At 46.5% G+C, this 57,671-nt stretch carries 50 protein-coding genes and 3 pseudogenes (1 of these 53 running past the window's edge); 23 read left to right on the top strand and 30 right to left on the bottom strand.

Translation table 11 applies throughout. From position 1 onward, the window contains the following. A protein-coding gene (locus tag AC6R0R_RS16100) for a Gfo/Idh/MocA family protein (protein ID WP_500627456.1) crosses the window boundary here: on the top strand, nt 1-321 show its final stretch. Its footprint begins 657 nt before the window's first position; the window shows 321 of its 978 coding nt (coding positions 658-978); the start codon falls outside the window, past its left edge; the stop codon is at nt 319-321. 79 nt (nt 322-400) lie between these two features. On the opposite strand, the gene AC6R0R_RS16095 is transcribed toward AC6R0R_RS16100, so the two are convergent. From AC6R0R_RS16095 to murB, 4 genes are all read right to left on the bottom strand, one after another. Further along, entirely contained in the window at nt 401-733 is a 333-nt protein-coding gene (locus AC6R0R_RS16095; RefSeq protein WP_500627455.1) for a DUF3135 domain-containing protein, read from the bottom strand. Between the two features lie 214 nt (nt 734-947). After that, on the bottom strand, nt 948-1,571 hold the full coding sequence (locus tag AC6R0R_RS16090) for a helix-turn-helix transcriptional regulator (protein WP_500627454.1): 624 nt from the start codon (nt 1,569-1,571) through the stop codon (nt 948-950). After that, complete coding sequence (birA, locus tag AC6R0R_RS16085) at nt 1,568-2,536, bottom strand: bifunctional biotin--[acetyl-CoA-carboxylase] ligase/biotin operon repressor BirA (RefSeq protein WP_500627453.1); 969 nt, start codon at nt 2,534-2,536, stop codon at nt 1,568-1,570. The genes AC6R0R_RS16090 and birA overlap by 4 nt, the downstream gene beginning before the upstream one ends. After that, a complete protein-coding gene (gene murB / locus AC6R0R_RS16080) occupies nt 2,533-3,648 on the bottom strand; it encodes a UDP-N-acetylmuramate dehydrogenase (RefSeq protein WP_500627452.1) in 1,116 nt (371 codons plus the stop codon). The genes birA and murB overlap by 4 nt, the downstream gene beginning before the upstream one ends. Before the next feature lie 232 nt (nt 3,649-3,880). On the opposite strand from murB, the gene AC6R0R_RS16075 reads away from it, so the two are divergent. Continuing rightward, nucleotides 3,881-4,285 (top strand): GNAT family N-acetyltransferase, encoded by a 405-nt coding sequence (locus tag AC6R0R_RS16075; RefSeq protein WP_500627542.1) that lies wholly within the window; start codon nt 3,881-3,883, stop codon nt 4,283-4,285. 115 nt (nt 4,286-4,400) lie between these two features. Here the strand turns inward: AC6R0R_RS16075 and AC6R0R_RS16070 are convergent, their stop codons facing one another. Beyond that, nucleotides 4,401-4,643, bottom strand: coding sequence for a type II toxin-antitoxin system ParD family antitoxin (locus AC6R0R_RS16070; protein ID WP_500627451.1), 243 nt, complete (start codon nt 4,641-4,643; stop codon nt 4,401-4,403). A 220-nt stretch (nt 4,644-4,863) separates the two neighbouring features. On the opposite strand from AC6R0R_RS16070, the gene AC6R0R_RS16065 reads away from it, so the two are divergent. The 3 genes from AC6R0R_RS16065 to pssA all read left to right on the top strand — a co-directional run bounded on the left by AC6R0R_RS16065 (nt 4,864) and on the right by pssA (nt 7,019). Beyond that, the gene (locus tag AC6R0R_RS16065; RefSeq protein ID WP_500627450.1) at nt 4,864-5,271 is read left to right on the top strand and encodes an HI0074 family nucleotidyltransferase substrate-binding subunit; all 408 of its coding nucleotides are present in this window, start codon (nt 4,864-4,866) and stop codon (nt 5,269-5,271) included. A gap of 152 nt (nt 5,272-5,423) precedes the next feature. Continuing rightward, a complete protein-coding gene (locus tag AC6R0R_RS16060; protein WP_500627449.1) occupies nt 5,424-5,561 on the top strand; it encodes a hypothetical protein in 138 nt (45 codons plus the stop codon). Between the two features lie 117 nt (nt 5,562-5,678). Continuing rightward, on the top strand, nt 5,679-7,019 hold the full coding sequence (pssA, locus tag AC6R0R_RS16055; protein ID WP_500627448.1) for a CDP-diacylglycerol--serine O-phosphatidyltransferase: 1,341 nt from the start codon (nt 5,679-5,681) through the stop codon (nt 7,017-7,019). A gap of 328 nt (nt 7,020-7,347) precedes the next feature. On the opposite strand, the gene wecA is transcribed toward pssA, so the two are convergent. Beyond that, nucleotides 7,348-8,415 (bottom strand): UDP-N-acetylglucosamine--undecaprenyl-phosphate N-acetylglucosaminephosphotransferase, encoded by a 1,068-nt coding sequence (gene wecA / locus AC6R0R_RS16050; protein ID WP_500627447.1) that lies wholly within the window; start codon nt 8,413-8,415, stop codon nt 7,348-7,350. A 213-nt stretch (nt 8,416-8,628) separates the two neighbouring features. On the opposite strand from wecA, the gene AC6R0R_RS16045 reads away from it, so the two are divergent. Continuing rightward, nucleotides 8,629-9,864, top strand: a complete 1,236-nt coding sequence (locus AC6R0R_RS16045; protein ID WP_500627446.1) for a sensor domain-containing diguanylate cyclase — start codon at nt 8,629-8,631, stop codon at nt 9,862-9,864. Between the two features lie 50 nt (nt 9,865-9,914). Here AC6R0R_RS16045 and AC6R0R_RS16040 read toward each other — a convergent pair whose 3' ends face one another. Continuing rightward, a complete protein-coding gene (locus tag AC6R0R_RS16040) occupies nt 9,915-11,600 on the bottom strand; it encodes a hypothetical protein (protein WP_500627445.1) in 1,686 nt (561 codons plus the stop codon). A gap of 377 nt (nt 11,601-11,977) precedes the next feature. Between AC6R0R_RS16040 and AC6R0R_RS16035 the strand changes: the two genes are divergently transcribed. Continuing rightward, complete coding sequence (locus AC6R0R_RS16035; RefSeq protein WP_500627444.1) at nt 11,978-14,125, top strand: putative bifunctional diguanylate cyclase/phosphodiesterase; 2,148 nt, start codon at nt 11,978-11,980, stop codon at nt 14,123-14,125. 93 nt (nt 14,126-14,218) lie between these two features. Further along, nucleotides 14,219-14,608 carry a hypothetical protein gene (locus AC6R0R_RS16030; RefSeq protein WP_500627443.1) on the top strand — a complete coding sequence of 130 codons (390 nt, stop codon included), beginning with the start codon at nt 14,219-14,221 and terminating at the stop codon, nt 14,606-14,608. A gap of 328 nt (nt 14,609-14,936) precedes the next feature. Here the strand turns inward: AC6R0R_RS16030 and AC6R0R_RS16025 are convergent, their stop codons facing one another. Beyond that, a complete protein-coding gene (locus tag AC6R0R_RS16025) occupies nt 14,937-15,197 on the bottom strand; it encodes a hypothetical protein (protein WP_500627442.1) in 261 nt (86 codons plus the stop codon). Nucleotides 15,198-15,483: 286 nt separating this feature from the next. Between AC6R0R_RS16025 and AC6R0R_RS16020 the strand changes: the two genes are divergently transcribed. From AC6R0R_RS16020 to AC6R0R_RS15960, 13 genes are all read left to right on the top strand, one after another. Continuing rightward, nucleotides 15,484-16,119 (top strand): response regulator, encoded by a 636-nt coding sequence (locus AC6R0R_RS16020; protein ID WP_500627441.1) that lies wholly within the window; start codon nt 15,484-15,486, stop codon nt 16,117-16,119. After that, nucleotides 16,116-17,708: a signal transduction histidine-protein kinase/phosphatase UhpB gene (gene uhpB, locus AC6R0R_RS16015; protein WP_500627440.1), complete on the top strand. Its 1,593-nt coding sequence runs from the start codon at nt 16,116-16,118 to the stop codon at nt 17,706-17,708. The genes AC6R0R_RS16020 and uhpB overlap by 4 nt, the downstream gene beginning before the upstream one ends. A gap of 86 nt (nt 17,709-17,794) precedes the next feature. Beyond that, complete coding sequence (gene uhpC / locus AC6R0R_RS16010) at nt 17,795-19,099, top strand: MFS transporter family glucose-6-phosphate receptor UhpC (RefSeq protein ID WP_500627439.1); 1,305 nt, start codon at nt 17,795-17,797, stop codon at nt 19,097-19,099. A gap of 67 nt (nt 19,100-19,166) precedes the next feature. Continuing rightward, the gene (locus AC6R0R_RS16005; RefSeq protein ID WP_500627438.1) at nt 19,167-20,201 is read left to right on the top strand and encodes an ABC transporter substrate-binding protein; all 1,035 of its coding nucleotides are present in this window, start codon (nt 19,167-19,169) and stop codon (nt 20,199-20,201) included. Nucleotides 20,202-20,273: 72 nt separating this feature from the next. Further along, a complete protein-coding gene (locus tag AC6R0R_RS16000; protein ID WP_500627437.1) occupies nt 20,274-22,361 on the top strand; it encodes an ABC transporter permease in 2,088 nt (695 codons plus the stop codon). A 13-nt stretch (nt 22,362-22,374) separates the two neighbouring features. Next, a complete protein-coding gene (gene fbpC / locus AC6R0R_RS15995) occupies nt 22,375-23,451 on the top strand; it encodes a ferric ABC transporter ATP-binding protein (RefSeq protein ID WP_500627436.1) in 1,077 nt (358 codons plus the stop codon). Between the two features lie 369 nt (nt 23,452-23,820). Beyond that, entirely contained in the window at nt 23,821-24,294 is a 474-nt protein-coding gene (locus AC6R0R_RS15990) for a hypothetical protein (RefSeq protein WP_500627435.1), read from the top strand. An 18-nt stretch (nt 24,295-24,312) separates the two neighbouring features. Continuing rightward, on the top strand, nt 24,313-25,860 hold the full coding sequence (locus AC6R0R_RS15985) for a hypothetical protein (protein WP_500627434.1): 1,548 nt from the start codon (nt 24,313-24,315) through the stop codon (nt 25,858-25,860). Next, on the top strand, nt 25,853-28,651 hold the full coding sequence (locus AC6R0R_RS15980) for a site-specific integrase (RefSeq protein ID WP_500627433.1): 2,799 nt from the start codon (nt 25,853-25,855) through the stop codon (nt 28,649-28,651). The genes AC6R0R_RS15985 and AC6R0R_RS15980 overlap by 8 nt, the downstream gene beginning before the upstream one ends. Beyond that, nucleotides 28,648-29,928: a hypothetical protein gene (locus AC6R0R_RS15975; protein ID WP_500627432.1), complete on the top strand. Its 1,281-nt coding sequence runs from the start codon at nt 28,648-28,650 to the stop codon at nt 29,926-29,928. The genes AC6R0R_RS15980 and AC6R0R_RS15975 overlap by 4 nt, the downstream gene beginning before the upstream one ends. A gap of 275 nt (nt 29,929-30,203) precedes the next feature. After that, nucleotides 30,204-31,370 carry a tyrosine-type recombinase/integrase gene (locus AC6R0R_RS15970; protein WP_487902502.1) on the top strand — a complete coding sequence of 389 codons (1,167 nt, stop codon included), beginning with the start codon at nt 30,204-30,206 and terminating at the stop codon, nt 31,368-31,370. Next, nucleotides 31,367-31,948 carry a hypothetical protein gene (locus AC6R0R_RS15965; RefSeq protein WP_500627431.1) on the top strand — a complete coding sequence of 194 codons (582 nt, stop codon included), beginning with the start codon at nt 31,367-31,369 and terminating at the stop codon, nt 31,946-31,948. Before AC6R0R_RS15970 ends, AC6R0R_RS15965 begins: the two co-directional genes overlap by 4 nt. 131 nt (nt 31,949-32,079) lie before the next feature. Further along, nucleotides 32,080-34,032, top strand: coding sequence for a hypothetical protein (locus AC6R0R_RS15960; protein ID WP_500627430.1), 1,953 nt, complete (start codon nt 32,080-32,082; stop codon nt 34,030-34,032). Between the two features lie 293 nt (nt 34,033-34,325). On the opposite strand, the gene AC6R0R_RS15955 is transcribed toward AC6R0R_RS15960, so the two are convergent. From AC6R0R_RS15955 to AC6R0R_RS15870, 18 genes and pseudogenes are all read right to left on the bottom strand, one after another. Further along, nucleotides 34,326-35,570: an oligosaccharide flippase family protein gene (locus AC6R0R_RS15955; RefSeq protein ID WP_500627429.1), complete on the bottom strand. Its 1,245-nt coding sequence runs from the start codon at nt 35,568-35,570 to the stop codon at nt 34,326-34,328. Further along, entirely contained in the window at nt 35,557-36,585 is a 1,029-nt protein-coding gene (locus AC6R0R_RS15950) for a glycosyltransferase family 4 protein (protein ID WP_500627428.1), read from the bottom strand. Before AC6R0R_RS15950 ends, AC6R0R_RS15955 begins: the two co-directional genes overlap by 14 nt. Before the next feature lie 365 nt (nt 36,586-36,950). Further along, complete coding sequence (locus AC6R0R_RS15945) at nt 36,951-37,103, bottom strand: integrase core domain-containing protein (RefSeq protein ID WP_500627541.1); 153 nt, start codon at nt 37,101-37,103, stop codon at nt 36,951-36,953. A 71-nt stretch (nt 37,104-37,174) separates the two neighbouring features. Next, nucleotides 37,175-38,283 (bottom strand): annotated as a pseudogene (locus tag AC6R0R_RS15940) (ISAs1 family transposase). A 184-nt stretch (nt 38,284-38,467) separates the two neighbouring features. After that, nucleotides 38,468-39,460, bottom strand: coding sequence for an EpsG family protein (locus AC6R0R_RS15935; RefSeq protein WP_500627427.1), 993 nt, complete (start codon nt 39,458-39,460; stop codon nt 38,468-38,470). Continuing rightward, complete coding sequence (locus AC6R0R_RS15930) at nt 39,453-40,298, bottom strand: glycosyltransferase (RefSeq protein WP_500627426.1); 846 nt, start codon at nt 40,296-40,298, stop codon at nt 39,453-39,455. The genes AC6R0R_RS15935 and AC6R0R_RS15930 overlap by 8 nt, the downstream gene beginning before the upstream one ends. A gap of 1 nt (nt 40,299) precedes the next feature. Further along, nucleotides 40,300-41,175, bottom strand: a complete 876-nt coding sequence (locus tag AC6R0R_RS15925) for a glycosyltransferase family 2 protein (protein ID WP_500627425.1) — start codon at nt 41,173-41,175, stop codon at nt 40,300-40,302. After that, nucleotides 41,172-42,104, bottom strand: coding sequence for a glycosyltransferase family 52 (locus AC6R0R_RS15920; RefSeq protein ID WP_500627424.1), 933 nt, complete (start codon nt 42,102-42,104; stop codon nt 41,172-41,174). Before AC6R0R_RS15920 ends, AC6R0R_RS15925 begins: the two co-directional genes overlap by 4 nt. A gap of 364 nt (nt 42,105-42,468) precedes the next feature. Then, on the bottom strand, nt 42,469-43,125 hold the full coding sequence (locus AC6R0R_RS15915) for an ISAs1 family transposase (RefSeq protein ID WP_500627423.1): 657 nt from the start codon (nt 43,123-43,125) through the stop codon (nt 42,469-42,471). Between the two features lie 274 nt (nt 43,126-43,399). Then, complete coding sequence (locus tag AC6R0R_RS15910; protein WP_500627422.1) at nt 43,400-44,065, bottom strand: glycosyltransferase family 2 protein; 666 nt, start codon at nt 44,063-44,065, stop codon at nt 43,400-43,402. Beyond that, nucleotides 44,047-45,135 carry an N-acetylneuraminate synthase family protein gene (locus AC6R0R_RS15905; protein ID WP_500627421.1) on the bottom strand — a complete coding sequence of 363 codons (1,089 nt, stop codon included), beginning with the start codon at nt 45,133-45,135 and terminating at the stop codon, nt 44,047-44,049. Before AC6R0R_RS15905 ends, AC6R0R_RS15910 begins: the two co-directional genes overlap by 19 nt. Further along, nucleotides 45,122-45,979 carry an SDR family oxidoreductase gene (locus tag AC6R0R_RS15900; RefSeq protein WP_500627420.1) on the bottom strand — a complete coding sequence of 286 codons (858 nt, stop codon included), beginning with the start codon at nt 45,977-45,979 and terminating at the stop codon, nt 45,122-45,124. Before AC6R0R_RS15900 ends, AC6R0R_RS15905 begins: the two co-directional genes overlap by 14 nt. After that, the gene (gene pseF / locus AC6R0R_RS15895) at nt 45,980-46,669 is read right to left on the bottom strand and encodes a pseudaminic acid cytidylyltransferase (protein WP_500627419.1); all 690 of its coding nucleotides are present in this window, start codon (nt 46,667-46,669) and stop codon (nt 45,980-45,982) included. Nucleotides 46,670-46,684: 15 nt separating this feature from the next. Continuing rightward, nucleotides 46,685-47,698, bottom strand: coding sequence for a UDP-N-acetylglucosamine 4,6-dehydratase (inverting) (gene pseB, locus AC6R0R_RS15890; RefSeq protein ID WP_500627418.1), 1,014 nt, complete (start codon nt 47,696-47,698; stop codon nt 46,685-46,687). 220 nt (nt 47,699-47,918) lie between these two features. After that, nucleotides 47,919-48,225 (bottom strand): annotated as a pseudogene (locus AC6R0R_RS15885) (ISAs1 family transposase); the annotation flags it as partial. A 23-nt stretch (nt 48,226-48,248) separates the two neighbouring features. Then, nucleotides 48,249-49,340 (bottom strand): annotated as a pseudogene (locus tag AC6R0R_RS15880) (ISAs1 family transposase). 529 nt (nt 49,341-49,869) lie between these two features. After that, complete coding sequence (locus AC6R0R_RS15875; RefSeq protein ID WP_500627417.1) at nt 49,870-50,415, bottom strand: sugar transferase; 546 nt, start codon at nt 50,413-50,415, stop codon at nt 49,870-49,872. Beyond that, nucleotides 50,412-51,386 (bottom strand): UDP-glucose 4-epimerase family protein, encoded by a 975-nt coding sequence (locus AC6R0R_RS15870; RefSeq protein ID WP_500627416.1) that lies wholly within the window; start codon nt 51,384-51,386, stop codon nt 50,412-50,414. The genes AC6R0R_RS15875 and AC6R0R_RS15870 overlap by 4 nt, the downstream gene beginning before the upstream one ends. 160 nt (nt 51,387-51,546) lie before the next feature. Between AC6R0R_RS15870 and AC6R0R_RS15865 the strand changes: the two genes are divergently transcribed. Both AC6R0R_RS15865 and AC6R0R_RS15860 read left to right on the top strand, forming a co-directional pair. After that, nucleotides 51,547-53,421 carry a polysaccharide biosynthesis protein gene (locus tag AC6R0R_RS15865; RefSeq protein ID WP_500627415.1) on the top strand — a complete coding sequence of 625 codons (1,875 nt, stop codon included), beginning with the start codon at nt 51,547-51,549 and terminating at the stop codon, nt 53,419-53,421. 3 nt (nt 53,422-53,424) lie between these two features. Next, nucleotides 53,425-54,183 carry a glycosyltransferase family protein gene (locus AC6R0R_RS15860; RefSeq protein WP_500627414.1) on the top strand — a complete coding sequence of 253 codons (759 nt, stop codon included), beginning with the start codon at nt 53,425-53,427 and terminating at the stop codon, nt 54,181-54,183. Here AC6R0R_RS15860 and AC6R0R_RS15855 read toward each other — a convergent pair. From AC6R0R_RS15855 to AC6R0R_RS15840, 4 genes are all read right to left on the bottom strand, one after another. Then, nucleotides 54,166-55,080 (bottom strand): glycosyltransferase family 2 protein, encoded by a 915-nt coding sequence (locus AC6R0R_RS15855; RefSeq protein WP_500627413.1) that lies wholly within the window; start codon nt 55,078-55,080, stop codon nt 54,166-54,168. The two genes, AC6R0R_RS15860 and AC6R0R_RS15855, sit on opposite strands and share 18 nt — an antisense overlap. Before the next feature lie 104 nt (nt 55,081-55,184). Further along, entirely contained in the window at nt 55,185-56,144 is a 960-nt protein-coding gene (locus tag AC6R0R_RS15850) for a lysylphosphatidylglycerol synthase transmembrane domain-containing protein (RefSeq protein ID WP_500627412.1), read from the bottom strand. 5 nt (nt 56,145-56,149) lie between these two features. Beyond that, nucleotides 56,150-56,539, bottom strand: a complete 390-nt coding sequence (locus tag AC6R0R_RS15845; RefSeq protein ID WP_500627411.1) for a GtrA family protein — start codon at nt 56,537-56,539, stop codon at nt 56,150-56,152. Nucleotides 56,540-56,552: 13 nt separating this feature from the next. Further along, a partial coding sequence (locus AC6R0R_RS15840; protein WP_500627410.1) for an NAD(P)/FAD-dependent oxidoreductase occupies nt 56,553-57,671 on the bottom strand: 1,119 nt, incomplete at its 5' end.

Below are 57,671 nucleotides of genomic sequence, written 5' to 3'. Positions count from 1 at the left end.
CACACCGCCACCGTACACACCGCTGAAGATCATGGTTTGAAGCATCACTTCACAATCCTTGGCAGTAAAGGCTGTATGACCATGGAAACTAACCCATGGCTTCCCGCTCAAGACAACCGAGTCAGTGTGGAAATCTATGAGACCTCTAAGCGCGACGTGACGGTAACAGCAGAAGGCGACGCGTTCTTGTATCAAGTACGCCAGGTGCGCCGTGCCATAGAAGCCGGACAAAAAGAGCTGCTCAGCCCTTGTGCCAACTGGCAAGACTCCTACAACATTATGCAATTGTTGACGGAATGGGAGAGTCTCGGCGACGCTTGATCCGCCAAGCCCCTCTCTCTCCAAAACGGGTGACTCAAACACCCGCTCTCAGATCGGCGCAGAGTCGACGCAATGTCGCTCAGCGCCACGCATCAAATGGAATGACCTCTGCCTTTTGTTGGGGTTCAAGCAACGTATCGGTATCAAGCGCTTGCTGGAATTTGGTCATTTGCGTGACGAGTTCACGCATGAGGACAACATTGGTGTGATTGGGGTTTTTACAACGGCTAACGACCAGGTCAATGTGACTTTGCTGTGCCCAGAGCCTAGCTTGCATTGGCTCAGACGCCGCGCTGATCATTTCCTCGCAGATCTCTTTTTTGAGAGCGACAAACGCATCGGGATTTTTTTGCGCCAATTCGACCAGTTCATCGAACGGCGGCAGTTGCTGAAAAAGCGGTGAAGTGTCCATGTGCGCCTCCTTGCCTCACCCATCAAACGTTAAGAATAGGTTAAAAAGTCAGCGATAAAAAGAGGAGGAAGGGGGGAGTCTCAGTTGTGGGACAGTTCCTAGTTTCTAGTGCCGAATATCTAGTTCCTAGAAAACCCCATTCAAGCTTCGCTTGAGTCCCCTCTAGGAACTAGGTACTAGGAACTCGCCTCTAATCCCCTCTAGGAACTAGGCACTAGGAACTCGCCTCTACAACCCTATACCTACACCGTCTCTCCCCCCGCACAATATGCTCCGTCCTCTCAATATGACACTCTGGACCAAGCAGTTGGCGGAAGATGTTCAACTCTGATTGGCATAAACTCGGGCAATGGGTCGCGGCGCGGCAAATGGGGCAATGGTTTTCGGTGAACAGATAACCGCCGTCGCAGGCTTCGAACTCGGCCATGTAGCCTTCTTGTTCGCGGATCTCAACCAGGGCTTGAAGCTTGGCTTCTAGCGTCTCGCAGCCGTGCATACGCGCTTGATAGTGCGCCAAGGTTTGGCTTTCGCGATCGAGGGTCACTTTTTCTACCCCTTCGAGGCCATACAGACGCTCTACCGCATCGATGACTTGAATCGTCAGCTCTCCATGACGATCGGCAAAATGGCGATGGCCTTTCGCCGTTAAAGACCAGTGGCGCGTCGGCCGTCCCACTTTGACGCGGATATCTTCAATCGCCAGCAAGTTGTCGTCTTCCAACGCTTGCAAATGCTGACGCGCACCCATGGTCGTCATATCCAGCAAATCGGCAACTTGCTTGGCGGTCACGCTGCCTTCGCGTTTGATGATGTGGAGTATTCGCTCGCCCGTTTTCATGCGCCCCTCAGACTCACTTCTCCGCCCACATACTCTTCTACCCCTTGCTCTGTCTCAATCAACACCGCGCCTTGCGCGTTGATGCCCCTTGCAATGCCATACACCTCTCTTGGCCCCATAATGAGTTTTATAGGACGACCGAGAAAGTTATCCAACCGGTTCCAACGCTCGACAAAACCGTGCATCCCTTGCAGTTCATAATCAGACAGCGCGCGATGCAAGGTTTTAATCAAGGTGATCGCCAATTGATTGCGATCGATGCTTTCCCCGGTCACCTCAGAGAGGGAGGTCCAAGGCTGGGTAATCGCCGAGGTGGAGCGCTCGCTGCCCGCGGCCATTTGCAGGTTCATGCCCATGCCAATCACAAGGTTGGCCGCGCCGCCCGCTTGACCGGACATTTCGACCAAGATCCCAGCGAGTTTTTTGTCTTGGTAATAGAGATCGTTGGGCCATTTGAGTTTCACACCGTCAATCCCGAGGGCTTCCAGCGCTTCGACAATCGCCACGCCGACCACTAAGCTCAGCCCCATCGCGGCGGCCATGCCAGCATCGAGACGCCAAAACATCGAAAGATAAAGGTTAGAGCCAAACGGCGAGATCCATTCTCGGCCGCGGCGGCCGCGCCCTTTGGCTTGGTATTCTGCTAAGCAGACCGCGCCTGAAGTTAGGTTGTCCGCTTGATTGAGAAGATGTTGATTGGTCGAGTCAATAATCGGGATCAGCTCAAGTGGCGTCGCCACGCCGGCTTTTAGCACGGCTTCATCAAGCAACTGCATTGGTTTGGCTAATTGGTAACCTTTGCCTTGGACACGAAAGATGTCGACGCCCCACTCTTGAATACCTTTAATGTGTTTACTGACCGCCGCACGTGAGATGCCGAGTTGCTCACCGAGCGCCTCACCCGAGTGAAATTGACCGTCGCTGAGATGGCTTAAGAGCGTGAGTTTGGTGTGGTGCTCTTTCATTGCATCTCTCCCTGTACTGCGCTATCAATGGACGACTTCGCCGCGCTGACTCGCCCCTCTTCCAGTAGCGTTTCAAGGCGCGTCTCACCATGTGGCCCCATAAAGCGCACTTCGTGCTCAAGCGTGACACCAAAGGTAGCTTGCACCTTAGCGCGCACTGTCGCGGCAAGTTCCAGCACATCTTCAGCACTCGCGTCACCGGTATTCACTATCACCAAGGCTTGATTTGGATGAACTTGCGCGCCGCCAATGCGATGCCCTTTTAACCCACATTGGTCAATCAGCCAGCCGGCGGCTAGCTTCATCGCGCCTTCACCTTTATCACCAGCGGGATAGGCCACCAACGCTGGGAACGCATCGCGTAACCTTTCATACTCCGCCTTGCTAATAACGGGGTTTTTGAAAAAACTGCCGGCGTTACCTTGCACGCGCGGGTCAGGCAGTTTTTCTTGTCTAACGCGGCACACTGTATCAAAAATCTCTTGGGCGGTGACGCTTTCACGCGCAAAGCCTTGCAGCGGGCCGTAAGCAATATTGGGCTGCCACGCTTTGGCGAGCTTTAAGCCAAGCGCCACAATCACCACTTTTTGGTATAAATCGCGTTTGAAAATCGAATCACGATAACCGAACTGGCACTCTTGCGCGTGCATTCGGCGTACTTCAAAGCTATCAAGACAGAGTACATCAACGTATTCGCACACATCTTGTAGTTCCACGCCGTAAGCACCAATGTTTTGAATCGGCGCACTGCCTGCACAGCCCGGAATCAAGGCCAGGTTTTCTAACCCATCGTAGCCAGACTCTACACACCACTTCACCAGTGCTGGCCAATCTTCCCCTGCCTCAATATGCAAATGCCAATGCGTGTCGCTCTCTTGCACGGTTTTTCCGAGCAAATGATTGACGATCACCACACCTTGATAAGGCGAGGTAAACAGCATATTGCTGCCCTTACCCAGCATCAGCTTAGGCAACGTCGCATACGCTCGGTTTTGATACACGTCGATAATATCCTGCTGCGTGTGGGCTTCAATCAGCACCTCACAGGTTTGCGCGATAGCAAAGGTATGGTGGCAAGCGAGGTCGGCGTGGGTTTGAATGGTTTCAGGCATGGGTGTCAGCATGGATAAGGTTGGGTGGTTGACAGGTGTTGATATTCTACTCGATGGGGGGGGGAGTTCCTAGTGGCGAGTGCCTAGTTCCTAGAGGTGGTGGGTGGTGGGTGGTGGGTGGTGGGTGGTGGGTGGTGGGTGGTGGGTGGTGGGTGGTGGGTGGTATTATGGGATGAGGTAGAGCGATGGCAAGGAGTTTGGGGTGTTTTCAAAGATTGTTGAGGTTGAGGCGATGAAGCTGCCGCTGGTGAACCGCTTGTATAAAGCGCACTATCCGGCGGGTAAGGCGAAGAGTGATGAGTTGGTGATTGCGGGCTATATCGGCACCGAAATCGCGGCGGTGGTACGCTTTCGAAGCCTTGCTGAATATCGCTTATTGACCGGCATGCTTGTGGTGCCTAATCACCGAGGCCAAGGGCTGGGTCATGCGCTGCTTGAGTATTGCCAACTGTACATCCTCGGCCCACACGACTACTGCTTTGCCTACCCTCACCTCGAAGCCTTTTACGCCCAACATGGCTTTACCACGCTCGATAAAAGCGCACTGCCAAATGATGTGAAGAATCTGTTTGAGCGCTATGTGCGGGGTAAACCACAGTTAGTAGCGATGGGGATGGTAGCGGCGAACCTCGAGTAGAAGGAGGGATCTATATAGAGAAGACATCCCGAGAAGACGATAGGCAGCAGGTTCAAAGTTCAGTAGCGTGTATTCAAAAATCTGTTCAAAATCCTTTGCGGCAAGATTGGACAGTTTATACATTGTGTTTTTGCTTTACTTTGGCCGCGATATCATGAAGGGATAATGAGCACTCGCCACTTTGTTCACCCGCTGCAATAGCCATTTTTAGAGCCGTCGTTTGTTTCTCCTGTCTTTCGAGTAACCGCAATGCAGAACGAACGACTTCACTTGTTGAGCCATAGCGACCACTCGCTATGAGTTGACCGACAAAATCATCTAACTGAGAGCCAATCGTAATACTCGTTGTGCGTGACATATTTTCACCCATGAGTGTTAATATTTAACACAACCATAATGGATGAACTAACAATCAAAATCAAATCACGAGTTGCTTATAACGATAAAGCATACCGATAAGTTACCCATCCTCTAAGAACTCGCCACTAGAAACTAGGAACTCCCCCCACTAGGAACTTCCCCCCAAACACAGTAAAGTAACCATTAAAGCGAGACCCATCCTGCCTAGGTGAACAACGATGAACTCAAATCCAGACCGTTGGAAGCTACGTCTACAAAATTTGAGTAAAGTGCAACAAAGGCTTAAAAGAGCCTGCGCGCAAGAGAGTTATAACGAACTGGAACTGGCGGGTTTAGTGCAAACGTTTGAGTTTTCCTTCGAGCTGACTTGGAAAACGTTAAAAGACTTGCTTGAATTCGAGGGCTTTGATGTCGCCTCTCCGCGCAGTGTCTTTCGAACCGCGCTGGAAGCGAAGCACCTCTCCTCTGAGCAGTGCGAAACACTATTGGAGGCGTTGAGCAAACGCAACCTGCTGTCGCATACCTATGACGAAGCCAACGTACTCGAAGCTCAAAAGCTCATTTTGGAGTCGTTTGCGCCGGTGATAGAACAAGTCACCCTCTATTTGCAGGCTAAGCACGGTTAACCCGCTCATGCTCACACCAAACGTCGACGCCTGCGCTGCAGCGATGGGCCTAAAACCCCATCAATACCAATTAATCGAAGAGATTGTCCTGGAGCAATACTTTTAAAGACAGCTCCGATATCGATCTCGCTCTCGAGGGTCCGCATCTTTCGATGAGTACCATCGCCCAAATTCAAGACCAATTTGAGCAATCAACGTTCCCCTACAACGTCGATGTGGTGATCACTCACACGATCACCTCAGAGGACTTACTCACCCACATTCAACATCACGGTATTCAGTTGAAGTGAGGGGGAACTTCTCCACCACACACAAAAATACACTTTCGTCTTGACGCAAACCTATCAACCATCACCGATTTCTTGCTAAACTCCCTGTCCACTTTAAATAAAGGTAACGCCGTCACCATGATGACCAATCGTAATTTGTTTGAGCAACTGCCTGCTCTGGCTCAGGATCCAGCTCTGTTTGAAACGCTGTTTTCCGCGGCCGATTTTCGAACTCGCTTAATTGAAGCGATTCGTCAGGCAAGCAAGCGAATCTATCTGGTTGCGCTCTACTTGGAAGACGATGAGGCCGGCCGAGCGATCCTCACCGAGCTCTATGAAGCCAAGCAGCGTAACCCAGGCCTCGATGTCAAAGTGTGCGTCGACTGGCACCGAGCGCAGCGTGGGCTGATTGGCGCAGAGCCCGGCGAGACCAACGCGGCCATGTACAAGCGCTTTGCTGAGCAGTATACCCATCGCGTGCCTGTGTACGGCATTCCGGTGCGTGGGCGTGAAGTGTTTGGTGTACTGCACCTCAAAGGTTTTGTGATTGATGACCAAGTCATCTACAGCGGCGCCAGCTTAAACAACATCTACCTGCATTATAAAGAGCGCTACCGCTTTGACCGCTACCATGTATTGGCGAATCCAGCGCTCGCCGATAGTATGGCCGAGTTTATTGATGAAGCCATGGTGGCGCACCCTGCCGTGAACGATCTCGCGTGCCCAAGCAAGCCGGAAACCGCGCAGATCAAAGCGCAAATTCGCCAACTGCGCGCGCAACTCGCCAAAGCCAGTTACCCGTTTGAGCCGCAACGCATTGGCGCGCATCAAGTGGCGGTGACGCCGATTGTCGGCGTGGGGAAAAAGCGCAACAAGCTCAACCAAAGCATCAACCATTTACTGGCGATGGCCAAAGATGAGATTTTCATCTGCACGCCCTACTTCAACTTCCCGCGCAGCGTCGCGAAAGAGGTGAAAAAAGCCATCCGTCGCGGCGTAAAAGTCACCATTGTGGTGGGTGATAAGACCGCCAACGACTTTTACATTTCCCCGGAGCAAGAGTTCAAAACCATTGGCGGCCTACCGTACCTCTACGAGCGCAACTTGCGCACGTTTGCCAAAGCCAATGAAGCCAATATTGCCGCCAGAAAGCTCTCTTTGAGACTGTGGAAGCACGATGAAAACAGCTTCCACCTGAAAGGGATTTGGGTCGATAAGCGTTACATGATGATCACGGGCAACAACCTCAACCCACGTGCTTGGAGCCTAGATCTCGAAAACGCGCTGCTCATCAGAGATGACTACCATCACCTGACCCCGCAATTCGAGCTGGAAGTGGAGAATATTCTCAAGCACACGCAGTTAATCTGCACATATAAGCAAGTGGAGAAGTTTGAGGATTACCCGCTGCCGGTGAAGAAGCTGATGCGCAAGATCACCCGCGTGAGAGCGGATAGAGTCTTAAAACGCATTTTGTGATGGCTTATCCAAATCCATCGTGACACACGATATCTCTTTCGAGTAATAGCCAACCGTCCGCGCTAGCTGGGCGTAATATTCCCCCTATTTGAGCGCAAAAAAAAGCCAAGTCAAAGACTTGGCTTCATACAAATGAGATACGCATGTATGTTAAACGTCATTTTTAAGGACATAGAGGGCCTTAAAAGATTGCAGCGTTTGGTACACGCCAACTACCCATAAATGCTATGAATAACTACCATCGGGCTGAGATTATAGGCGCATATGAAACCGTGTCAATAAAAGTGGCGTTTGGTCGTTAAAAAAACCAAAGGTCACACGTCAACGCTCACAATTTAACCACCGAATCATTGGATTCAGATTCTCTACGTAACCAGCTGGTGATGCGCCAAACATAACTCATCACAACGTTGTATGCCAAAAACACCAATACAAAGCCTGCAAACATCGTCGACTCCTCAATGCGCCACTGCTCTCCAGCAATACCAATGCACGCTAATGACATAGCAATCGCACAAATCACGGTGAGTGTCTGGCGAGAACTCAGCCCCAAACGTTGGAAGATATGGTGCAGATGTTCTCTATCTGGTTTAAAAGGTGAATGACCTCGGCGCAGACGACGATACATAATCGACGCCATGTCCATCAAAGGAACGGCAATGAGCCACAGGGCGGTCACTGGTCTGAGAGGCAGTTCTTGACGTTGACTGACCCCCAACAACATCCAAATCACAGTAAAGCCAATCATCATACTGCCGGCATCCCCCATAAAGACCTTGCGCTCACGCCCAAAGATACCGAGGTTCATACACACATAGGGGATCATGGCAAAGATAAAGACCAAACATAGATGAGCCAGACCATGATGCGTATCGAGATACATTAAATACGCGATCGCTGAAAATGTCACTATCGCAAGTCCACCCAACAGCCCATCGATACCATCAACCATATTGAAAGCATTAATCGCACCGATGACGGCCAAAATAGTCATTAGCGGACTGAGCATACCAAAATGTAATACGCCCAAACCAAAAATATCCCCCACACTATCGAGACGAATATCCGCTATAGCCATCATGACAATGGACAACATTGCCTGTACGAACAATCGAATCTTGTAACTAATATCAAAACGATCGTCTATGGCCCCGACAATAATCAGCACTGTCAAACAGGACAAGAAAAGAGAACTGTGCTCAATGAGGTCAGGGTTCGCCGTTAAAAACTGTGCGATGGACAAATAAATGGCGATTCCCCCCACTAAGGGAATGCTTCCGGTATGCAATTTTCGAGCATTGGGTTTATCGACCAATCCCACTACTCTTGCGACCTTTCTCAGCAAGAACAGTGAGGCAAATGAGAAAAAACCGACAAATGACAACTCAATGAACATGGTGCCGTCCTAGCTACTGATGAATTATTAAATTTTTTGTGTACGGATCATACGAAACTACGAGTGGCATGTACACCTTGTTGATTATATTTCTTTCACATATTCATCAAAACACATGAAACAAATGGCAACAGCACTATAGCGCTTATATCCGTGCGATCGTATGATACGTGTTCGTTTGCACGCTTGTGCAAAATGAGTACGAGGACAGCCATGCCAAAGTTAACCATTGATACCCAATACGGCATCATCATTATCCAAAACTTAGAGACCGTATTCGTCAATGAATACTACGCGCACCTGTATGGCTACTCTAGCGCCTCTGAACTCCTCAACTCGATAGACTCATTTCTTGACTTAATTGATCCGTCCTACCATCCCCAAGCGATCGACAACTATCATCAAACACTCAAAGGTGACGTTCTTCCCCGCGGGAGAACCTTTCGTAATCGCGATCGACACGGTCGAGAGTTCGCAGTGTTTGCCATCGATCATGTGATTGAGTGGAACGGAGCACCGGCTTTACAAGTCACGGTTATCGATCTCTCAGCGCAAGAACGAGCCCAACAGCAACTTCAGGAAAATGAGCGAAAATTCAAGCAGCTGATCATTAAGTCTGGGCAAGGCATTTGCGTCCACCGCAATTTCAAACCCATCTTTGTCAATCAAGCTTGGGTTGACTTGATGCGCGCGCCGTCCATCGATGCCGTGCTCCGTGATGTCAACTTACTCTCCTTCCTACCCGAGGAGGAACACGCCAACGCTCAGGTACGTTATCAATCACTCATTAGTGGCCGTTTATCGGGTGCAAAAACGGTTGTGAAAAATCGATGTTTTGATGGCGAGATTCGTTACTTTCGCGTCTACGACAACTTGATTGAATGGGATGGAGAGCCAGCGGTTCAAGCCGTCATCGAGGATGTCACCGATCGAATTACACTCGAAGCCAAGTTAAGACAGCTGTCGGTGACCGATCCACTGACCGATATCTATAACCGCAGGGAACTCGATCGTGTGCTTAACCAAGAGTTTCAAAGAGGGCAACGGTATGGCCATCCATTTGCGGTTATCCTTATCGACATCGATCACTTCAAGGTCATCAATGATACGTATGGCCATGATGTGGGCGACAACACATTGCGAGCCATTGCTAACACACTTCGTGGCACCCTACGCCAAACTGACGTGTTAGGCCGTTGGGGTGGAGAGGAGTTTTTAATTGTCTGCTCGTCTACTGACATTACCGGTGCCTCACACCTCGCCAACACCTTGAGAGCACGTATCGCGAATCTGGCACTAGACAATGCGAAACCCGTTACCATCAGCATTGGCGTCGCCAGTCTAGATACTGACGACACACAAGTCTCCGACGTTCTAAAAAGAGCCGATCGCGCGCTCTATGACGCAAAACGTAACGGACGAAACCAAGTAAAGGTGGACCACCCGTAATATTACACACGAGCCGTCCCACATTACCTGCGCTCAGGAAGGGGAATTCGTTAGCGGATCAACGACACTGACGAATACGAATCCGATACTGATACAATGCCAATCTGACTATGCACTTGGCGATACAGAACTGGCGAAAACTCGCTATGTGTTCGAACCCATTCACCTACCCATTTTCCCTGCTCTAGAGAGAACTGCTGAAAATAGTGGGGCTCTGGGTACACTCCATCCACTCTCGCAGAACGAAGCGAGCTGTACCACGAAACGGTACTGTTATCGAGTCCCATATACCACTCACCTTGTGGGAACAGACCAAGATAGGTTAACTCCCCCTCGTTGTACACGTAATGGTAGTCTTCACTCACGTAACGTTGATCGCTGTCCACTCGAACCAGAAATTGGCCTTTTGCGAGGTAACGGACAACCGTATTATTCCCATCGGCTTCAAACGTATCACCTAAAGGGGACGCATTGTGGCTGCGCATCACCGCAGATTTTATTTCCTCACTTGTCGGCAAGTCGGTCTTTGTTGTGAGCTCTCCGCGAAAACTGACTTCGTACAGGTTCGCAGTATCACCAACATCGGTGTACACGCGATACGCTACTCCTTCAGCAGCCCAGGTCTGTCGCTCTGTTCTGGTTTCTCCAAACGTGGTGAGTGTGTCAATTTGAGTATTGCCTGTATGATTAATTAGGCTCACCCCATCGCCGGTTAAAACCACAGGATAAGTAAGCGTGGTCTCTGTCACTTTATTGAGCGAGTCATCGTATTGGTGCACTTCGTTATCAGAAAACTCCACAATCAAGGCACTGCCATTGACCGACCACTGATCCACATCTTTGTCGGTGAGATCCAGCTTGTTGATAATTTCACCGCTTTGTGCGGACAACACAAGAAAGTAGTTGCCAAAACAATTCCCAACGACAATACGATCCTCTGACAAAACATGCGGATAACACGGATGAAAAGTACCGCCTTCGACTTGGTGCTCGCTATAGTCAGTTTGCTCCCATTGCACTTCAGCGCTCTCATAAGAGAACCGCGTCTCGACCCCTCCTTGTTCAGGGTCATTAATATCTCCAAGCACTGGATTCTGATTTTCATCAAGATACACAATGCGCCCCTGAAAGTCAGACTGTACACTACTTTGAATAAACTGACTGATCACCTGAGCTCGATTATGTATTGCCGTAATGTTGGACTGAGTTTGGATCAATTCGTTATCAAATTGCTGAAACAATGAACGTGCAAGTAAGTGCGCATCCTCATGCCCTTTTGCAATAAAATCACCGGATACTTTATCAACGTCTATTCCTAACTCATGGGCGATATCAGACAAACTCCCCCCTTGAAGAAACGCCAATGTTGAAAATGGCGAGATCTCTGTGATCCCTGGAGCCGCGACAAGCTCTCGACTCTCGGTCAAGCTGCCAGAGTAGTCACTGTCTGTAGTCAATCCTGCCACAATCTTGATGATGACAGGTGCATCTGTGGCCGACCCTATGAAGACACCGCGCTCATTGGTCAATCCTTGATATTCCGCCTCTTCGGCGATGCCATTTACGTTTTCATCAAAGTAGACTTTTGCTTGCATCAAATAACCATCAATTGCGGTATATGTAAGCAACGGACTGTCTTGAGTTGTGCTGGACGACGAATTATCTTGACAGCCAAACAGCGCAAAGGCGGTCAATAGTGAAGCGACGATCGGTCGAACGGTATATGGTTGTAGCATGTTGGATGTTCCCAATATAAATAAGGCATGACGTATTATTGAATAACAATACCACCATATGAAACAATGTTAAGCAAATGAAATAAATAATAATTTTAATATCGGTCAAGTTTGTTTTGCTCACTTGGCGCACCCAATCCGACGACTTTCGACAAACCGGAAGCGGTCAAAGTACATTCGACAACTATTTGACACCGCTATCGATTAATGAGACTACTACCTCTCAACAGATGAAACATTACGCATAAGAGTTATCCACTATTAGGTGATATCAATCTGTGTACCCGTGACGCGTTGACTGTCAATGCAGCCTGTGTATGGTTGGCATCAATACGAGCGATGTTAAACAAGCAGAGAGAGAGGTTTTCCCCGCAGTGATGACGCAGCCCCATCGTAACCATTCGCTAAGCTTTGAAGACCCGCAAAGCACACTGACTGCTGAAGATTACCCCACCATGCCTCAAACGCGCCCTTTTGATGACGTAGCTCAGTGCCTAATCGAAGCGCAACACGATGATAAACTCTTAAACGCACTCACCCGCTTTTTTAGCCATGCTGAGCAGGTAATAGCGCTCACCCCCGACGCTTACCCAGATTTCCGCTCCACGTTACGTACCTTTCATGTCTTTATAGAAAAGAGCACCGAACAACAGCAACTGTTGGCGGCGCTCACTTTATGGATTCGCTGGCTTTCTGCGTCGAAAAAGCCGTCTACACCAACCGAGCCCATAACATCGTTAATGGTACTCACTTCGCTGCGCCTCGCCGACGTCGCGGTCCCAATGCTCAGTGAACTGCATTCACACCAACATACCTTCGAGCGACTCAGAAACAGTGAGCGCCGGCTTCACGATGCTATGGATTACGCTCAAATCGGGCACTGGTCATCCCCTTATGAGGGCTCTCAATCTCAGTGGTCACCGCAAATTTATGACTTGCTCGGATTAGAAAGAACCTGCCCTCCAGGCCTCGATACCCTAAAATCCGTCATCGATGAAGACTTCATGCCCCACTTTATTGCGGCTCGGCAGCGCTGCTTTGAGACGGGTGAAGACTTCTTCCTAGAGTGCCCCATCACTCGCGCGAGTGATGGGGAGCGCCGGTGGATTGAGTGTCGTGGACAGGTGCATTACCTTGAGTCTGGCGCCCCTGAGCGACTGTCCGGCTTCATTCAAGATATCACGAGTCGTAAAGAGAGTGAGGAAACCATTACCCAACTCGCCTACTTTGACTCACTGACGACACTTCCGAACCGGCGTTGGTTATTGGATAGGTTAACCCAGCAGTGTGACTCTCTCGTTCATCGTCGCTCATACTGCGCAGTTCTTCACATTGATATCGATGATTTTAAAAAAATCATTGATCTTCATGGTCACCCGTATGGTGATACATTGCTGATGCTCATCACACAGCGTATCAGTGCGCTTCTTCGCCCCCAGGACACACTAGCGCGTATCGGACATGACGAATTTATGTTGATACTCTGTGGCTTACCTAAAACGTATCCTCAAGCGCTCGAACAGGCCAACCAATTGAGCACTCAGTTACTAGAAACGTTGGCACTACCCTATACCATCGACGAGCATAAGTTTGTGAATAGTGCCAGTATCGGAATGGTGCTGTTTAATGACAATGCCGTTGGTGTTGAGGAGCTCATTAATCGCGCGGGGATGGCGTTAACGCACGCCAAGCAAGATGGGAAAAATGTGGCGCACTTGTACCATCAAGCGATACAAGACAGCGCGTTGCAACGCCTCCAACTCGAGTCGTCACTGCGCCAAGCCGTCGAACTCAATCAACTGGCGTTGTATTATCAACCTCAAGTCCATGGCACCGATCTGACTGTCGGCGCGGAGGCCCTGATTCGGTGGTTCCATCCAGAGTATGGACTTGTCGCTCCTGATGACTTCATTCCACTTGCGGAAGAAACGGGACTGATCATTGGTATTGGGGATTGGGTACTAGAGCAAGCTTGCCTTCAACTCTCGCGTTGGCAATCTGACTTCCACTATCTGACTTTGTCGGTCAATGTGAGCTATAAACAGTTCACGCACTCAGATTTCGTGACAAAAGTCGAATCAGCTCTTAAGCGCTATCCGATTTTACCTGGCACGTTAAAGCTCGAGCTCACAGAAACCATGGTCGTTGAAGACATTGAGCTCACCATTGCGCATATGCAAGCCCTAAAAGCGCGTGGCGTTATTTTTTCACTAGACGATTTTGGTACGGGCTATTCCTCGTTGCAGTTTCTCAAGCGCTTGCCAATCAGCCAGATTAAAATCGATCGCTCTTTTGTCTCAGAGCTTGAAGACAACCCTAACGACCAATCCATTGTCTCTGCGACCATTGCCATGGCGAAGGCATTGGGCATCGATGTGATTGCTGAGGGTGTTGAGACACAGGCGCAAGCTGCTTTTCTTCAAGAGCAAGGGTGTGACACCTACCAAGGATATTACTATAATCCGCCGTTATCGCTGTGTGACTTTGAACGCTACTTAAAGGCAAGCGCCCGCAGGTTGACCTAACAAGGCACGGCCTTAAAACGATATAAGTTACATCAGCGCTTCGCTAGCCACACTTCAACGCTCTTGGTATTGCAGGTAAAACAAAGAAAAATCATGTTGAAATTTATCTCCCTCGCCCTTCTCTGTATGGCCAGTTTGCCCACCCTCGCTACGCCACTACTTGACAGTGATGTTTACGAACTTGCCAAGCAACGTATCGCGTTTCAATGCGACGGATGCCCCGCCATCGCCGCGGCCATCCTCACAATGAGAGAGCGATTGTGTTCGATGCCGATTACGGAAGAAGCGATTCGAGCGATTCCATCCGACCCTTTATTTCTGCAAGCAAAGGAGGAGCTCGCCCAGCTTCCCGACAGCTCTTTTGACGACTATATTTTGTCTCTACAAAGAGGGGCAAACTGCATGAGTAGCGATGCTTGGCTCAAAGAAACGCACTTTCACTTTCGTCGTTTAACTGGTGAGAATTTATCAACGTCTCCGTAAACCATGACATTTCGTCGCCCTAGAGTGGGAAACAATAAAAAAGCCAGTTACTACAATGAGTAACTGGCTGTATGTGTGTGAACAAATCTATTCACTAACAACGTCAGTTGGCTAGGTGACCCTGGCTTTATCTAGGGTCAATGAAATAAAAGCACAATACGTGCCAACAAAATACCGCTAAAAACGCACAAAAAAACCACAATGAAACCGATTGCAAAACCTTTCGTTGCACATGGCAATTGCAAAATGCAATAACCATTTCAAATTGCGATCAACTCTGAATCTCACAATATCCTTGATCCCCTCAACCGAATAAACCAGTTGGCCGTTAAAACAACACGTGGATGTTGTCACAACGCTGACTCGATGATGCCGAATGCTCATCGTCAATATCCAGGCTAACCAACTCTTGCTCTAGGATGGCCTCTTCTTGCAGGTCTACTTTTGAGTGGATCAAGTCCTCATCATTCATGTGATGTGTGCGTACGTGAACACGGATATCATCGTCGCTCCAAGCGCTACTGACTTTATATACCCTTTCGCGCTCAACCGTGATCCTTTCTTTAATCGTCACCCGCTTAACTGACATGGTCGTTTTCCTTCTTTCAGCTTTGTCTACCATCCACCTGTGTGGCTGTTCGCGTCTTGAGTTGATACCACTCTTGCGAGCGGGTCCGCTCCCTACCCTCAGACATACCATCGCTGTGTATAGTATGCCTAGTCCTTTGAAAGGGCTAGCCCTTGTGGCACGCAATTTCCAACAACTGTTTCAGTCTACTCGACTTTCGTGCTCGCATCACAAACCCACCGTATTCATTTTGCAACGGCCAAAAGCATTTGCGACTATCCAACGATATTCTTATGAGGATGGTTTAATGATAACAGTTTCACTGATCGACGATCATATCGTGGTTCGTTCAGGCTTCGCACAATTGCTGTCCATGGAATCCGATATTCAAATCCATAGTGAGTTTGATAATGCTAGAGATGCTTTTCATGCCCTAAGTCATCAACCTATCGATGTTGCGGTCATGGATATCTCCATGCCAGATGAGAGTGGTCTTGTATTACTAGAGCGACTGCGTCAAGTTCAACCTAGCTTTCGAGCCATCATATTAAGTATTTACGATTCCGCGTCGTTCGTCAGCAAAGCTATCGATGCAGGTGCTTACGGGTATCTCTCCAAACGCTGTGGTCCGGGGGAACTGGTGACCGCCATTCGCACTGTCGCCCAAGGCGACCGATATTTATGCACCGATGCCTTAGTCAACTTGAGCAATGCCTCAGCCAGTCCTAATGTATTGAAAAGCCTGACAAAGCGTGAGCGTGAAGTGTTTGACCACCTCATTTTGGGGAAAGATGTCAAAGAGATTGGCACCGAGCTATTTATTAGCCACAAAACTATTCATGTCCATCGGGCAAATATCTTAAGCAAGTTAGGCCTCACTAACACCGTTGAGTTGATCCGTTTTGCTATTCAACATGAGTTGATGAGTCACGAAGAGATATGACCGCCCCCGAACCGCTTCGAAATTATGTTGCACACAGTTTTAACTATGTGTTCCTGGCGATCATCTACGCATTAAGCTGGTTCTGTCTCTGGAATATTAGTCGGCATTTGCTCTCCGACTTTTTATTAGCCGCGCTGTTTTTACCCACAGGATTGAGGCTAGCCCTTTACGCGCTGGCGCCTAGGCGCTACTGGCTGCTGTGTACATTTTGTGATATTGCCTTATCTGTCGCACTCATCCCTTATTTGGCCGAGAGTCCAACGGCCTACCTCGTTATTCTTTTTGCTGTTATCGCTCATGCATTGTCGAGTATTCTCTCGCCCTTTCTCAAAGTTCGCGAGGTGTATTGGCAACGTCTGCTGATTTTGTGTGGATTCAGTACCGGCTATGCCATGTTGTGTGGCGCGACGTTATTGTTGCTGGCCAAACCACTTGGCGTCAGTGCGCACTATGCGCTCGAGGCTACTATCACTGCGTTTAACGGCGGGGTATTGCTACTGCCTTTTTTTTATTTGCTCTATGACTATTTGAGCCGCAAAGTATGGCGCCCACTCAGCCCAACCCTCGTACATCATGAAGTTCGTCTTCGAGCATCCGCACTTATATGGGGCGCACTCTTTTTTGGTATTGGCCTTCTCTCTGAATTGACATTGTTCGATGAGATGAAGCCGCTGGTGTATTTGCTTTTTTTATTACCCAATATATTTATGGCCTATCGTTACGGCTGGCAAGGCGGTGTGCTCGCCAGCGTAATGAACAGTATCTTGTTGACCACGGCTCGCCAGATCACCGGCTCATTTGAAACCGATCTCGAGCTGCACAGCTTCATTGCCACACAGGCGATTGTTGGACTTGGTCTAGGCATAGCGATAAGTCGACAGTATCGATTGTCTAAGCAGCTTGAGCATTTGAATCAAAATCTGCTCAAGGAGCTCGACGCGAAACAGCGCCTGACGAGACAGTTGGTCAACATCGAAGAAGAAGTTAGAAAGTCCATTGCTCGAGAGCTGCACGATGAAATCGGTCAAAATATTACTGCCATTCAAATTCAAGCCATGTTGGCAAAACGCCACAGTGATCACCCTCAACTTCAAAGCATTGCCGATCTCACTCATGACTTGGCAATGCGCATTCATTCCTCTACTCGTCGTCTCTTGCATAAGCTTCGGCCTCAGGCCCTCGATGAAATGGGATTAGAGTCGGCCATTCGTCAACTCACTCGCGAAATGAGGTTTGAAGAAATGCAGGTTCAATTTCAGTTTAATTGTGGTCTGTTTTCTGAAAAGTTGGATGAAGTCACCGTCGTAACGGTCTACCGCATCGTCCAAGAGTTGCTGAACAACGTTTGTAAGCACGCTCAAGCCTCAGAAGTGCATCTGACGATCTTGCCGGGCAACCCGTTTAGCCTCGAGATCCGAGACAACGGGATCGGGCTTCCAAAGGATTGGCCACAACGAGGCCATGGACTCCGCGGTATTGAAGAGCGAATTCAGGCGCTAGGAGGACAGATGCACATCCAAAGCAGCCCATTGGGAAGTCGAATAACTGTTAACTTGCCCACAAAATCGACCACCATGCCCGAAAACTAGGAAATATTCCTAGTCATATATAACTCAGTCTCATGATTTCCACTCTATTAATACATAACCTCGTACTCAGTCGTTAAGGAGAAGCGATGCTAGTGTCAACCGCCCCGGATCCACGTCAGGTGAATGAAAGTTATCGCTATTGGCGGATGCACCTCATGGTGGCGATGTATGTCGGTTATGGCGTCTTTTACTTTACGCGAAAAAGTCTCAGTTTTTCGATGCCGGCCATGCTCGAAGATTTGGAACTTACGACCACCGACTTTGGTTTATTAGGGACCTTGTTTTACATCACCTATGGCGTATCCAAATTTCTGTCGGGTATGGTCAGTGATCGCTCAAAGCCCAGCTATTTTATGGGGCTTGGGCTGATAGCAACAGGCTTCATCAATCTGTTGTTTGGCATGAGTTCAACCTTAATGGCATTTACGGTGCTCTGGACCTTAAACGCGTTCTTTCAAGGCTGGGGGTGGCCTCCGTGCGCAAAGTTGCTCACAAGCTGGTACTCACGTACCGAGCGTGGGTTTTGGTGGTCCATTTGGAATACGTGCCATAACCTCAGTGGCGCCTTGATCCCCATTGTTATAGGAGGGATCGCCATACATTGGGGATGGCGCTATGGGTTTATTGTCCCAGGGCTTCTCGCCATTGTCGTGGGTACGGTGCTTTGCTTTCGTTTACAAGATAAACCGCAAACGATGGGACTCCCAAGAGTCGGTGATTGGCGTAATGATGCCCTTGAGAAACAGCACGAATCGGAAGGGATTGGACTGCCATTTAGACGCATCATCAAAACGTACGTATTGGCAAATAAGTACATTTGGTTGCTCTGCAGTTCGTACTTACTGGTCTATGTCGTTCGCATCGCGATCAATGACTGGGGCAACCTCTATCTCACCGAGCGACATGGCTATGAGTTGCTGACCGCCAATACCGCTGTGTCGATGTTTGAGGTAGGCGGCTTTCTGGGCTCCTTATTCGGGGGTTGGGGCTCGGATAAATTTTTCCGAGGCAATCGAGCTCCGATGAATTTGATTTTTGCGTTAGGCATTTTCATGTCAGTCGCTGCGCTTTGGCTTACACCGATGGACAATATTGTTGTCCTGGCCGGATGTTTTTTTTCCGTCGGTTTTTTCGTCTTCGGCCCACAAATGATGATCGGAATGGCTGCTGCAGAGTGTTCACACAAAGACGCAGCGGGCACTGCCACCGGCTTCGTCGGTTTGTTTGCCTACTTCGGTGCAGCGCTGGCCGGTTACCCACTAGCGATCGTTATCGACACATTCAGTTGGGAAGGTTTTTTCAGCTTTATTACGCTCTGCGCGGCACTAATAGGGTTACTGATTTTGCCTTTCATACATGCACAACAGCGCGCTAAGGTCGCCGTGACGTAAAGGGGGCTTTCCGTTGATTGTGCACATTCTCTGTCTCTACACAGAAACACAATACAAGGAAAGAACCATGAACGTGAACGCCAAATACTCTCTACTCGCAGCCTGTCTCTTAGGCTCAACCTTTAGTGCTCCTCAAGCGCTCGCCGATGGACGACTGGTCGTATACTGCAGCGCAACCAATGCCATGTGTGAGGCTGCGACCCGTGCATTCAGTGACAAATATGACGTCAACACATCCTTTGTCCGCAATGGCTCGGGAAGTACTCTCGCCAAAATCCAAGCCGAAAGAAAAAACCCTCGCGCAGATGTGTGGTACGGCGGTACGCTTGACCCACAATCTCAAGCCGGTGAAATGGACTTGCTTGACGCCTACCCGTCCCCCCAACTCAGCCACATCATGCCTCAATTTCAAGATCCAGCGAAACGTAAAGGCAACTACTCTTCCGCTGTGTACATGGGCATTCTGGGGTTTGGCGTGAATACCGAACGTTTGGCAGAAAAAGGGGTCCCCGTCCCTCGATGCTGGAGCGATCTGACCAAGCCAGAATACGCGGGTGAAATTCAAATTGCGGATCCGCAAAGTTCAGGTACCGCGTACACCGCGCTCGCCACCTTCATCCAATTATGGGACGAAGATAAAGCCTTTGATTACTTCAAGGCTTTGGATAAAAACGTCTCTCAGTACACAAAATCCGGAGTGACGCCTTCGCGCAACGCCGCACGTGGTGAAATTGCTATTGGCATTGGCTTTTTGCACGACTACTCGTTAGAGCAATCCAAAGGTGCGCCACTGGAACTCATTTCACCCTGTGAAGGCACCGGCTATGAAATTGGCGGTGTGAGCCTTATCAAAGGGGCGCGTAATACCGAGAATGCGAAAAAGTTCATCGACTTTGTCTTATCTAAAGAAGGGCAGGAAACCGCTTGGAAACAAGGTCAATCTTTTCAGATCTTAACCAACACACAAGCAGAGCAATCCCCCAACGCCATGAACCCTGAGGACCTCACCCTCATCAGCTATGACATGGAAACCTATGGCGCTTCAGATGAACGTAAACGACTTATCAACAAATGGGTCAACGTCGTAAAAATGGGTCAATAGTCCCTAAAAGGGCGACAGGACGTCGCCCTCGTCTCTGTTTTTTTGCATGTCAGACTATTCAGGTAATCAATAATGAATGAATTTACCGCACAGATCACTCGTGATTCGACCACGCGCGATCCTATCTTTTATTGGCTCTTCACCCTAGCACTGGCGTTTGTCTTGTTGCCCTCATTCTCGCTCGACTGGGGACTCTTTGAATCGACCTCAGAAGAATTTCAGCAAGCCATGGGATGGAGCCATCTCAATGTGTCTTGGCTGTGGTTCTCTCTGCCCTTGTTACTGGTTGTTCGCCCCACTCAGCCTCTAGGTAAACTCGCCAAACACCGCCATTACTTTGATGTCGGTTACTCTGCTTTTTGTATGATCGCGGTGTTGGTCAGTTCCTACATGTTAGGTCAAGGCATGGGGTATGCCACTATCGTACTGTTCGTGGCGCTCGGCGCTATCATGACGCTGGCGCTTTCTCGCTTGGAGGTGCTCGGAGGCGATGTGTTTGTCATTGCCGCGCTATTGACGATCATCTTTCTCATCACGGCCTTCATCATTTATCCCAGTATCGCGATCTTTATCCCGATGTTTCAAGATGAAATGGGCAACGTCGTCGCCTGGCAATTTCTTGAGATCTTAGGCCGCGCCCAAATTACCCAAATTATTCTTAACTCTATCGTACTCGGTACCACCGTCGGTATTGGCGCGACGTTCTTTGGACTGGTCTTCGCCATCTATACCACGCGTATCGCCCAGCGCAGTGCCTTTATCGCCCGCGTGTTTTCCATCTTACCTATCGTCACCCCTCCTTTTGTCGTGGGTTTAGGTGTCACCTTAATGCTCGGACGCTCTGGGTATTTGACCGAACTGATGGTCGATGTGTTTGGGCTCACTCAAACCAACTGGCTGTATGGGTTTACCGGCATTTGGATTGCGCAAGTGCTGGCGTTTGCCCCCATGTCTTTTATGATCCTCGACGGGGCTATGAAATCGATTCACCCCTCTTTGGAAGAGGCCTCATACACATTGCGCGCAAACCGCTATCAAACGTTTTTTAAAGTGGTGATGCCTCTGCTCAAACCCGCACTCGCCAACAGTTTTTTGATTGTTTTTGTTCAATCGTTGGCGGATTTTAGTAACCCACTGGTGCTGGGCGGCAGTTTTGATGTATTGGCGACGCAAATCTATTTTTACATCGCTGGCGCACAACTCGACTATGCCTCCGCGAGTACCTTGGGCGCTATCCTTCTGCTCTTCTCTCTCGCGATTTTCGTGTTGCAGTACCTTTGGATTGGCAAACGATCCTATGTGACCATTTCCGGCAAATCGTATCGAGGCGATGTACAGCCATTGCCTACAACACTGAAACACGGTGTGACGACACTCTTGTATGTGTGGATCGGTTTCAACGTTCTTCTTTACGGCAGCATTTTTTATGGCAGCTTTACCGTGAACTGGGGCGTCGATTACAGCCTGACGCTGGCAAACTATACACGCTTGTTTGGGATGGGGATGGACGAGGGTGCTTGGCCTTCATTGATCACGACGATGACCTATGCGGGCATTGCCGCACCACTGACGGCATTCTTTGGCTTGTTAATCGCCTACATCGTTGTACGCCAGCAGTTTTATGGCAAAAAAGTCATCGAGTTTGCGACCATGCTGTGTTTTGCCGTACCAGGAACCGTGGCGGGCGTGTCCTACATCCTGGCGTTTAACGATGCGCCCATTTACCTCACCGGCACCGCAGCGATTGTGGTCATCTCCATGGTGATGAGAAATGTGCCCGTTGGTATCCGCTCTGGGGTCGCAGGCCTTGGTCAACTCGACAAATCTCTCGACGAGGCCTCTCTTAGCCTGCGAGCCAACTCCCTGAAAACCATCACGCATATCCTATTGCCTCTACTTCGACCGGCAATTTTGTCAACGTTGGTCTATAGCTTCGTTCGTGCCATGACCACGGTCAGTGCCATCATTTTCTTGGTCACGCCAGAAACTCGCGTTGCAACGTCATACATCCTCAATCGAGTCGAAGATGGCGAATATGGAATAGCGATCGCCTATGGCTCAATCCTGATTGTCGTGATGTTAGCCATTATTTTGATTTTTGATTTCTTAGTCGGTGAAGCGCGCATTTCACGCTCTAAAGCCAAAAACGATGAACAGTAGCGGAGAAACTCGCATGAAAAATGAAAACTTTGTTGTGCTTAAAAATATCAGTAAGCGCTTTGGTGACAAAACCGTGATTGACCGTTTGGATTTGGAAATTAAAAAAGGCAGCCTCGTGACGCTACTTGGTCCCTCTGGATGCGGAAAAACGACGGTCTTGCGTTTAGTCGCGGGCTTAGAAAAGCCCACGGGAGGGCAAATTTTTATCGATGGTGAAGACGTCACGAATACCTCAATTCAGCAGCGCGACATTTGTATGGTCTTTCAGTCCTACGCCTTATTTCCGCACATGTCGCTAGAAGAAAATGTGGGCTATGGCTTGAAAATGCTCGGTGTCAGCAAAGACGAAATACATCAACGCGTGAACGACACGCTGAAAATGGTGGATCTTGAAGGGTTTGGTGGACGCTTTGTCGACCAAATTTCAGGCGGTCAGCAGCAACGTGTGGCATTGGCACGCGCACTGGTTCTCAAACCCAAAGTGCTTCTGTTTGACGAGCCACTGAGTAACCTTGATGCCAACTTGCGCCGCAGCATGCGCGAGACCATCAGAGAGCTACAACAACGTTTCAATATTACCTCGCTCTACGTCACTCATGACCAAGCCGAAGCATTCGCAGTCTCCGATACGGTCATTGTCATGAAAGACGGTGAAATTATGCAGCAAGGCTCACCGACACAGCTGTACAAGCACCCTGCCTCCCTTTTCATGGCGAATTTTATGGGCGAGGCGAACATGTTTGAAGGCGATTTTGATGGGCAGTATATCGATATTCATGGTTATCGCATTATCGCCACCCCGGACAATGTCAGCGGCATCTCTGCTGGCCACTACCAAATGGGAGTCAGACCCGAAGCGATTCTCTTGGCCAACGAAGGACAACCTTGCCAACAGTGCCAAATCAAAAGTATCGCATACATGGGATCCATGTACGAGGTCATGGTCGAATGGCAAGGTCATGAACTCTTGTTGCAGCTCAATTCGACCCAGTTTGATGCACGCCAGGCGGATCACGCATACCTCACTATCAATCCCAACGGCGTCTTTGTTTTGCCTCCTCTCTCCCCCTCTCATCCAGATAACCAATAAGTCCTGCCTGTACCCGTATGATGCGTTCGCATCATGCGGGCGCTCTTCCATACCTCAGCTCTTTGCACGCACTACTGTGGGATCCATCGCACGCGTCAATCGAAGCGTCCTCGGTCGTCATCGAGCGAATGAACGTTTTGTCAGCCCGTTGAGCCTTCGCCCCTTTTTCATCGAGTTTTATTAATTTTGAGATCAAAACTCCATATTTGCACAAAAATTGAGAGATCAATCCAAAAACCTGTTTCCTGCGTTCAAAAAATAGGCTTATGATGAAAAAGCCAACATGCACACCATATGTTGTCAATAAAACCAACATTTCCCCAATATATGGACATTTCGTATTTCATTGGTAAAGAAAGCGAGAAAAGAATGAGACCCAAAAGCAAGAAAATCGCCCTCCCCGCCTTACACATTGAATGGCACCCCCTTCTTCATTCCCTCACCCAAGACGACCGCTTTCAACTCACTCAGCTTCAGCCCCTTGACGATATCTCAGCCCAGCATCTTCAGTCGCTCCTTGACCTGCACCCCATTCCCGTCACGTGCGTGCCCCACACCGAGCGATTTCACTGCCTCATTCCTATCCCTTTGATTGAACGACTTGGCACCCACCCGCAGCGCGCGAATTTACGCGCCTCCTTGCTCATCTATGACGACGCCGATGTTCACGATCTCCTCACCAGCTTTCTTTTGCTCGAACCCGCACTCGCTCTGTCCACCCACTCCACGCACACACGCAATGTGCACAAGAGGCTTCGTCAATTCAAAACGCATGCGCTCCCTGCGCCAAGCAAACGGACCCTCGCAGCGCTGGCACAGTGCTCTCCATCCGCCTTTCGATAGCCCCAAAGGAGCGTGCCGATGATGACGTTTCAACACATTGCTCGAGACAATCGCCGCAAAAATGCCGGCGGACAGTACCCCGATGCGCTTGCTCACGCGACCACCCTCGCCATTATGCTGCGCAAACTGGCTCGCGAAGATCCCAAAGAGCGCTCAGCCATGACCGTCGTTGCTCTCTTTTTGTGGCTCACGCAATCTTGGTCGACGATGACTAAGCCCGAGGCTATCCCTGACTTTGTCAAAATCTCTGGTGCCACGCCTTGCCGAGCCAATACCTTTCGTACCTATAAAGATGGCGGGATCTCATGGGCGGAATATGCGCAATGCTATGAGGACGAAACCACGACCCATTACTTGTGGCAGCCAATGCCGAGTTATCTCAATGTCCTGTTCCAGCCCTTTATCAGCGCGCAAAGTTATGACACCCCCTTTTTAAAGGCCAAAACCAAACGCCGCCTGTTTCATCTCATGAACACGAAATGGCGCACACCAGAGTCACTGCAACACTGCCCACGGGTGCGTAAAGATACGTTGAATCAGTATCTGATTGATTGCGCCCTCGTCGACAACACGCTCACGGCCATTCCCCGCTCGCTTCTCGTTTCAGCCAATAGAGCTCACCATGTGCATGCAGCGCGGTATCAGCGCAGTGACAGTGATCGGATACGCTTCAAACTCTTTGATGCGCATAATCGCTATTTCTCACGACTCGTGCACGCCGCTCGCAACGCTCAACTCTTGCCACACTTTGATGTATACCTAGGTCAGCACGCCATCAATCTGATTGCTGAGCGCCCCAAGCTTGCGCCCTATCTCTCATCACCGGGCCGGATCGCGCAAACCGTCTTAGATACCACCAATGGCTCTTTGCAAAGTATTCGCTCGCCTGCGCTGCAGGTCGGCAGTCGACGCCATCTCGACGATACGGCCGTCAGCCGTTTTTTTGATGGCCTATTTGAGCATGTGCGGGCGATAAAGCCTCAACAGGCGGCCAACCAGCTCGCGTGGCGAGACTACTACAACCGCGCGACCTACCGATTAGCCTTACTGTTCATTGTGCTCACGGGGACGCGCCCGACCCATGGTATCAGCGTTCTCGCGCGCTACTACGCAGGGGGCGACATCGCCTTTGTCCAAGACAAAGGCCGACTGCGTCAAATCATCGTGTGTGACTACCTACAACGAGAAATCGCGCACTACCAGAGGCTTCAGTCGGCACTGCTCTCGATGTGCGGGATACGAACAGACGTTGAGGAGCTGTGGTTCTGCCTAGATGAGCATGGCCTGCCTCAGCGGCTTTCCAATCGCAGTTTGCGTCATTTTATGCATGCACATTGGCCAGGGGTAGTGCCCTATCAGCTTCGTCACTTCTTTGCCCAAAGCGCAGCCAACACGCTGACCTCAGCGCGACTGCTCGACCAAGACATTGACCGCCTCATGGGACACGAAACCTTAGGCGAACACTTAGGCAGCGACGTTCTGTTTCCCAGCACTGTGGAGGCCATGAAAGTCTACCTCAATGCCTACGCCGACAACCTGGGACTTAAGGAGCTCGTCCATGTCTGATTTCTCCCACGCCCTCTGTACATCCGTTTGCGAGCATTTTGCTCAGTTGGGACGCACGTGCGCTGACCTTGACGATCTGCGCTGGGTCGTCGCGCGTTGGCCGCTCGAGCAGCACCCAACACGCACATTGACCCGCGCTGATATTGAGGCGATCGAAAAACAGATACGCATCATCCCGACCGGAAAGCAAAGGGATTACCGCCAAGCCCTCAGCGATCTGCTGTATTATCTTCAAGCGGCGTGTCAGTGGGCCTTACCCGAGGCGAGCCAACCCGGCATCCACGATGCTGACCATCAGTGGTTTGTCACCCTCGCCGGCGAAGCTCGCCACGCCCAGCAAGTCTTTACCTGTTATCAACAGCAAAAAGCGCAGTACCTGACGACTCGAGGCGAGCTGTCTGCCGCCTTCATCGCCCTGATGCTGGGCTTTGAAGTGGCGCCGCTGTCGCTCTATCACCTTGCTCAGCTTCTCAACGATCGTGGCGCCATCATCACCGATCACGCCAAGCCCCGTCTGCGAGTTCATCACCGCGCATCCACCGACGAGTCCCCTGTCTATACGCACTACCATCTTCCGCTGATAAGCTACCGGCTTCTGAGTGATTACTACGCTCAATCTCACGACCCCATTAGCGAGTCAGCGCTATTGCAAGAGCTGGCGCGGTGGCTGCAGTCCCAAGCCTTGCCACCGGCCGAGCGCTTCATGTGGCCACGGCGCTTTCAAATCCATTGGTATACCCACCATCACTTGCCACCTCTGTTGCTCAAAGATCTCGCCATCCCAGAGCGACATGTCAGTCTCCCAAGCGACGTTACTGCCTCGACGCTTAAAGACAACGACATTTATGCGATCGATTGGGACATGGACTGGTTTACACACCTCACCGAGTCCAAGCGAAAAACGCGCTGGCCACACAGCGAGCTGCTCAAGGCGTACTCGAACTCTAAACTCCCTCTGCGTGAACTAGCGCCAGTGCGAGACGTCAACAACTTGCTGCCACGCTTACTCTATGACTATACGCAGCAGCTCATCCGCGCCGGTGGCGTGAAAAAAACGCGACTGGCCGCCAGCACCATCACCAAATACACGGGCCTCACCAAAACGCTAGAGCCCTACCCCTTATCCTATTCAGATGCCATCAACGAAGAGGCCGTGAATGCTTGGGCGCAAAGCGTGTATGACTCGCTCCCAAACGAAACGAGCCAACACATTTTCCTCTATTTTTTGCGCTTTCTCAGCGCTCAAGAGCAGACTGACGGCCTTGATCTATCGCGATTTTCACCGCCAATCTCGGCGCCATCGGTCAGCCCCGCTCGACTAACACTGACTCAATTCGATACTCTGATCCACACCTTGATTGCCACCAACACCACACACCCATTTCGCAGTCTATTTGCCGTCATCGCGAGCCTGCTCGGCTATTTCGCGATGCTGCGTCGAGGTGAAGTGCTGCGTCTTCGCTGTCAGGACATGCAGTTTGTGCCCAAAACCGGCCTGCTCCGCTTGACCATCACGCACACCCAAGAGGGACGCACAAAAAATGGGGAAACGCGCACCGTCGCGACCACCATACCCAAACGGTATCGCCGATTGTTTCAAGCCCTTCTCGTCATAAAAGAGCACGCGCCTGCGTCGTCACCACTGCTTGGCTTTGAAGGGGAAAAATACCACTCACGCCAACTCTATTACTTTGTTCCTATCACCCGAGCCTTAAAGCGACACTTCGGTTCGCACATGAAGTTTCATCATCTGCGCCACTCAGGCGTGCACCTTTTGATGATCCAAACACTGCATTTTGTCAGCGACACGCCAGGGCCATACCGCGGTGAGACGATGCTAGAGCATGAGGTGTTGTCCAAGGAAAGCGTGTCAACGCGGTTTGAGGATTGGCTGGAAGGCCGGCACTTCTCTGAGGTCAATGATGGTTTCGTTCTGGATAAGGTCTTAGCGCAGATTGGCCACACCCACTACGCGACGACCCGATGGTCTTATTTGCATGATATCGACTGGCTGCTGCCCATTGTCAGCCCAGCGCACCAGCCCTACCCGCTTCGAGACTATACCCATAGCGAGCTGCGCTACCTGATGGGGCTGTCTGCGACCTCGAACGATCTCTCCCGCCGCTTGAACGAGCTCTGTCCAGAATATGCGCGAAAAACACTTGGCGAGAAACGCAGTCAAGCCATTCGCCTCTCAGACGCCCAGCTGCGCGGCGCGCTGTTTGGTCATCCTGCCCCCCTTAAAGAAGAGCCGGAGCCGGATCACTTTCGCGCTTGGCAACAAACCATCCACGCCAGCGCCGAAACCTTGGTCGGTTTTCTGTTTAAAACCATGATGGTCAACCAATGTCTCGATCTTGCCGCGCTCAGTCACATCTGGGGTCTGGGCTGTCAGCATGATGTGCAACCGGTGAGCAAAGCATCGCGCACCGCCTTTCGTCAGTTGCCCGCCCCGGCCTTATCGGCCGGCGGACAGGCGCTCACGCTGACCATGGCGTGCAATCAAAAAAATGCGCGCGCTTTTGCCGCCGCCTTTCGCCACAACACCTGGCGCTGGCTCGAGTGCCGATTTGAGCTCTCCGTCAACCGCAAACTCCATCGCGAGCGCCAGGTTGCGCTACTGAACGCGCACTACGTCCGCAGTGATGAGCGCGTTTGTGTTACGACACACGCCCTTGGGCCGACGTCACTCACCATCGTATTGACGCCCAAGCGCGCACTGCCCAAACCCGTACTCGAGTTTACCCAACAATTTATCCAATCTATGTCACAACAGAAGGTCACCTCATGAAGATGATTATTCCCGCCGCTAAGCGAGCACTCCTGCAAGCCTTGTCCGAGCATATCGATACCCACTATGTCGATAGTGTAGTGACTCTCATCACGCACAAAGCCGAGCGCATGGTCACGCTTGTCTGTGGTCAATCGCCGTTTTGCGCCGAGTACACACTGCACCTCGATGAACGCTCCAGCGAACTCAAAGACAGACAGTTCTCCATCGATGGCAGCTTTGCCAAACGCCTTATCCACTATTTCGCCGAAGAGCAGGACATCGAACTGAGATTCGATACCACCACGTCGGGTACTCTGTTTGTGGAGTTAATTGATACAACAGAACTTGGCAAAGGGGATGACTATCAAACCCCTGCGCTGCGCCGCTGCCAATGTGGCGACGCCTCAGATGAGCACTTGGCTTACTTAGCCGATAATCAGCAGCGCCCGACGGCCACCACGTCCAAAGCGACCATCGAACGCATCGTGTATGAGGCGCAAGAGAATGTGCCCTTTGAGTTTCTTGAACTCAACAAAGAAGAGCAGTACCTGCGCGTTCAGCGTCAAGGCGAAGTCGAAGACAAATCCCTTCCCCAAGGCCTCACGCTGCCCGTGTCTCTGGTGCTTACCCCAGAGACCACCAAACAAATGACCGAACTATGTCGCATTACCAGTGGCAATGAGATTGAAATCGCGCAGCAGGGTGAGACGGTGACCTTTAAAGCGCCAGAATGCACGCTCACTTGCTCTATCGCCGGTGTCGAAGCGTTTTACCAGAAAAAGCCCGATCCCGTTCGCAGCTTAAAATACGTCGCGCTGAACTTGTTCGCGTTTAAAAAGGAGCTGGAGCACTGCTTCAAGCACTATGGCCGCATCAAAAAGGCCAATGATGCCCTATTGTATCTTGGCGAGGACCGAGCGGCGATTGCAGTGCTGACTTCACCTTATGAATTTGTTCACCCCATCCATGTGTTTGAGGTCGGTCAACATACCCCTCACGCTGGCTCTTTGTTTCGTTTCTCGCCGCGCGATCTCGACAACATCAAAATCAAAAACTCGCTCGAGGCGAAGAAAACGAGACTCGATGTGTTTGAAACCTCACGTGGCGAGCTCAAACTGGGGGTGTATTACTCGCTGGATGAGCGACTGCCCTATGACACTATTGCGATTGAAAACGACGAACGTCACCTGAAAAAAGTACTTTCGATGATGGAACGTATCGATGCGGGGCAAGAGGACGCTGTCAAAGCGCCAGAGCAGCAAGGGGATTTGTTTTCTTTTGCGGATGAGCTCTGAAAATAGGGAGGCAAAGCGAAAAAAAACCGTTTGAAATGACGGCGAACCACTGGACAAACAACCAGTGATTGATATAGTGATTGATGAGATTTTCACCAATAGTATCGAAAACCGAGGCTATTGGGGTCTCTCAGACAAGCAGTTGGGATAGGAAGGCGGCAACCTCCCTACCCCGTACCGGCTGCGAGGACGTTTAACCCGACCCAGCCGATGGCTCGATTCTAACGAATTCCATCGGTCAGGGACAGATCTATCTGACACTGATGGAGGCCAGCATGGCTCATATTCGCATTCGCCCCAACGGGCGCATTCAATTTGATTTTTACCGCTTTGGGGTGCGCTTTCGCGAAGGCACCCAGTTAATGGCGACCCCAAAAAACCTGCGAGCGGCGCAGGCCACGCTCAAAAAAATGAAAGCGGAAATGGACCTCGGCACGTTCCAATACCGCGACTACTTCCCCAATAGCAAAAAGGTCGCCAAGTTTGAAGCGCTGCACCGCGCCCGCTGCCCTGATTACCAGTATCCGTTTTTCTCAGACTACGCCAACGAATGGTTTGAGCGCCAAAAAGGCAGTTGGAAACCCAGCTATCAAAGCACCGTGCGCAACACCCTCGACCGCTACCTGATAGCGGAATTTGGGGACATGTTGATAGGCGACATTCGCCTCTCACATTTGGACTTTTTTCGTCAAGATCTTCAGGGACGCTCTGGCCGAGACGGTCAAACGCTACTGACCAACAAACGCATCAATCACATTCTCTGGCCATTGATTGCCATCTTAAGCCTCGGAGCGGAGGAGTATCACTTCCCTTATCCATTTCGCCGCTATCGCGCGCTGAAAGAAGAGCGCGCCGAGTCGAACCCGTTAACCATCGACGAAGTGCGCGCGTTTTTAGCCGCGGTCGACCCACAATGGTACGACTACTTTCTGGTACGTTTTTGGACGGGTCTGCGCAGCTGCGAAATTCACGGGTTGTGCTGGCAACACATCGATTTTGATCATCGTTTAATTCGCATCAGACAAAACTTCGTCAATGGCGAGCTCGGTGACGTCAAAACTCCTAAGTCGCGACGCGACCTCAAAATGAGTGAAGCCATCTATGAGGCGCTAAAACGCCAGCGTCAACGCGTGCCTCATCAAGAAGACCAGTTTGTGTTTCCTCATCCAAACGGAAACGGCTTAAGTACGCATTACGTCAGCTCAAAGCTGTGGTACCCCACACTGAAGAAAGCGCAGTTGAAAAAACGCCGCCCCTACGAAACTCGCCACACCGCGGCCGTGCTACACATTGCGGCGCACGAGAACCCGTTATACATCGCGCAGATGTTAGGTCACAGCAACACCAAGCTGCTGTTTTCGGTCTATGCGCCGTATGTGGCCAATGCCTCACGTCAAGATGGCCGCGCTTTTGATGCCCTCATGCAAGGAGGTGTATCATGATCCCTTCGTTTTCCGCCCCCGGCGAATGGCTACTCACCGCGCGCAATCGCCATTGGCTGCAACTGTTCGCACTGGGCGCGCAACATCCAGAGATCCGCGCCGAGCTCTCTTCTCACCCTGATACGCTCAACACCTTAGAGGGGCAAGCGCAATTAGAAGCACTTGCCCAAACTCACTGGCAACAAGCGCTCGACTGCGATGCCCTCCAGCGCGCTATTCATCAACACGCCAAAGCGCTTTGCTTTGGCCAGAGTTTGTGGTTTGAAGACATCGAGCTGCATTTGGCGCACCCTGCTCTGCCCCTCATTAAATACTATGGTGCGCTACTCTATTGGGACGGACAGACCCCAAAAGAGCGTCTGTGGGCTCGGCATTTAATCTACTGCCGCACCCTCACCATCGCCTTGTATCACTACGCGCGTTCGCCGCGCTCAGCACTCTCTTACAATGCCCATTCTCTGACGGTGTCATCGCCCTCAACCAAAGAGTGCCTCTGCTTTGGTTATCAAGCCAAAAGCGGCTGTTACCGTCTCAATGAATGGCGATACCTCTTACTGCCCATGCCCTGGGAGCGCTAAAGGACGTGCGCCAACACATCTTGGCGCCGCTCCTCGCTTTTACATTGGCAAAAACGAAAAACTGCGACTATTGTAATGTAATTGTTGCATATATGTATCATTATAAGACTTTCTCATCATGGAGGTTGGCTATGGGTTTCACACGTACACACTATTTCGCGGCATTGCTCAGCGTGCTGCTAACAGCATGTGGCGGCGGCAGCGACAGCTCGTCATCGACAGGCGGTAACGCGAGCGCGAATACCTTGAATGTAAGCGGTTCAGCCACCGCGCCCGGCGGCTCAGTCGCCATGCTGGAGCACCGCTCCATTATTGAACGCGTTTTCGATGAGGTCTTTCCTCCTCTCTACGCAGGCATCACCGGATTGCAACCGGTGACGGGCGCATTGGTTGAACTTATTCGAATCGACGACAACGGCAATCAAGTCGGCGACGTCCTTGCGACTACCTACACCTCAATCACCGGCGATTACACCCTCACAGTACCCGGAGGCGTCTCTTTAGCCGGTAACTTAGTGGTCAAAATCTCGGGCAACAACGGCATTGACATGCGCGCGCAAGTCGTCCAAGAGTCGGTCGATATCTCACCGGCAACCGAGTTTGTCTTGCGTAAGTTTATCCAATCGGGCACCGACCTCGACACGCTCACGACGGCCTCGGTCATCAAGTTAAAAGGCCAAGTGGAAGAATTCGATTTGACCAGCAGCAGCGACATGTCGACGATGTTGGCTGCGCTCGATAATGAAGTGGGCGAGTTTGTCGACCAGCAAATCGCTTCCATCAACACCACCACGTCATCGGCGGTAGATATTTCTGGCAACTACCGACTATCAGAGATGGTCACCGGTCTGCATGACGGCGACTGGGGTACGTACGCACTCGATCTGTATTACTCGTCCGTTGCGCTTACCGGCGACAGCAATGGTAATGTCGAATTCGTCTTAACTGACAATGAAGGGGCATGGGGGAACATGAGCGGGAATGACGACAGTGACAACTACTCTGCCGTCTATTATACCGAAATGGAGGACGATGAAACCATCAGCGCGACCTATGACTCGGCGGGTGTATTGACCATAGACAGCGAATTTGAAGAAGAGATCGATGGCGATTGGGGTTGGCGCTCTCCCCCACACTCCACCAAGTTTCAAAAGGTCAGTGACATGGATGTGGCGTTTAGCCTCAGCGCCTACAACGCCGCTCGCTACGCGACCATTGATACCAATGAGGATGGCACCAAAGACGCCCTCGACCCCGATGGCTACAGTGGCGCGGAAGTCGGTCGCGGACTGATACTGTTGGCAAAACAGCCGAGCAACATGTCCGCCTCAGATTTGACAGGCGACTTTGGCCGCGTCTATTTAGGCTCTCGCTTTACCAACCAAGGTGAGGTGGAAATTGAAGCGGAAACCAATGTGTTGACGTTTTCAGGTAGCGGAACAGTAGACATTTCACAGGCGACTCAACAACACCTATCTAGGAGCAGTGGCTATTCGGAAGAGACCATTAGCAGTGAAACTGGCATCACCATTGTCACCGACGCCACGGGAGATGTAACCTCAGTCGGCGGCGAGAATGCCGATGGGTTTGTGAACGCAGACTACAACTTCTTGGTGTTTTATAATGCCAGTGGAACAGATGGCACAGAGATGGAGGTGGACACAACGCTGGCGGTGAAACTGCCGTCATCGGCGCCAGTGTTAACCAATCGAACCTACAAACTTATCCTTAGCAACGCGGCAATGCTCGGCCAAAAGTTTGAGCTTCTCCACTCAGGGTTCTCCACCACGCTCACCTTTAGCTCTGAGACCGCCGCTGAGCTTACCGGCCCCATCACGAACATTGACCTGCCCTCATTAGGCGCGTCACTTGAAACAACAAAAGAGAGCGTGACATTGAGCGCCACCTCATCAGTCGCGGCAAATGGCTCTGCTACCCTCGCCGTCTCAGACGACGAGGGCTCGCTAACCATGACCGGCTACTTTAATGAGACCGCAAGTGTAGGGGTATTTACGACCGCGACGGCGGATACAAACTCAGACCCTGATGGATTAGGTCTCGCGGTGTTGGTGGAAATTGAGTAAGCGGCTCGAGTGGTAAGGCTACCATAGACGAACAGGGCGTGCTTATCACTCGACTTGTTCATAGCATCTTGAACAGGTATTTTGGGGTTGGCTAAGAACAACCACAAGCTTAAGTTGCGCTCATTCAGCTTTTTGCAGATACCTTGATATTGTTGAATTGGTATCTGCTTTAACCCTTTATTGAGCGAGCAACTAGAACGCTGTACGCATTCGACTTGATATGTTTGTTGGAGCGATTATGTTAACTCACACTTTATTATCATGATCTGATGGTAAATTGTCACGAAATAAAGCTATGTTTTGGACTTAGTAGTCGAGTGATGTAGAGCGAGCATTAGCAGAAGCTCAGCCAAAGAAAATGAAAATGCCCCTCCAACCGCCCCAAAGAACTTGCAAAAAAATATCGACGTAAAAACACCTATCAATCCAGTGTATATAACCATTTTTGAAAATTCCGAGTCTCGGCCACTAGATAACAAACCTAAATATCCATAATAGTAGTTCATACCGCCAAATAAAAGAACCAAACTCATGACATGAAGTGTAATAAGTGATACTTCAGATAGAAATGAATTAAAATACGTGAAAAAGAAGAAAGCAGAAAAATTGAACAGCAACAATATAATAAACAACGATATAAAAACTTTCATTCCCCATTTGGAGTTAAATTCTCGGAATTTTATCCTCCCTCTCTTTATGTCAGAAGTAAAACTAGGAAAAATTGCAAGCCCAACGGTGTTTATTCCTACTTGCATTACTTTTACCAATCGTTCGGCAGCTGCGTAAATACCTGCCTGAGTATCTCCAGCCACATAGCCGACGATGACTACAAGTCCCGACCTATACAACGTTGAGAAAAAACTCGATGCGAACAAACTAAATTTACTATATAGATATGAAATGATATCTCTTAACTTGACAGGAGTAGGATTAATTGCAATAAACTTCCTAGCAATGAAAATTGAAACTATAAAGGAAACCAAAGAACCAATAGAATACGCGATCGGTACAAGTATTATATCTCCCTCTTCTTTAACAGAAAAAAGTATGATAAAAAAAGAGGAAGACTTATTAATAAAACTTAAAAGTGGGAGCCATCGAAACTGACCAAGACCTTGAAACAACCAAAGAGGAAATAGTGATTGTAGTGAAGCCGAAATTATCAGCATGAACATTAAAAATGGATCTTCAGAGAAAAAATAAGCTGCAACTCCACCTAAAAAAACAACAAGAGAAAAAATTAAAAGACGAGCATAGAACGCAGTACAGATATAGGTCTCTATGGATAGAGATGAAACCTTTCTTTCCGACAAATCCCTAGTTGCACTAGTATCTAAGCCAAATGCGACGAAAGCACCAAAAAAAACCGCCACACCAGATAAGAAAGATAAGCGACCAAACAGTTCTATTCCTAACGCCGATATTATTAGTGGAAGAATAATTACAGGAAATAAGGCATTTATTGCATGTAATGAATACAGAGAAATTATGTTATAAAAGAACTTTGTATTACTTTTTATAAATTTAGATGTTATCATTTTTTTTAAAATAAATTTTCTTGTAATTACTATACATGATTAAGTTTGTAAAGTTATTTACATACACATCGGAGTTAACTTTCCAAAAGCAGTTTGAATAACTAATAGCAGCATTTACGGCATTCTTTAATGAATCAATATCGTCCAATCTAAAAATCACACTATTAACAACACTTGAAAATTCTTTAAACTGTGGTATATCAGAAACAACAATTGGAATACCTTGGGCGGTTGATTCTATCAATACTAGTGGGAACCCTTCTGACCTTGAAGGTATAACAACCAGATCAATCTGAGAGTAGAAAATAGACAAGTCTGATACGGAGCCTAAAAATTTTATTCTATCTAGACATTGCTTGCTATCGTTTTTCAAGTCCCCTAGGTTTGGGCCATCACCAGCAATAATTAGATTGTAGTCAGGGTTCTTAACTACCATTTTAACAACTTGTTCAAAACCCTTTACTGAAACAATTCTTCCAATACAACCAATTGTAATATTTGAATTATCAAACAAATCTGATTTAACTTTTTTGTATTTTGTAACGTCTGCTCCATTATATATTACCGAGGAACAGTTTGGTATATAATCATTGTATTTTTTAAAAACAAAATCATTGAGAAAAACCACATTGTTCTTAAGCCTTAAACAAATAATCCATAACCTAAACAATATGAAACCTCTAAAATAACCAAAACGTTCGAACAGCTCTTTTTCTATATCAGAATGAACTGTTGATATTGTATTAACCTTATTGGAAAACGAAAATAAGATCGACAATAGATCGGGAAAGAACCCATGTGAATGCACAATAAAACTATGTTTTTTGAAGACCAAACTAAGGAACCAAAGACCAAATGACCTAACTCTAACACCTCGATAGCTAGAAGTTGCACAACTTCTAAATGGCACCAACGTTGTATTAAAATCCTTCAAACTTTCAACAGCGATGTTTTTTGCTATCTTTACGGGGGCATTATTATCTAACTTTGGAACAAATATATATAATTCCTTCATTACTAACTTTAACCTTAAAAAAATAAAAATTGTAAGACAAAATCAACTGGGCATTAACTATAAAAAATCAAACCGAAAAAGTTGAAAATAAATAAATCACCAAGTCAATTTAATCCAACTACGAGATAAAAATATCCATAACAACTACTTTAGTATATCTTCAGGGTAAGATTACGAAGCCCCAGTTCGCAAAGACTCAAGGAAGATACGCATTACACCGATTGACTTCCTAATGCTTTCTCTTATTATTCTGGTCGAGGTGTAGTGACTCAAATAAAGACAACTTAAGCTGCTAAAGCATATACCTCAGCAAGTGTTATCATCTTAAACGCCTGATGTGGACGCTCGTTGTTGGAGAACTCAAGTCACTTGCCGATGGCAAAGCGAGCTTCACTTAAAGAGCCAAAATTGTGCATCCAAATACACTGCTCTTTAATGGTTCTTATCAGGCGTTCAACCATACCATTTTGCAGTGGAGTATGTGGTTGAATGAACTCCTGAGTTAGACCGTACTGCATCTCTAAACTAGTGTAGAGGCGAGAGGTAAAAACCAAACCATTGTCGCTTCGCAGTTGCAGTCAGGCCAAGATTACGAAGCCCCTTGCCCCGCAAGGACTAAAGAAAGGTAAACGTTACTTCGATTTGCTTTCTTTTAATCCCTGCTTTAAAACTTTTCTCTGCCGTAAGTAATAAATTCAGAGCGATATGCCGAGCCACGGCTAAGTTTTCTCCCGCCTGCTCACGCCTAACACTACAGCTATCTTCATTGAAACCGACATCGAGTCGCCAATGCATCTGGTTTTCGATACTTCAGTGCGCTCTAGTCCCTTTCAGTAACTCTTTTGCAGATAACTTTGCTGAGCTGATGAAATGCTTAGTTTCCACTGGATTGTCACCTTCCTGTCGAATTGAAACAACCATTCCCAACGTAGTGAGTTGCGGCCAATCGAATTCAACATCACCCAACAAAGCCACGTCACGTTCAACTAGGTAAAGACGCATCTCAGTTCTGCCATGACCTTGCTCCTGGATGACAAACTTGTCACCTTCAAAGTTGTTGATCATGCTGGTGTTAAACACTTCGTTGATCGCTTTTTCCAGTCGCTTTTGGTTGCCTTTGACAGCAAGAAGGTAATCCGCTTCTTTCGTAATGATTTTTTCAACAATGTCCTTCTGACACCCCATAGCATCCATGGTGATTAAGCAGCCCTTGATAGACAAGAGTTCCAAAAGCTCAGGTATTGCCTTGATCTCATTGCTTTTATCCGCTGTTTTTACTTGACCTAGAATAGTATGTGATTAGCGGCACTAAAAACACTAACCTTCTGGATAGCGCCACAGCATTTATCTTGTTATAGGTACCACGAATCGTCTTGCCATTAATCGAGAAAACATCGCCTTTAGTGACTTCATTGCAGTCTTTCATCCACTTAGAGAAACACCGAAGAAGCTGTTAGATCATATTCACCACTCGAGCTATGGTGTCATGAACAGATATACCATTGTCAAAGTTACCATATTGCCGTAGCCATTCGAGGTTATCTTCGCCAAAATCTTCAATATCTTCCTATCCCTCGGCGCCTACAATAACCGCTGACACCACTAAAAGATGATATCGGTTGGTGAATGTTCGACGTTCCAAGCTTGGCGCGGGTCTCTGATAACTGAAATATGGTCCAAAAGGCTCAATCCGTTCATGGGGATGGCATCGCTACTGTAAAAAACAGTATATGATCACAGCTACGAGTGATCGTCAAATCGATCCACAAATCATTGCATTTTTTATGATACCGCTGTGGAAATGAGTGAGGTGACGCCTTCACTCAGGCCTTATTCCAACACGGTTTTTCATGATATAGTCGTGAGTTCCATCTTAGGCTATCTACAATATTAAGCCTAAAACATTAGGTGCAAATCCACTAGATAAAATAAGTACTACCGATGCGAACTGTCTATTCTTGCCAGTATCGGACAATGCAGAAAGCAATATATATATGTCAATCAAATATATACCAACTGCCAGTCTCGCAAATATCTCTCCATTAAGACTAAAAGGTGTTATAAAAATAAGGAATGACGTTCGAAGCCAAACTATATCTCTGTATCTACTATCTTTCCTTAAAAGAACATTTGTTGATAGCACTGAAAGCCAAATTACCAAAACTTTAAGTTCCGATGAAACACGATCCCCAGCCCATTCATGGGTGGATTCTATGTAGGCACTTCCATGCAAGTAACTTGTGATAAAAATATAAGACCCTGCTGTAAAGGTAAACACCAGTATATATCTAAACTTAGAATTTAGGCGCAGACAGAATAAAAAGAAAAAGAATGATACAGCAAATATAGGAGTGGCACTATGAATAGTCATCGAAATAAAAGAAATAAAAACAGCGAATTTCTTCCAGCCCTTAAAATAGAACGAAATTGCCAAACTAAGAATAGATAATGATAGACCCTGTCTCAGTACATTTTGACTACCTAAGAAAAAAAACACGCTGATCATAATAATCAAAATGATCGTTGTGTTTCGAAGTTTTCTCCGTTCAAGTAAAGTTCCCTCTAAATACTTAAAAGTAAAAAATAGAGATGTTAAAATAATGGCATTGAAGACAAAATAAATAAAATACTTCGAAGGATAGACCTTACTAATAGCTTGACTTATAAGGTAAAACCCTGGCTCAAACGTGTAGATATGTGCATCCAAGTTGTCGAAATATATATAATAATTCTCTCTATCACCTCCAAAAGGAACAAAAAAATAAAACAAAATAACAAATATTAGAAGCCATGGAGCTGAGCTGTTTAATAATCTCTTATCAAGTGATATAACAGCAATGATTAGGTGTAATCCTATCCAGATAATGTCATTCATAATTAGATAAGTAAATCTTTCTAAGCCTCTTAAAGAATGTCAATGGGAAAATATGCACTATCAACCTAGATGAAATAAGTAGTAAAGATCTAAACCCATCCTTATGGAAACTAAAATTACTGATTCTTATTAAGAACTCCCCAATACCTTTTTTTAATCCAAGTCTACGTCCAATCGTCTTATCTGATAACCGGTAATAAATAAGTGGTTCAGCTAAATTAGCAAAAACGACTCCTTGACTCCTCAAAAGAAACCAAAGAGCCAAATCCTCACTTAGATGAATATCAGGATATCTATATCCCAACTGAAAAACATTTCGTCGAAACATCACAGATGGATGAACAAATGGACAACCATGTGCTAACATTTCTTTGATTTTAACATCGCTTTCGGGCAACCGCTTCGTATAGTTAACAACATTTATATTGTCGGAGAACTCGAAACATGCAGTGCCTAAAACACCGACCTCTTTGTTGTTCTGTAAATACTCAACTTGCTTGATAAGACGATCTTCAACACATATATCGTCAGCATCAAAGCGAGCGATATATTCCGCTTCTGGTAGTGTAGCACTTACCTCGTCAATTAGTTTGTTTAATCCAATGGCAAGACCAACGTTACGTTCTGATTCAATAATTCGTATGTCTAATTCTTCTTCTCTATAATTTGTACATATGTTATAAAAACCATTACTAACAGGACCATCAATGTGTAGAAATAAAACAATATTGACATGTTTTTGGTTGAGCAGACTTCTTAGAGCTTGATCAAATGCAGGTAAACTATCCCGTTGATATACACACATCAAGACTGCAACTGGAGTATTATATTTATGCACTCTATCTCCTTATTCTAAATACACTCACAATCATTTTTTTAAATATATAAATATATAACCTAAAATAGGTTTTTATTGATACTATATTACTATCTAATAAATGTCTTGTATAAAGCTGCAAAATACCGTTATAAAGATAGTTTTTATTTGATACACTAATATTGTCGAGCAATTTAATAAAGCTAGCAAACTGAACTACTCTTGAAGATATATCTGTATAGCCAAATCCAGAACTGTCAATCAAGTTAGATGGTAAGTTATTGTTTCCTTCGACCACCTCAAAGGGGAACGAAACAAATTTGTTTTTCTTAGTTTTCCCTATAGAAAGTAATATTAATACAACTTGAGGATACAAAACTGCGCATGTCTCACCTTCATTAATCAACATTTTCAAATCGGGTAGTGCTTTTACTACAAATTCACGCTTGATTACCATTCCTGGTGTATGTGTAGAGAATCTAACTAAGTCCTCAAATGAAACATTTCGCCTATTAGATGTCCCTCGGCTAATTACACTTCCAGTTTTATATACTGTATATGAAATATCTGGATTTTCTTCCAAGATAGAGGAGCACAATTCACTCAAGTGTTTGCTTTTTATTCTATCGTCGTCAGCCAAATATAGTAAGTAATCAGATGTTGAGGATTCTATAAGCCGGCAGAAACTATGAGCATAACCTACATTTTCTTTATTTTTCAAAAATGTAACTTTATCACCAAGGCGATTAATAAATTCAAGCTCTCCAACGTTAGTATTTTCCCCACTATCGTCTACTATTAGAATTTTACCTATTACTTCTTGATTGTGGAAGCTATCTATTAGTTCCGACAATCGGTCCCACCTTCTATAATGGGGAACTATCACTTCAAAGCTCATATATATTTAACTTCTAACCTTTCTAGATAATTTAAAAGCTCAATGTGGCTATCATTTAATTTGTTTCCCTCTTCTAAATAAACTGTCTTATTTATAAATTCTGAGTTCAAATTAAATAACACGCTTGAGTAGCAACTAATAATATCCAAGTCATAGCCGTTACTTATCAACCTACTAATTATTGTCTCTGCTGTTAAACCACGGAGTATGTTAGCACCAGTCCCTATAAATATTCCACTTGTATCTCTTGGGTGTGGGATATAATAATCTTTTGAAGATGCATTCTCATTCTTAAGAAGCTTCTTGTATAGTGAATGATTTGATCTATCTATAACGGTGCCGAGAAAAATCCTGAGTCGTCCCTTATAACTAGCTCTCCTCTCTAAATTGACAATACTAACCTCTTCCTTTTTAACACCATACATAACAGAAGGAATGTTTGGGTTAAGTGTATAGTGCTTTTTAACAAATTTATAAAATTTATGTCTTGGAGGAATTCTAAGAAAAAAAGATAAGATAGTGTCTTTTAAACTAACATTCTTAGGGCTAAAACAGCTATAGCTCCCATAATAACCGGTTCCATCATCAAATGTAATAATTTCACCAATTTTTACTGATAAATACCTAAATACAACAAGATCAAAACTAGACAAATAAGCACTACGAAAGTCTTTAAAGCTGACTTTTGATATTAAATTAATAAACAAGGAAATCTGAGAACGCCAAGATCCCATACCATATTTAATATGATATATTTCACATCTAATATTTTCAAAAATGCTATTTACTAGAGCCTTGTCTTCATTTGAAAGGTTACTTATAAAATATATATGAAATTCAATGCTATCATCTGTCTGTTCTCGTATGGCTTCTCTTGCCATCAATGCTTGCAGTTTTGTTCTTAAAAATATGATCTTTCTTATTCTCATTAGACCTATAACCATCAATATTTAGTTCCGAATTCAAATTGTAGCTACGATAGGACAGATTACTAATCCCCTTTCCCTGCAAGGACTAAATAAAAAGCAAACGTTACTTCGATTCGCTATATTTTTCGTTATATCAATCCTGACTTTAAAACTTTTCTCTACCGTAAGTAAATTCAGAGCAAAATGCCGAGCCACGGCTAAGTTCTTTCCCGCCTGATCTCGTCTAATACTACAGCTATTTTCAATGCTTCAGGGCGCTCAAATCACCGCAGGTAAATCTTTTGCAGATAACTTTGCTGAGCGGATGTAGTGCTCAACCTACATAGTTTCTGCCGGATTATCTCCTAGCAGGCGAATTGCAACACTATTCGCAATGTGGTGAGTTGCGACCAGTCGAATTCAACATCATCAAAAAAGCCACATCATGTTCAACTAGGCAAAGACGCGTCTCAGTTACAGCATCGTCTTGCTCTTGGATGACAAACTTGTCACTTTCAAAGTTGTTGATCATGCTGGTGTAAAACATTTCGTTGATCGCTTTTTCCAGTCGCTTTTGGTTGCCTTTGACATCGAGAAGGTAATCCGCTTCTTTCGTATTGATTTTTTCAGCAATGTCCTTCTGACACCCCATTGCATCTATGGTGATTAAGCAGCCCTTGATAGACAAGAGTTCCAAAATCTCATGTATTGCCTTGATCTCATTGCTTTTATCCGCTGTTTTTAATTGACCTAGAACAGTATGATTAGTGGCACTAAAAGCACTAGCCATATGGATAGCACCACAGCGTTTATCTTTGTTATAGGTACGACTAATCGTCTTGCCATCAATCGCGACAACATCGCCTTTAGTGACTTTATGGAAGTCTTTCTTCCACTTAGAGAAACACCGCTGAAGCTGCTTTGCCGAGATCATGTTCACCACTCGAGCTATGGTGTCATGAACAGGTATACCATTGTCAAAATCACCATATTGCCGTAGCCATTTGAGGTTGTCTTCGCAAAAATCTTCAATATCTTCCACCCTCAGCGCCTGCGTTAACCGCTATCACCACAAGGAAAGTTATATCAGCTAATGAATGTTCGACTTTCTAAGCATGGCGCTGGTCGCTAATAACTGACAAATGATAAATGCTCCAAAGGCTCAATCCGTTCATTATGATGGCATTATTACTGTAAAAATCAGTATATGATCGCAGCTAAAATTGAGAACTCAATACGCCACAATGTCTTTAAACACGGTCATGTTCATGATTTTTCGTTACTACGATGTGTCTCCAGCACCGCTTTTCCCTACGTTAAAATCTTCTTATAGTACTTAATAAGCTGACCAAAATTCGGATGTTAGCTTTCCATACCCCACCGAATCGGGGTTTAGAATCTTGCCTTTGCCTAATTACGATTGGAACTTGTCCTACTGATCTTTTGGTGCTGAGCGCTTTACTTAGTAGTTCCGTGCCAATAGAATCATAGGTTTCAAAAGAACCTATCTCTCGATAGAAAGACGTTTTATAAAGCTTCAATCCTGATAGAGGGTCAATAACTTTATAACGCAACTTAAAATATAACGAATAGAGCCGCTCTGAAAATCTAGCACAGGTAGGCCGCTGACCCACAATCACATCGTAATCTTGAACGCTTACTTTTTGATACATTTCAATAATCGAAATGGGATTATGTTGCCCATCAGCATCCATTGTAATGAGGTAGTCAACATTCAAGTTTTCAATTGCGTAATCAAGGCCTCTTTCAATCGCTTTAGCATAGCCATGGTTGTATTCTAGGTCCAACACGATGGCGCCAGCTTCTGAAGCCATCTTTGAAGTTGAATCTTTTGAAAAATCATTAGCCACGATAATTTTGGCATTGTTATCAAGTGCACTAAATATTTCTTTAATTACACTACCTATCGTCTCTTCTTCGTTGTAGGCCGGTATTATAATGGCTAATCGATTTGATTCCATTTGATATACTCACCTTTAATAATACTATCTTTTACAGTACGTCCTAAAATTGATTCTAAGTGATAAGGTTCAATGCCATCTTCTGGGCATGGCCTCAAGCATTCGAGATGCTCTCTTGTTATCTTTTCACCGACGCTGATATTTGACTTCAATCGAATACATCTACGTTGCACGATTACAGTATCCTTCTCGTTCTCTTCAACTTTTTTAACACCAGTGCCCAATGCAAAGTGCAACTCTTGTGAGCGCGCGACCATTTCTTTCCATGAATTTGGGTTCATCGCAAATTTATGGTCTGGCCCTTCATGATTATTGTTATCAGTAAAGTGTTTCTCTATAACATTCGCACCTAACGCTATTGCTCCTAGGACTGTAGAATGGCCAGGTGTGTGGTCACTCAAACCAAGAATAGCATCGGGATACATAGAACGGAATGTTTTCAATACATTGAGGTTTATATACTTAAAGTTATCTAATGATGCAGTATAATTTGTATTACATTGCATCAACACTATATCGCTAGTTTGTTTAAGTGCAGTGTTTAGTGCAAAATCAACTTCATCCATGGTAGATGCACCACAAGCCAACAACAATGGTTTATTTTTACTACCCATCTTATTTATTATTTCTGTCCAAGTAATATCCCCTGAACCCACTTTATAAGCAGGAACAAATGGATCTACAAAGTCAACAAGCTCTAAAGAGTAAGGACTTGTGAAAAATTCAATTCCGGCATCTTTACACGTATCGACTAGTGTTTGTGTCCATTCTAAGTTAATCGATGCGTCTTTATACACTTCAAATACCGATTTCTTCCATTTCTCTTGATGAGACTGCCCACCTGAGAGGTTTTCGAAACCATGTTTACTAACAATAGTTTCGGCATTGAAATGTTGAAACTTAGCTGCATGAGCACCCGCTTCAGCGGCTAAATAGATAAGTTCTTTTGCTTTTTCTAAATTCCCATCATGATTTGCACCAATATCAGCAATAAAATAAGGTGAACCTTCTTTAGATACCTCTGTATTACCGATTTTTATTTTACTAGAAAATTTATTACTTATAGTCATTAGCTACTCTCTCGATTTCTTCAGTTAGCGTTGGCAAAGTGTGATTAAACTTATTTTCAAACAAAGTTACGTCCATTCTCATATCTTTAGGACGTTTTACCGAAAATTTCATAGACTCTACGTTTACCGACTTATATTTTATTTCTTCTATCCCTGACTTCTCCAAAAATCTAAGTAGAAAATCTTGCTTGGACATCCCATTTTTAGAGCCTAAATTATAAATTCCAGGGATCCTTTTCCTTAAAGACAGCTCAATAATCCTACACAATGTATCAATTGATATTGGAGAAAAGTAAACATCATTAAAAAGGTTCAGTTCTTTTCCATTAAGAGCTAGGTTATAAATTGTATCACATAATCCAGTTGAAACTGAGCTAGCACTTCGACCGAAGAAATTTGTTCTAAAAACTGTAGTCTGCTCCGGCAAGCAAGATAATTCAGCGCTATACTTTGTCATGGCATATGAATTATATATTCTTACTTTGTTTTCATCTGAATTATATTCATCATAAAAATGGTCTGTAGAAATATGTATAACGAAAGTATCTTTATTACCTTTGATGTATTCAGCAATATTCTCAGCGATCCTAGTATTTACACGATATGCTTTTTCAATATTAGACTCACATCCATCTACATCTGTATATGCGGCTAAGTTTATAATAAATTCTGGAACCAATTCACATAATAGTTTGACACATGATTGTCGATTACTCATGTCTACTTGGAAATCAGATTCAGAAGATGAACTCGTTACAGTCTTAACGTCATATAGATTAGCCAAATAATTTGTTAAAGAAGATCCTAGTAGCCCACTAGAACCAACTATTAATACGCGCTTCATTTATTTATTCACCATCAGCTGATATTTTAACTCTGCGATGCTCCAATCTTCCAACGTATCAATATCTTGCGCATAATTCTCTTTCAGTATATAAGGAATACAACGTTTGGTTATTAATCGCTTTTCTTCTAAAACTGCGGAAGTTTTACAAATATAAAATTGACCAGCATCATGGTAATTAGCTTCGAGATCCTGACTTCTGCAGTTGTAAAAATCTGGATGATTAGATTCCAAATACTTAGAGTTTATAGATAAAGAACGTTGGATAGGATGTGAGTATGGTAGAACCGATGCAATACTCGTAGCGCTTGCATCCTTATCTAACTCATTGCATGCATTCACTAAGATTTCAGGTGTAACAAATACTGAAGTCGGATAAATGCAGCATACATAATCATACTTGCCGTCTATCTTCGATAATACTTCTTTGATTACATCGAATGTAGTAGCAAAATCACCAGAGTTGGTCTCACTTCTCAAAAACGGAACCTCAGCACCAGCCATTAGTGCTACGTTTTTTATGTCGTCACAATCTGTTGATACGATTATCGTTTCAAATATACTTGATTTAACCGCAGCATTTATTGGGTAAGTAATAATTTCTCGTCCAAAAAACGGTTTTATGTTTTTCTTTGGTATTCGCTTACTACCGCCTCTAGCCGGAATTATTGCTAATATCTTATTATTCATACAATAGCAGTCCAGTTAAACAGAGAAGTTAGGGTCAACATGCTCTTTTATCAAAGTTCGCAGACCTTCGATAGTTTCCCATTCTGTATTGGTACCCGAGTTGTACTTAAATCCAAATGGCACTTTTTTAGCTTTATGGTGTTCAATGTAGTCTTGCTCTTGATACGTAAAAGATACCGAAGGCAAGATCGCATAGTAGCGACCTAAATCAATCGTATTCAGAGAATCTGTATCTGTGATCATCTCTTCATGCAATTTTTCACCCGGACGAATGCCTACTACCTTCGTTTCTACGCCCGGAGCTACAGCTTCCGCGATATCAAGGATTTTGTATGAAGGAATTTTAGGGATGAAAATTTCGCCACCTAGGTGATTTTCGAGTGCGTACATCACCATATTCACACCATCTTGCAATGAGATATTAAAGCGAGTCATTTCCTCATGAGTGATTGGCAATATGCCTTCTTCTTTCTTTTTCATGAAGAAAGGGATTACAGAGCCTCGAGACCCCATCACGTTTCCGTAGCGAACGACACTAAATCGAATATCTTTAGAGCCTTTAATGTTATTTGCTGCAGTAAATAACTTATCAGAGGCAAGTTTAGTCGCTCCATAAAGGTTAATAGGCGCACACGCCTTATCAGTCGATAATGCCACAACGTCTCTTACACCACACAGAAGAGCTGATTGGATAACGTTTTCAGCACCATCGATATTTGTGCGAATACACTCCGTAGGGTTGTACTCTGCTGTATCTACTTGCTTTATCGCTGCAGCATGGATAATGACATCAACACCTTCGCATGCTTGAATCATACGGTTTCTATCACGCACATCACCGATAAAGAAACGAAGTTGAGGGAATTCCTTGTGAGGGTACTTCTGTTTTATTTCGAACTGCTTAAGCTCATCTCGAGAATAGATGATGATTTTTTTAACGTCTTGATAGCGCTCTAAAATAGTTTTAATGAACTGTTTTCCGAATGAGCCAGTACCGCCTGTAATAAGGACAGTTTTATTATTTAACATTTTTTACTCTCTTTTGTTTGATTATACAATTTCAAGCATTAAGCCTGGCCTGAGACACGTTTCATTCATTTTGACACAGCCTATTGCTAGCTATCCCTTGTAAAGCCTAAAATTTGCTTGTTTTCTAAAAAGGCCCCAATAGGTCACACAAACTGTCAAGGCCAGGGTAAGATTACGAAGTCCCTTGCCCCGCAAGGACTAAAGAAAGGTACGCGTTACTTCAATTCGCTTTCTTTTGCTTTCTCTTAATCCCTGCTTTAAAACTTTTCTTTGCCGTAAGTAAATTCAGAGCGATATGCCAAGCCACGGCTAAGTTTTCTCCTGCCTGCTCACGCCTAATACTACAGCTATCGTCATTGAAACCGACATCGAGTCGCCAATGCATCTGCTTTTCGATACTCCAGTGCGATCGTGTCCCCTCCAGTAACTCTTTTGCAGATAACGTTGCTTAGCTGATGTAATGCTTAACCTGCATCGTCACCTTCCTGGCGAATTGAAACAACCATTCCGAATATGGTGTGTTGCGGCAGGGTTCCCGCATGAATGTTTTTTAACCACCAAACAGCACTTTCTCCCGATAATCGATATCCAAAGCACATCGCATTGGTCTGCGCTTTAGCGTTCCTTTCTCGGGAAGCAATTTGATCAAATTAATGCACATTTGACGAATTCGGGATAAGTTTTGAGCGGCTTGCTTAAGCATAATCCGGCAGTCATCTTCTTTCATCACCGCATCAAGCCACCAATGCATACTCTCGATTTCCCAATGACCTCTACAAAGCTGACCAAACTCTTCCGGCGTCAGCGCCTTAGATGAGATGAAGTAACGGATGCCTAAGCTACCGGCAACGTCATCGCCTTCTTTTTTATGTGTCACTGCAATACAAAGACTTTTTAGCCCTTTCCAATCCACCGCAAAGTCACCAAACGCTTCTGTAAATGGCACCACAGTATACATTCTCGTTGTTGTTCTGCCTCGTTGCCCTGATTCCACTGCCTCTATACCCGTGGCTTTGTGTTCTGCCAGTTGAGAGAACGAAAAGTGACGCTGAAACAGAGCATGTAACGCCTTTTGGTTATCTTTTACTGCGAGTAAATAGTCACCTCCTCGGTCGACGATTTCAGCAGCAATACTGCGTTGACAGCCCATCGCATCTAAGCTTACGACTTTATTCTTGATCGCGATTAGCTTGAGTAACTCTGGTATCGCGGTGATCTCATTACTTTTTCTGTCCGTTTTAACTTGCCCGACCACCAAGCTTGAATCCACCGCTTAGGCGCTCACCATCTGAACTAAGCACTTGTTTTTACTTTTATCAAAGGTGCCACGCAGGGCTTTTCCATCGATGGCTATATGCGTATCAATAAGCTCATTTTCGGCTCTAATCTCATTGCACCAGCGGGCAAAACAGAGTGAGAACTCTTCAGGGTCAACTAACGAGACAATCCGAGCAAGGGTATCGTAGCTAGGCGTACCATTATCGTATCGGCCGTATCGCTTTAACCAGCCAATATTTAGATGTCCAAACTCTTCAATATAATCCCAAGTTTTGTAACCGCAAAGCACAGAAACGACGACCTGAAACAACACTTCAAAGAAGTTGTATGTCACCTTTTTTGACTGACGAGGGTCGTTTAACATGGTAAATTGCTCTTTAAATGTCTCAAACTGCATCGATTATTACTCACCTCCGGAACCAGGCAGCATAAGATCACATAACCGCAACAAACTAAAGTCTATTTTGAAATTTTATCCCGAAAGATTGAGAAACAGTGCGTCAATAACATGCGGGAACCCTGTGTGTTGCGGCCAATCGAAATCAACATCACTCAACCCAATTTTTAGGCAAAAAAAAGTCCCAGTAACTTTACAGTCGCTGAGACGTTATTGTTTGATTTGGAGACACCGCAACATCCTTGACGCGTTTACAACTCATTCTTTTCGTTCTTGTTTGGGATTTAACCCCAATAGTCACCATTCATGCAAAGACGCTACCGCCCATTGACATTGCGTTGGCCACATTACGCAAACATTCACATTGTGTGCGACGTCTGACGCCGCGCTCATACAAGTAATACTTTAGGCTGATTATGAGCGCTTTTATTATGCACACCGTTGTTCAGAATACAATTGAAAATTAACGTAAATTGTTGCGTAGCGCGACTGGGCATCAAACGCGATCGCCAGCCCCTTTGCCCAGTACCGTTTGAATAATGCAAAGGAAATACTGCTTGAGTGTTAGCTGTGTAATCATGCGGACGTCCCACTCAACTAATAGTTCAGGTGTCGACATATCAATATCGTTGATTTGCGCCAAGCCGGTAATTCCTGGCCGAGCTTCATATACCCCTTTCGCTTCACGAAGTGCAACCAATTCGGTTTGATTGAAAAGACACGGCCTTGGACCAACCAGGCTCATCTCTCCCTTAAGAACATTAATCAACTGCGGTAACTCATCAAGCTTGGTCTTGCGTAGAAATCCGCCCAGCTTGGTCACCGAACTCTTGCCCACTAGGTGCGTGGCGACCGACGCGGTTTCAACCGGCATCGTGCGAAACTTGATCAGCGTAAATGGTCGCTGAAAACGCCCCACTCGAGTTTGAAAAAACAATGGAGAACCGGTATCAAAAAAGCCCATTACGCACACTATAAGGAGTACGGGCCAAAGTAGGAGTAACCCTACGAGCGCAAAAATAAAATCCAACCAACGAATCACGACATACTCCTGTTTTTGTCTTTGTCTTGTGTATCTATAAAATGCGTGACGGTCCGCGCGATGCCTTCATGAAAAGGAACCACCGGTGACCAGTCCAGAATCGATTGTGTTTGCTCAATGTCCACCTGTAAGTTGCCGCACAATCGCTCCGCCACGCCGGGCTTTCCGATGCTCTTTGCGATCCATTGAATCCAGCGCATTGGGATCGGTATCAGCGCCGACGGTTTTCCCATTGCTTTTGCCACCGCTTTCAATAATTGTGTGGTTGAGACATCCTCGCCATCGGACACTAAAAAAGTATGCCCGCTCGCATGAGGATGCACACAACTGGTCAGCATCAAATCCACCAAGTTATCGAGGTAGACCAGGCTGCGCACGTTGTGGATCGCGCCAAGTGGCAAAGGCAACCCTTTGGCCACCCACCCCATCATGGATTGGAAATTGGCCTTCACACCAGGCCCGTAAACCAGCGGCGGGCGAATGATCACCAGTTCCATATCCGTGCGCTCGCACAAGGCTTTCAGCGCCATTTCCGCCTCATACTTACTTAGGCCGTAGGGATCATCGGGGACATGGCCTACATCTGGCATAAAAGGCTGACCGGGCAAAGTGCGCTCGCCATTGACTTTAATGGAGCTGACAAACACAAAGCGTTTAACGCCTGCTTTCGCCGCTTGCTCAGCAAGATGCAAGGTGCCATGAGTATTCACTCGGCGATACGCTTCTAGAACGTTACTTTCACTCTCTTGCATTTGATGGACCCGAGCGGCGCAATGAATGACACAATCGACATCGTCAAACGCGCCTTGCCAATCGGTCTTGGCATCCAAGGCTTGGATCGCAAACGAGGACTCAGAAATCGGCTTAGAGGATACGCGGACAACGCCCACCGCCTGCCAGCCTCTCTGTTTCGCCAATTGCATAGCGCGAGCGCCAACAAAGCCGTTACTCCCGGTGACTAATACCTTCATTTTCCCCCTGCGCTAACCGGCGCTTTTCTCGTACAAAACAATGTGTGAGAACACAATTGGGGCAAATGATACCGTTTTCCTCTAGCGTTTGACATTAAAGGTTTCTAGAATACAGGCGACATAATAATAAATACTAATTTTCAGCTGGCAGTGGTATTCGATGTTCACCCCCATTCAACTTCTTCTTAATGCCAGTCGCAGAAACAAGCGGCTGATCACCATTCTCTATGACATCCTTGCGGTGATTGCCTCGCTGTATTTGGCCATTGTGTTTCGCTTAGGCACCACAGAGTTTGCGATTGGGTTTGACGAATTTGCCAGTCTTGTGGTGACACTCGCCGTCACGATCATCAGCTTTGCCAAATTAGGGATGTACCGAGCTGTTTTGCGCTACATGATGCTGCCCGCGGTAGGGTATATCTTCTTTAGCGTCTTACTGTCGACCTTAGCACTGGCGCTCAGCGGCTTCTTCTTTCACTCCTTTATTCCTAGAAGCGTGCCGTTTATCTATGCCGGATTAGCGATTTTGACACTAGGTGGCCCGCGTATCTTCATTCGCACCATCTATTATCATTATTACCGACGCCAAAAGCCCAATGTCTTCATCTATGGGGCGGGGTCTACCGGTCGAGACTTAGCCTATGCCCTCATCCAAGGCGATGAATACCACCCCGTAGCTCTGCTTGACGATGACCGCAGTAAATCTGGGCAAATCATGTTTGGCATTAAAGTATACCACCCGTCAGAGTTCGAGCAGCTTCAGTCGCTCTATCAGCCTGTTAAGTTGCTGCTCGCTATCAACAACATCAATAAAGGCCAGCGCTTGCGATTGGTGGAAAAGCTCTCCAATTGGCCAATTGAAATCCAATCGGTACCTTCCGTCGAAGACATCGCAGCAGGTAGAGGCAGTGCAACAGAAATCAAAGACTTGGCTGTCGGTGATTTGTTAGGCCGCGCGCCTGTCGACCCAGACACCGAGCTCATGTCACAAAACATCACAGGAAAGAACGTCATGGTCACCGGCGCCGGTGGCTCGATTGGCTCTGAGCTTTGTCGCCAAATTCTTGCTCAAAAGCCGGCCACCCTGCTTCTCTTTGAGCTCAACGAGTACAACCTGTACAAAATTGACCAAGAGTTAAACGGCATCAAGGCAAAACTCCAATCCGAGACAAAACTCGTTGCGGCGCTGGGCTCAGTGCAAAAAGAAAACCGCCTAACCAAGTTGATGACGGCGCACCGCATTCAAACCGTGTATCACGCTGCTGCCTACAAGCATGTGCCGCTCGTAGAAGACAACATTGTCGAAGGGATTCGCAACAACGTCTTTGGTACGCTTGCCTGTGCGAACGCCGCCATTGAAACCGGCGTTGAGAACTTCACCTTAATCTCCACCGACAAAGCGGTTCGCCCCACCAACATAATGGGGGCGAGTAAGCGCCTCGCTGAACTGGTACTGCAGGCGCTGGCCGATAAACAATCGTCTACCACTTTTACGATGGTTCGCTTTGGTAATGTTTTAGGCTCTTCGGGCTCTGTTGTACCGCTTTTTAAAAAGCAGATCCGTTCGGGCGGCCCTGTGACAGTGACGCACCCCGACATTATTCGCTACTTCATGCTCATTCCTGAGGCCGCGCAGTTGGTCATTCAGGCAGGCGCGCTAGGGCACAATGGACAAGTGTTCGTGTTAGACATGGGTGAGCCGGTTAAGATTTTAGACTTAGCCAAACGTATGATCCACCTGATGGGGATGAAGGAATACACCGCCAACTCACCAGAGGACGGTGACATTGAAATCAAGTTTACGGGTCTTCGCCCCGGAGAGAAACTCTATGAAGAACTCTTGATTGGCGATAATGTAGAGGGAACGGGCCATCAAAAAATCATGACCGCTTGTGAAGACAAGTTGGACTGGAAAGCAATGAAGCAACTGTTGGATGAGCTGGATACGTGTTGCCACAATTTTGACGTGAGCTGTATTCGACGCATCTTACTTGATGCGCCGACAGGCTATACACCCCGCGAGAATGAAAGCTGATTTATGACTGTATTTATTTCTATTGTAAATCACCATCACGATGCGATGATTGTCGATAACCCGACCCTGCCGACACTTGCCCAACATTTTACGATCATCATAAAATCCAACACCCAGCCAACGCCCGCACTCACCGGCTTCTGCCGTGAACACCATATCCATCTACTCCAAGGTTCTAAACCCAAGGGATTCGGGGCCAACAATAATGAAGTGTTTCAGTACGTTAAATCGCATCTGAGCCCAACCGGTGAAGACTTCTTTTTGGCACTGAACCCTGATGTTGAAATCGACGCAGAGAGCGTGTCAGAGTTGGCAACACAAGCGACTGAGTACCAAGCCGACATCTCGGCAATCAACCTCTACACCGACAAGTCGCTGAGCACTTACGATCGCTCTATTCGACGCTACCCAAGTCTATTGTCACCATTAAAATCTTTAGTTGGGATACCCAGAAGTGATGTCTACGACAAAAGCAAAATTGACAAACCAACGCGAATCGAATGGGCCGCTGGTTCTTTTCTTCTCTTCACTGTCCATAGCTTTGAGTTACTAAGCGGCTTTGATGAGCGTTACTTCATGTATTTTGAGGATGCCGACATCTGTACGCGTGCGAACAAGCACAAGTTAAACGTCTATTACTTCCCCAACATCAAAGCCGTCCACTTTGCATCTCATCAAAACAGACGATTTCTATCCAAGCATTTCATTTGGTATTGGCAAAGTTCTCTAAGGTATCAATTGAGGCTACATTGGGGAGTTTGAAGAGCCCGGTTTCCGTTTTTTGTAAAAAAGACCATCTTTCACACCCCGAACCAGGGACTTGAGATGTCCGACCTTCTCGTCAGTAAAGACCACGAGAAAACCTTGATGCACAATAGAAAAAACAACTTCTCTTAGGCTCGTCAGTTTGGGCACGTGCGAGTATCTGAGTAGAAAAAATGAATTTCGGATCCGATAGTAGCGCCTAGCGGCAGAATGGACAGGAACACGCCACCTCAAAAACTTAATATTGTTCGTACCAATTTCATGTTCCATGACTAAGCGTGGTTCCACCAATATCGGATATCCTTGCTTACGCGCTCTTAAACACCACTCCGTATCGACATAATCGATAAATAAAGTCTCATCCATCAAGCCTACACGGTTGAGCGTCCCTTTTTTCACTGCCATTCCCGAAGAAATGATACAAGACGCTTCTGTAGGGTGAGCATAGTGACTAGGTAAACGCTTTTCTCTTAGACCCCAGTGATTTAATTTGATGACCGGATATTCAAACTTAGACACACGATTGTAAAAGCGGGGGCCGAGTACAAGTGCGCTGCCATAGTCACGCTCTAGCTTCTGATACGTTTCTTCGACCTGCCTCAAATAATCGTCACCAATCGATGAGTCTTGATCAAAGAACACCACAAGATCATCGTCATCGTTCTTAAGCTGCCTTATCGCAATATTTTGTGCCTCAGCGATGCCAAGATTGGCCTCCAAACAAATGAGCTCCACTCGTTCGAACGACTGACAAACCTGCGCAAGCTCTTTGGCATTTTCACTGCCATTATCTACCACTATGACGCGGTTGCCATTTGCCTGACAAGCGCTCAGTAAGGACCCGATACTCGGCAGATCGGGGTGAAAGGTGATGATGATTGATGATACTGACAAAAGAACTCCTATCGACAATAGCAATGCAGAGAACAACAAACAAAATTACAACGGCATCACTACCCAGCATTTACTAGCGACATCAACGAATAGCGGTTATAAGATTACAGTCGCGCTCGTTGCCTTAGAAGATAAAAACCAGAAAGCAGTGTGGCTATCAAACCAAACAGCATAGCTAGCCACAATGTACAAAAGCGAACGACTAAAGCGACAAACGCCCCCACAGACAAAGAAACGTCAAACTGATGCAGCAAGTATACAATCGCCCCCTCCGTCACACCAATGCCACCGGGAATAAAGGAGACAGCGCCAGATAGCATCGCGGCAGGATAAATAGATAAAGCCGAAACAAAGGGAATCGACAAATCAAAAACAACACAGCAGTACACTAATGTTAGCGCTGTCAGAGCCCACGCTGTGCTTCCTAACCCCATACACACAGCAAAAAGGCGAAAGTTGAGACTCGCGTTCATGTTCAGAAGAACTTTATAGATAAGGAGTGCAAACCTAGTAATATATCGGCTGTTTAACTTCCGTGCACTTTTACATAACTGACGACTTACCGATATTTTAACAGCCAAGAACGCGAGAATAAGAATGATGGATAAAATAGCCACGGCAACAAATATTAAACTTGGAAAGCTAAAAAATACGAAACTCGCCAATATCAGTACGACCAATAGATCAAAGGTGCGCTCTATCAAAAAGCTAGAAACAACCTTATCTGAAGAAACCCCAATACCTTGATAATATACAGCTCGCGTTAACTCACCAACTTTCCCTGGAGTTGCAGTATATGCAAAGCCAGCGATATAGAAACACATACCACTCACAAAGTGATGCGAATGATCATGGTGCCTCATTAACACGTGCCATCGAACGTATCGAAGAAAAATACTCGAAGCAAATAGAAAGAACAGCACCAATCCATCAATAGGGTTGAGGTTTACAGCTACCTCATGGGGAATGTGCTCCGAGAACACCGTCCCCAGTAACACATATCCTATTGAGATCAGGCTAAACGCAAATATCGCTGAGCGAGACATACGAGATGTTGATTTCATTGCGACTAACGAAAAGATAGTCTCTTGTGGCCAACGTAACTGGTAAAGACCGGCACGATAACACCAACCAAATGCGATATTTCTTCCACGTAGTGAGTAATACCCAGAGACGGTAGTCCGTAATTGGCCAAAAACATGCTCACTGCCCAAGTCTGCACAACCGCCGCCAAGTTCACCAAAACAAAATAAAAGGCAGACTTCGAAACCGAATTGGTCGCACTCCGAAAGACAAAAAGTTTCGCGAGTACGAAAGCTGTAATCATTCCGGTGATATAAGCAAAAACTATCGCTGTGGAGAAGCTAACATATTGGCTGTACAGTACACGGCTGCCAAAGTTGACAGCCGCTGCAAACCCACCCGTACATAAAAACAGGAAGAACTGATTCGACAGCATTGGTATCCGCATATTATTTAAAAACCTTATTAGCGATATCGGTACCAAATCGAATACCCTCTGATACCCCGCGATCTTCTGGGTAGTAATACGAGGTATCTGCAACATATAGTCCTTCAACAGGTAAATCGACCGGTGGTAATTTTTCTAAGAAACCTGGATCACAAATAGGTTGCGCATATCGATAACGACTCACATGGATATCTATGAAGTCTGAATCTTCGAGTTCAGGGTTAAGAAGCTTAAGGTGCTTCTTAACCTTCTCGACGAACGTTTCATTGGAGTCTGAATACTTTTCGTGTTCAGCTGGCATGTAATAAGGCACATAGACGATATGGTCATCGAGAGGGTTTAGGTTGCTATACTCAACAATCCCTGGGATATCCATTCGACTGTCGTTGATGTTGAGCCAAAAGTTTTCGGTAACTGCTTTTTTCAATTTCGCAATCACACAAACAACAGCGATGTTGGAGAGTGCTTTAAACTGCTCTAGCTCTTTTTCTGGCAATTGAGGGATAATACGTGGAATGTACGGTGCAGGGACAGTACTAATCACGTTTTCGAACTCTAGAAATTGACCATTTACGTCCAATCCCACAACTTTGCCATCTTCGATCTCGACTTTTCGAACAGGAGAAGATAGTTCAATTTTCCCTCCGAGTTCCTCTATTTTATCTTTCATCGCAATGAGAAGAACCTCTGACCCACCTTCTAGGTAGCCTAGCTTTTCTTCCATCATACTATAACGCGAATTACCAATTCGCTTGATACGGGTCCATATCCAAGCAGCCGATAAGTTATTAGAAAAGTTATAAAACTTTAGATCAAACAAGCTTTTCCACATCACATCATATGCTTGCTTCCCAACCCATTTTTTGATCCAGCTGGACGCTTCTTTTTTATCAAGACCAGACCAATCAGACCGTTTTGTGGAAGTAAAAGCATGCAGGCCGTAGCGAATTTTAGACACCAAGCTCAACTTTGGAAACTTTAGAAGTGCAATCGGATTCCCCCAAGGATATAGCTCTCCTTGGTAGTAATAGCCCATTTTCGTTTTCGTCCACTTCAGCTTATCATCCAAGCCCATCTCTGAAATCATGTCAAAATGAGGTTGGTCGTTTGCACATATAAA

The organism is Vibrio sp. R12-SW3-ISO1, assembly GCF_059834005.1.
The sequence above is the reverse complement of the archived record's forward strand: the minus strand, read 5'-3'. Positions and strand labels throughout refer to the sequence as shown.

Bases quoted from the DNA above. Each gene is read 5' to 3' on its own strand.
- AC6R0R_RS16095 (WP_500627455.1), bottom strand. From the start codon at position 733: ATGGACACTTCACCGCTTTTTCAGCAACTGCCGCCGTTCGATGAACTG.
- AC6R0R_RS16090 (WP_500627454.1), bottom strand. From the start codon at position 1,571: ATGAAAACGGGCGAGCGAATACTCCACATCATCAAACGCGAAGGCAGC.
- birA (WP_500627453.1), bottom strand. From the start codon at position 2,536: ATGAAAGAGCACCACACCAAACTCACGCTCTTAAGCCATCTCAGCGAC.
- murB (WP_500627452.1), bottom strand. From the start codon at position 3,648: ATGCCTGAAACCATTCAAACCCACGCCGACCTCGCTTGCCACCATACC.
- AC6R0R_RS16075 (WP_500627542.1), top strand. From the start codon at position 3,881: ATGAAGCTGCCGCTGGTGAACCGCTTGTATAAAGCGCACTATCCGGCG.
- AC6R0R_RS16070 (WP_500627451.1), bottom strand. From the start codon at position 4,643: ATGTCACGCACAACGAGTATTACGATTGGCTCTCAGTTAGATGATTTT.
- AC6R0R_RS16065 (WP_500627450.1), top strand. From the start codon at position 4,864: ATGAACTCAAATCCAGACCGTTGGAAGCTACGTCTACAAAATTTGAGT.
- AC6R0R_RS16060 (WP_500627449.1), top strand. From the start codon at position 5,424: ATGAGTACCATCGCCCAAATTCAAGACCAATTTGAGCAATCAACGTTC.
- pssA (WP_500627448.1), top strand. From the start codon at position 5,679: ATGATGACCAATCGTAATTTGTTTGAGCAACTGCCTGCTCTGGCTCAG.
- wecA (WP_500627447.1), bottom strand. From the start codon at position 8,415: ATGTTCATTGAGTTGTCATTTGTCGGTTTTTTCTCATTTGCCTCACTG.
- AC6R0R_RS16045 (WP_500627446.1), top strand. From the start codon at position 8,629: ATGCCAAAGTTAACCATTGATACCCAATACGGCATCATCATTATCCAA.
- AC6R0R_RS16040 (WP_500627445.1), bottom strand. From the start codon at position 11,600: ATGCTACAACCATATACCGTTCGACCGATCGTCGCTTCACTATTGACC.
- AC6R0R_RS16035 (WP_500627444.1), top strand. From the start codon at position 11,978: ATGACGCAGCCCCATCGTAACCATTCGCTAAGCTTTGAAGACCCGCAA.
- AC6R0R_RS16030 (WP_500627443.1), top strand. From the start codon at position 14,219: ATGTTGAAATTTATCTCCCTCGCCCTTCTCTGTATGGCCAGTTTGCCC.
- AC6R0R_RS16025 (WP_500627442.1), bottom strand. From the start codon at position 15,197: ATGTCAGTTAAGCGGGTGACGATTAAAGAAAGGATCACGGTTGAGCGC.
- AC6R0R_RS16020 (WP_500627441.1), top strand. From the start codon at position 15,484: ATGATAACAGTTTCACTGATCGACGATCATATCGTGGTTCGTTCAGGC.
- uhpB (WP_500627440.1), top strand. From the start codon at position 16,116: ATGACCGCCCCCGAACCGCTTCGAAATTATGTTGCACACAGTTTTAAC.
- uhpC (WP_500627439.1), top strand. From the start codon at position 17,795: ATGCTAGTGTCAACCGCCCCGGATCCACGTCAGGTGAATGAAAGTTAT.
- AC6R0R_RS16005 (WP_500627438.1), top strand. From the start codon at position 19,167: ATGAACGTGAACGCCAAATACTCTCTACTCGCAGCCTGTCTCTTAGGC.
- AC6R0R_RS16000 (WP_500627437.1), top strand. From the start codon at position 20,274: ATGAATGAATTTACCGCACAGATCACTCGTGATTCGACCACGCGCGAT.
- fbpC (WP_500627436.1), top strand. From the start codon at position 22,375: ATGAAAAATGAAAACTTTGTTGTGCTTAAAAATATCAGTAAGCGCTTT.
- AC6R0R_RS15990 (WP_500627435.1), top strand. From the start codon at position 23,821: ATGAGACCCAAAAGCAAGAAAATCGCCCTCCCCGCCTTACACATTGAA.
- AC6R0R_RS15985 (WP_500627434.1), top strand. From the start codon at position 24,313: ATGATGACGTTTCAACACATTGCTCGAGACAATCGCCGCAAAAATGCC.
- AC6R0R_RS15980 (WP_500627433.1), top strand. From the start codon at position 25,853: ATGTCTGATTTCTCCCACGCCCTCTGTACATCCGTTTGCGAGCATTTT.
- AC6R0R_RS15975 (WP_500627432.1), top strand. From the start codon at position 28,648: ATGAAGATGATTATTCCCGCCGCTAAGCGAGCACTCCTGCAAGCCTTG.
- AC6R0R_RS15970 (WP_487902502.1), top strand. From the start codon at position 30,204: ATGGCTCATATTCGCATTCGCCCCAACGGGCGCATTCAATTTGATTTT.
- AC6R0R_RS15965 (WP_500627431.1), top strand. From the start codon at position 31,367: ATGATCCCTTCGTTTTCCGCCCCCGGCGAATGGCTACTCACCGCGCGC.
- AC6R0R_RS15960 (WP_500627430.1), top strand. From the start codon at position 32,080: ATGGGTTTCACACGTACACACTATTTCGCGGCATTGCTCAGCGTGCTG.
- AC6R0R_RS15955 (WP_500627429.1), bottom strand. From the start codon at position 35,570: ATGATAACATCTAAATTTATAAAAAGTAATACAAAGTTCTTTTATAAC.
- AC6R0R_RS15950 (WP_500627428.1), bottom strand. From the start codon at position 36,585: ATGAAGGAATTATATATATTTGTTCCAAAGTTAGATAATAATGCCCCC.
- AC6R0R_RS15945 (WP_500627541.1), bottom strand. From the start codon at position 37,103: ATGCAGTACGGTCTAACTCAGGAGTTCATTCAACCACATACTCCACTG.
- AC6R0R_RS15935 (WP_500627427.1), bottom strand. From the start codon at position 39,460: ATGAATGACATTATCTGGATAGGATTACACCTAATCATTGCTGTTATA.
- AC6R0R_RS15925 (WP_500627425.1), bottom strand. From the start codon at position 41,175: ATGAGCTTTGAAGTGATAGTTCCCCATTATAGAAGGTGGGACCGATTG.
- AC6R0R_RS15920 (WP_500627424.1), bottom strand. From the start codon at position 42,104: ATGAGAATAAGAAAGATCATATTTTTAAGAACAAAACTGCAAGCATTG.
- AC6R0R_RS15910 (WP_500627422.1), bottom strand. From the start codon at position 44,065: ATGGAATCAAATCGATTAGCCATTATAATACCGGCCTACAACGAAGAA.
- AC6R0R_RS15905 (WP_500627421.1), bottom strand. From the start codon at position 45,135: ATGACTATAAGTAATAAATTTTCTAGTAAAATAAAAATCGGTAATACA.
- AC6R0R_RS15900 (WP_500627420.1), bottom strand. From the start codon at position 45,979: ATGAAGCGCGTATTAATAGTTGGTTCTAGTGGGCTACTAGGATCTTCT.
- pseF (WP_500627419.1), bottom strand. From the start codon at position 46,669: ATGAATAATAAGATATTAGCAATAATTCCGGCTAGAGGCGGTAGTAAG.
- pseB (WP_500627418.1), bottom strand. From the start codon at position 47,698: ATGTTAAATAATAAAACTGTCCTTATTACAGGCGGTACTGGCTCATTC.
- AC6R0R_RS15870 (WP_500627416.1), bottom strand. From the start codon at position 51,386: ATGAAGGTATTAGTCACCGGGAGTAACGGCTTTGTTGGCGCTCGCGCT.
- AC6R0R_RS15865 (WP_500627415.1), top strand. From the start codon at position 51,547: ATGTTCACCCCCATTCAACTTCTTCTTAATGCCAGTCGCAGAAACAAG.
- AC6R0R_RS15860 (WP_500627414.1), top strand. From the start codon at position 53,425: ATGACTGTATTTATTTCTATTGTAAATCACCATCACGATGCGATGATT.
- AC6R0R_RS15850 (WP_500627412.1), bottom strand. From the start codon at position 56,144: ATGAAATCAACATCTCGTATGTCTCGCTCAGCGATATTTGCGTTTAGC.
- AC6R0R_RS15845 (WP_500627411.1), bottom strand. From the start codon at position 56,539: ATGCTGTCGAATCAGTTCTTCCTGTTTTTATGTACGGGTGGGTTTGCA.